Origin of the sequence: Nonomuraea sp. JJY05 (genome assembly GCF_043496855.1) — a bacterium.
In the GTDB taxonomy this organism is placed as follows: Bacteria; Actinomycetota; Actinomycetes; order Streptosporangiales; family Streptosporangiaceae; genus Nonomuraea.
Window position 1 is genome coordinate 1 of the sequence record NZ_JBIEIS010000042.1, and the last position, 57,671, is coordinate 57,671.

The 57,671-nt window shown below is 69.6% G+C and carries 48 protein-coding genes (1 of these 48 running past the window's edge); 16 read left to right on the forward strand and 32 right to left on the reverse strand.

Going from position 1 to position 57,671, the window contains the following annotated elements:
• Together ACFKCF_RS46265 and ACFKCF_RS46270 are read left to right on the forward strand one after the other, a co-directional pair.
• A partial coding sequence (locus ACFKCF_RS46265) for a tetratricopeptide repeat protein (RefSeq protein WP_394501743.1) occupies positions 1-452 on the forward strand: 452 nt, incomplete at its 5' end.
• Positions 453-870: 418 nt separating this feature from the next.
• Positions 871-1,173 (forward strand): tetratricopeptide repeat protein, encoded by a 303-nt coding sequence (locus ACFKCF_RS46270; protein WP_394501744.1) that lies wholly within the window; start codon positions 871-873, stop codon positions 1,171-1,173.
• On the opposite strand, the gene ACFKCF_RS46275 is transcribed toward ACFKCF_RS46270, so the two are convergent.
• The gene (locus ACFKCF_RS46275) at positions 1,174-1,662 is read right to left on the reverse strand and encodes a phospholipase A2 (RefSeq protein WP_394501745.1); all 489 of its coding nucleotides are present in this window, start codon (positions 1,660-1,662) and stop codon (positions 1,174-1,176) included.
• Between the two features lie 922 nt (positions 1,663-2,584).
• Between ACFKCF_RS46275 and ACFKCF_RS46280 the strand changes: the two genes are divergently transcribed.
• Positions 2,585-2,788, forward strand: coding sequence for a hypothetical protein (locus ACFKCF_RS46280; protein ID WP_394501746.1), 204 nt, complete (start codon positions 2,585-2,587; stop codon positions 2,786-2,788).
• Positions 2,789-2,984: 196 nt separating this feature from the next.
• On the opposite strand, the gene ACFKCF_RS46285 is transcribed toward ACFKCF_RS46280, so the two are convergent.
• A complete protein-coding gene (locus ACFKCF_RS46285) occupies positions 2,985-3,455 on the reverse strand; it encodes a hypothetical protein (protein ID WP_394501747.1) in 471 nt (156 codons plus the stop codon).
• Positions 3,456-3,495: 40 nt separating this feature from the next.
• Here ACFKCF_RS46285 and ACFKCF_RS46290 point away from each other — a divergent pair, with 40 nt between their 5' ends.
• Complete coding sequence (locus ACFKCF_RS46290; RefSeq protein WP_394501748.1) at positions 3,496-3,648, forward strand: transposase; 153 nt, start codon at positions 3,496-3,498, stop codon at positions 3,646-3,648.
• Between the two features lie 211 nt (positions 3,649-3,859).
• Here ACFKCF_RS46290 and ACFKCF_RS46295 read toward each other — a convergent pair whose 3' ends face one another.
• Entirely contained in the window at positions 3,860-10,156 is a 6,297-nt protein-coding gene (locus ACFKCF_RS46295) for an RHS repeat-associated core domain-containing protein (protein ID WP_394501749.1), read from the reverse strand.
• 88 nt (positions 10,157-10,244) lie between these two features.
• The gene (locus ACFKCF_RS46300) at positions 10,245-15,818 is read right to left on the reverse strand and encodes a LamG-like jellyroll fold domain-containing protein (protein ID WP_394501750.1); all 5,574 of its coding nucleotides are present in this window, start codon (positions 15,816-15,818) and stop codon (positions 10,245-10,247) included.
• Positions 15,819-16,989: 1,171 nt separating this feature from the next.
• Between ACFKCF_RS46300 and ACFKCF_RS46305 the strand changes: the two genes are divergently transcribed.
• Both ACFKCF_RS46305 and ACFKCF_RS46310 read left to right on the forward strand, forming a co-directional pair.
• Positions 16,990-17,169: a hypothetical protein gene (locus ACFKCF_RS46305; RefSeq protein ID WP_394501751.1), complete on the forward strand. Its 180-nt coding sequence runs from the start codon at positions 16,990-16,992 to the stop codon at positions 17,167-17,169.
• Positions 17,170-17,210: 41 nt separating this feature from the next.
• Positions 17,211-17,588: a hypothetical protein gene (locus ACFKCF_RS46310; protein WP_394501841.1), complete on the forward strand. Its 378-nt coding sequence runs from the start codon at positions 17,211-17,213 to the stop codon at positions 17,586-17,588.
• A gap of 115 nt (positions 17,589-17,703) precedes the next feature.
• On the opposite strand, the gene ACFKCF_RS46315 is transcribed toward ACFKCF_RS46310, so the two are convergent.
• On the reverse strand, positions 17,704-18,963 hold the full coding sequence (locus ACFKCF_RS46315; RefSeq protein ID WP_394501752.1) for a cytochrome P450: 1,260 nt from the start codon (positions 18,961-18,963) through the stop codon (positions 17,704-17,706).
• Between the two features lie 259 nt (positions 18,964-19,222).
• On the opposite strand from ACFKCF_RS46315, the gene ACFKCF_RS46320 reads away from it, so the two are divergent.
• Positions 19,223-20,212, forward strand: coding sequence for a M36 family metallopeptidase (locus ACFKCF_RS46320; protein WP_394501753.1), 990 nt, complete (start codon positions 19,223-19,225; stop codon positions 20,210-20,212).
• 619 nt (positions 20,213-20,831) lie between these two features.
• Here the strand turns inward: ACFKCF_RS46320 and ACFKCF_RS46325 are convergent.
• The 3 genes from ACFKCF_RS46325 to ACFKCF_RS46335 form a co-directional block, all read right to left on the reverse strand.
• Positions 20,832-21,248, reverse strand: a complete 417-nt coding sequence (locus tag ACFKCF_RS46325) for a DUF4189 domain-containing protein (RefSeq protein WP_394501754.1) — start codon at positions 21,246-21,248, stop codon at positions 20,832-20,834.
• 514 nt (positions 21,249-21,762) lie between these two features.
• The gene (locus ACFKCF_RS46330) at positions 21,763-21,924 is read right to left on the reverse strand and encodes a hypothetical protein (protein ID WP_394501755.1); all 162 of its coding nucleotides are present in this window, start codon (positions 21,922-21,924) and stop codon (positions 21,763-21,765) included.
• Between the two features lie 178 nt (positions 21,925-22,102).
• Positions 22,103-22,684: a TetR/AcrR family transcriptional regulator gene (locus ACFKCF_RS46335; RefSeq protein ID WP_394501756.1), complete on the reverse strand. Its 582-nt coding sequence runs from the start codon at positions 22,682-22,684 to the stop codon at positions 22,103-22,105.
• 78 nt (positions 22,685-22,762) lie between these two features.
• On the opposite strand from ACFKCF_RS46335, the gene ACFKCF_RS46340 reads away from it, so the two are divergent.
• A complete protein-coding gene (locus tag ACFKCF_RS46340; protein ID WP_394501757.1) occupies positions 22,763-23,641 on the forward strand; it encodes an NAD(P)-dependent oxidoreductase in 879 nt (292 codons plus the stop codon).
• A gap of 476 nt (positions 23,642-24,117) precedes the next feature.
• Here ACFKCF_RS46340 and ACFKCF_RS46345 read toward each other — a convergent pair whose 3' ends face one another.
• Positions 24,118-24,951, reverse strand: coding sequence for an alpha/beta fold hydrolase (locus ACFKCF_RS46345; protein WP_394501758.1), 834 nt, complete (start codon positions 24,949-24,951; stop codon positions 24,118-24,120).
• 834 nt (positions 24,952-25,785) lie between these two features.
• Here ACFKCF_RS46345 and ACFKCF_RS46350 point away from each other — a divergent pair.
• From ACFKCF_RS46350 to ACFKCF_RS46360, 3 genes are all read left to right on the forward strand, one after another.
• Positions 25,786-26,508, forward strand: a complete 723-nt coding sequence (locus ACFKCF_RS46350; protein WP_394501759.1) for a hypothetical protein — start codon at positions 25,786-25,788, stop codon at positions 26,506-26,508.
• Positions 26,509-27,088: 580 nt separating this feature from the next.
• Positions 27,089-27,451, forward strand: coding sequence for an antibiotic biosynthesis monooxygenase family protein (locus ACFKCF_RS46355; protein ID WP_394501760.1), 363 nt, complete (start codon positions 27,089-27,091; stop codon positions 27,449-27,451).
• Positions 27,452-27,550: 99 nt separating this feature from the next.
• A complete protein-coding gene (locus tag ACFKCF_RS46360; RefSeq protein ID WP_394501761.1) occupies positions 27,551-28,210 on the forward strand; it encodes a DsbA family oxidoreductase in 660 nt (219 codons plus the stop codon).
• A gap of 91 nt (positions 28,211-28,301) precedes the next feature.
• Here the strand turns inward: ACFKCF_RS46360 and ACFKCF_RS46365 are convergent, their stop codons facing one another.
• The 5 genes from ACFKCF_RS46365 to ACFKCF_RS46385 all read right to left on the reverse strand — a co-directional run bounded on the left by ACFKCF_RS46365 (position 28,302) and on the right by ACFKCF_RS46385 (position 30,890).
• Positions 28,302-28,910: a winged helix-turn-helix domain-containing protein gene (locus tag ACFKCF_RS46365; protein ID WP_394501762.1), complete on the reverse strand. Its 609-nt coding sequence runs from the start codon at positions 28,908-28,910 to the stop codon at positions 28,302-28,304.
• A gap of 343 nt (positions 28,911-29,253) precedes the next feature.
• Positions 29,254-29,760: a monooxygenase family protein gene (locus ACFKCF_RS46370; RefSeq protein ID WP_394501763.1), complete on the reverse strand. Its 507-nt coding sequence runs from the start codon at positions 29,758-29,760 to the stop codon at positions 29,254-29,256.
• Between the two features lie 66 nt (positions 29,761-29,826).
• Positions 29,827-29,949: a 2TM domain-containing protein gene (locus tag ACFKCF_RS46375; protein WP_394501764.1), complete on the reverse strand. Its 123-nt coding sequence runs from the start codon at positions 29,947-29,949 to the stop codon at positions 29,827-29,829.
• A gap of 91 nt (positions 29,950-30,040) precedes the next feature.
• Positions 30,041-30,481, reverse strand: coding sequence for a hypothetical protein (locus ACFKCF_RS46380; protein WP_394501765.1), 441 nt, complete (start codon positions 30,479-30,481; stop codon positions 30,041-30,043).
• Between the two features lie 235 nt (positions 30,482-30,716).
• Positions 30,717-30,890: a hypothetical protein gene (locus tag ACFKCF_RS46385; protein ID WP_394501766.1), complete on the reverse strand. Its 174-nt coding sequence runs from the start codon at positions 30,888-30,890 to the stop codon at positions 30,717-30,719.
• Between the two features lie 420 nt (positions 30,891-31,310).
• Between ACFKCF_RS46385 and ACFKCF_RS46390 the strand changes: the two genes are divergently transcribed.
• Positions 31,311-32,783 carry a protein kinase gene (locus tag ACFKCF_RS46390; protein ID WP_394501767.1) on the forward strand — a complete coding sequence of 491 codons (1,473 nt, stop codon included), beginning with the start codon at positions 31,311-31,313 and terminating at the stop codon, positions 32,781-32,783.
• A 290-nt stretch (positions 32,784-33,073) separates the two neighbouring features.
• Here ACFKCF_RS46390 and ACFKCF_RS46395 read toward each other — a convergent pair whose 3' ends face one another.
• Genes ACFKCF_RS46395 through ACFKCF_RS46435 form a run of 9 tightly spaced genes read right to left on the reverse strand, consistent with a single transcriptional unit; the run spans position 33,074 to position 44,484 of the window.
• Positions 33,074-34,621 (reverse strand): amylo-alpha-1,6-glucosidase, encoded by a 1,548-nt coding sequence (locus ACFKCF_RS46395; protein ID WP_394501768.1) that lies wholly within the window; start codon positions 34,619-34,621, stop codon positions 33,074-33,076.
• Positions 34,621-35,442: a carbohydrate ABC transporter permease gene (locus ACFKCF_RS46400; RefSeq protein ID WP_394501769.1), complete on the reverse strand. Its 822-nt coding sequence runs from the start codon at positions 35,440-35,442 to the stop codon at positions 34,621-34,623. The genes ACFKCF_RS46395 and ACFKCF_RS46400 overlap by 1 nt, the downstream gene beginning before the upstream one ends.
• 10 nt (positions 35,443-35,452) lie before the next feature.
• Positions 35,453-36,379: a carbohydrate ABC transporter permease gene (locus ACFKCF_RS46405; protein WP_394501770.1), complete on the reverse strand. Its 927-nt coding sequence runs from the start codon at positions 36,377-36,379 to the stop codon at positions 35,453-35,455.
• A 2-nt stretch (positions 36,380-36,381) separates the two neighbouring features.
• Complete coding sequence (locus ACFKCF_RS46410; RefSeq protein WP_394501771.1) at positions 36,382-37,668, reverse strand: ABC transporter substrate-binding protein; 1,287 nt, start codon at positions 37,666-37,668, stop codon at positions 36,382-36,384.
• A gap of 37 nt (positions 37,669-37,705) precedes the next feature.
• Positions 37,706-38,461, reverse strand: coding sequence for an SDR family NAD(P)-dependent oxidoreductase (locus ACFKCF_RS46415; protein ID WP_394501772.1), 756 nt, complete (start codon positions 38,459-38,461; stop codon positions 37,706-37,708).
• Positions 38,458-39,657, reverse strand: coding sequence for an ATP-NAD kinase family protein (locus ACFKCF_RS46420; protein WP_394501773.1), 1,200 nt, complete (start codon positions 39,655-39,657; stop codon positions 38,458-38,460). Before ACFKCF_RS46420 ends, ACFKCF_RS46415 begins: the two co-directional genes overlap by 4 nt.
• Positions 39,654-41,195: an aminomethyl-transferring glycine dehydrogenase subunit GcvPB gene (gcvPB, locus tag ACFKCF_RS46425; protein ID WP_394501774.1), complete on the reverse strand. Its 1,542-nt coding sequence runs from the start codon at positions 41,193-41,195 to the stop codon at positions 39,654-39,656. The genes ACFKCF_RS46420 and gcvPB overlap by 4 nt, the downstream gene beginning before the upstream one ends.
• Complete coding sequence (gene gcvPA, locus ACFKCF_RS46430; protein ID WP_394501775.1) at positions 41,192-42,517, reverse strand: aminomethyl-transferring glycine dehydrogenase subunit GcvPA; 1,326 nt, start codon at positions 42,515-42,517, stop codon at positions 41,192-41,194. Before gcvPA ends, gcvPB begins: the two co-directional genes overlap by 4 nt.
• Positions 42,514-44,484 (reverse strand): beta-galactosidase, encoded by a 1,971-nt coding sequence (locus ACFKCF_RS46435; protein WP_394501776.1) that lies wholly within the window; start codon positions 44,482-44,484, stop codon positions 42,514-42,516. The genes gcvPA and ACFKCF_RS46435 overlap by 4 nt, the downstream gene beginning before the upstream one ends.
• 103 nt (positions 44,485-44,587) lie before the next feature.
• Between ACFKCF_RS46435 and ACFKCF_RS46440 the strand changes: the two genes are divergently transcribed.
• Positions 44,588-45,235, forward strand: a complete 648-nt coding sequence (locus tag ACFKCF_RS46440) for a GntR family transcriptional regulator (RefSeq protein ID WP_394501777.1) — start codon at positions 44,588-44,590, stop codon at positions 45,233-45,235.
• Here ACFKCF_RS46440 and ACFKCF_RS46445 read toward each other — a convergent pair.
• Entirely contained in the window at positions 45,189-45,494 is a 306-nt protein-coding gene (locus ACFKCF_RS46445; RefSeq protein ID WP_394501842.1) for a hypothetical protein, read from the reverse strand. The genes ACFKCF_RS46440 and ACFKCF_RS46445 overlap by 47 nt on opposite strands.
• A 294-nt stretch (positions 45,495-45,788) precedes the next feature.
• Between ACFKCF_RS46445 and ACFKCF_RS46450 the strand changes: the two genes are divergently transcribed.
• The 3 genes from ACFKCF_RS46450 to prfH all read left to right on the forward strand — a co-directional run bounded on the left by ACFKCF_RS46450 (position 45,789) and on the right by prfH (position 51,252).
• Positions 45,789-48,965 carry an amidohydrolase family protein gene (locus ACFKCF_RS46450; RefSeq protein WP_394501778.1) on the forward strand — a complete coding sequence of 1,059 codons (3,177 nt, stop codon included), beginning with the start codon at positions 45,789-45,791 and terminating at the stop codon, positions 48,963-48,965.
• Between the two features lie 464 nt (positions 48,966-49,429).
• A complete protein-coding gene (locus ACFKCF_RS46455) occupies positions 49,430-50,602 on the forward strand; it encodes an RNA ligase RtcB family protein (protein WP_394501779.1) in 1,173 nt (390 codons plus the stop codon).
• Entirely contained in the window at positions 50,599-51,252 is a 654-nt protein-coding gene (gene prfH, locus ACFKCF_RS46460; protein ID WP_394501780.1) for a peptide chain release factor H, read from the forward strand. Before ACFKCF_RS46455 ends, prfH begins: the two co-directional genes overlap by 4 nt.
• Positions 51,253-51,363: 111 nt before the next feature.
• Here prfH and ACFKCF_RS46465 read toward each other — a convergent pair whose 3' ends face one another.
• The 8 genes in view from ACFKCF_RS46465 to ACFKCF_RS46500 are tightly spaced (at most 4 nt apart) and all read right to left on the reverse strand, a layout consistent with a single transcriptional unit that may run on beyond the window.
• A complete protein-coding gene (locus ACFKCF_RS46465; RefSeq protein ID WP_394501781.1) occupies positions 51,364-52,611 on the reverse strand; it encodes an MFS transporter in 1,248 nt (415 codons plus the stop codon).
• The gene (locus tag ACFKCF_RS46470; RefSeq protein WP_394501782.1) at positions 52,608-53,867 is read right to left on the reverse strand and encodes an acetyl-CoA carboxylase biotin carboxylase subunit family protein; all 1,260 of its coding nucleotides are present in this window, start codon (positions 53,865-53,867) and stop codon (positions 52,608-52,610) included. Before ACFKCF_RS46470 ends, ACFKCF_RS46465 begins: the two co-directional genes overlap by 4 nt.
• Positions 53,864-54,424, reverse strand: coding sequence for a cupin domain-containing protein (locus ACFKCF_RS46475; protein WP_394501783.1), 561 nt, complete (start codon positions 54,422-54,424; stop codon positions 53,864-53,866). Before ACFKCF_RS46475 ends, ACFKCF_RS46470 begins: the two co-directional genes overlap by 4 nt.
• Positions 54,424-55,362: a hypothetical protein gene (locus tag ACFKCF_RS46480; RefSeq protein WP_394501784.1), complete on the reverse strand. Its 939-nt coding sequence runs from the start codon at positions 55,360-55,362 to the stop codon at positions 54,424-54,426. Before ACFKCF_RS46480 ends, ACFKCF_RS46475 begins: the two co-directional genes overlap by 1 nt.
• A 4-nt stretch (positions 55,363-55,366) precedes the next feature.
• Positions 55,367-55,822 (reverse strand): GNAT family N-acetyltransferase, encoded by a 456-nt coding sequence (locus ACFKCF_RS46485; protein WP_394501785.1) that lies wholly within the window; start codon positions 55,820-55,822, stop codon positions 55,367-55,369.
• Positions 55,823-56,725: a hypothetical protein gene (locus tag ACFKCF_RS46490; protein ID WP_394501786.1), complete on the reverse strand. Its 903-nt coding sequence runs from the start codon at positions 56,723-56,725 to the stop codon at positions 55,823-55,825. It abuts the gene before it with no gap.
• Positions 56,726-57,004 (reverse strand): hypothetical protein, encoded by a 279-nt coding sequence (locus ACFKCF_RS46495; RefSeq protein WP_394501787.1) that lies wholly within the window; start codon positions 57,002-57,004, stop codon positions 56,726-56,728.
• Positions 56,997-57,671, reverse strand: the 3' portion of a protein-coding gene (locus ACFKCF_RS46500) for a chlorinating enzyme (protein ID WP_394501788.1). Its footprint extends 237 nt past the window's final position; only the last 675 of its 912 coding nucleotides appear in the window; the start codon falls outside the window, past its right edge; it ends in the stop codon at positions 56,997-56,999. The genes ACFKCF_RS46495 and ACFKCF_RS46500 overlap by 8 nt, the downstream gene beginning before the upstream one ends.

A 57,671-nucleotide genomic window follows, 5' to 3' on the forward strand; every position in this document is an offset into this window, starting at 1 on the left:
CGACAGCGAGCGGCCTGCGCGACTACCAGGCGATGATCCTCAACGGCCGGGCCGCGGTGCTGATCAGAATGGGCCGGCTGGACGACGCGATCGACGCGGGCCGAAGAAGCTTGGAGATCTGGGTGGAGTTCGACGATCCCCACGGCGAGGGAGCGGCGACCGATACGCTGGCCGATGCCTGCCGACGCGCCGGCAGGCTCGCCGAGGCCGAGGCCGGATACCGGAGGGCGGCCTACCTCCACCACAAGGCCGGTGCCCGCGCGGTGGAGGCCGTTTCTCTGTGGGGGCTCGGCGACACCCTGTACGATCTTGGACGGCAGGACGAGGCGCGGAAGTGCTGGCACCAGTCAGCTCGGATTCTGTGTGATGTCCACCTCCTCACCGAGGAGGAGCTGGAGGTCCTGCTCGCCCAGGACCTCCCTCAGCCTCCCGACCCCGTCAAGCACTTCTAGCGCGGCGCAGGCCGCTGCACACCAAGCCCCGGATCCGCCTCCCCTCGGGGAATCCGGGAGAGCGGCCTGCACAGAATCAGCAGAGCATGTCCACGTCGACGTATACCGAGTGGTTGTAGCGACGCTCGCCGGTGTCAAAGGTCACCCGCTTCTGACTTGCAGAGGTTGAGAACGTCCCCTACCACGATCGCAGAACTCCGTCTCCATCCCGATACGAGATTCTGACCTCAGCCCGCTGCCGACAGCGGTCTGCGCTGTTCGTGTCTGAACCGTTCCTGTGACCGACCTCTTGCCGTCGAAGTTGTCGCAGATCCAGTAGGCCAGCCTGTCTCCAGAGGTGAACTGGGTCGGCTTTTCCCCAGCAGGTGCCTGCGTCGGCGGGCGCCGTGGTCGATGACGGAGGACCCGGGCGATACCGGTGGCCTCGGCATCGCCCACGACACCCTCGCCGACTCCTACCGCGCGCGGCCTGCTGCGCCAGGCCGTCGAGGAGTACCGGCAAGCGATCAAACTCCAGCGCGAGGCCGGATTCACCATGGGCACCGCCGTGTCCCACTGGCGGCTCGGCCACACCCTGCACGACCTGGGGCGGCACGAGGAGGCCAGGGAGTCCTGGCGGGAGTCGCTGGACCTCCTGCGCGAAGCTCGCCCCCGTCGAGGTGACGGACTACCTCGCGCAGCCGGTCCCGGCACGCCGGAGTCGATCAGGAACCAGCTGTGACTAACCGAACAACTTGACCGCAGCGTAGAACTCGTACGCCACGGTCTTGCAGGCGACCTTCTTCGCGCCGGAGAAACGCCCGTCACACGTTCTCTTCATATCTCCGTGGAATGCCGAATCCACGCCCTTCTTGTATGTGTTCTTCCAGCTGCTCGTAGTCGCAATTTTCTTGACGTTTCGGTAGCCGAAGTCGTGCCGGGTGCAGGGAATCAGGAAGATGAGCTTCCAGGCGTCGGCGTTCTTTATTTCCTTCGGGACCGAGCAGCCGTTGGAACTCCAGTCGAACTTGTAGGCCTTGACGGCCTCGGTGTTCCGGTTCGCACGAGCCTTTGCCCACTTGTCGAAGCTCGACTTGGAGTCCTGCGTGAGCTGCACCGCCATCATAAGCCGCTCCGCATTGCTCTTGTCCAGTGCCGTGGCCTGCGCCGGAGTGGCCAGCACGGCGCTCGCTGCCAGAGCTGCGACGGTAACGGCCAGTGTCTTTTTCATGGTTACTCTTTTCTACGCCAAGGGGAATGCTGAAAAGAGTCACATCGCCGCTGGGCTCAGCGCAACAGAACATGTCGCGATGGCTGACGGAACATACCTCAGACATACCGGCTCATGGAATTCAGGCCGGGTTGACGTATCCATGGCTCCTTTGGCGATCGTGTAGTGAGTGCCGGTGAAAGCGCGGGGTCTCCGGCCACCGCCAGCGCCGCCGCGCCGCCCACCAGAGGTGAAGTGCGCCTTTGGCACGTCACGCAGCGTGACCAGCTCGTCGGTGTCCTGGCCGTTGCGCAGGCCGAGATACTTCAGAGTGGGGAAGACCGAGCCCGACAGCAGCGGCGCCAGATCGGCGGGTCTGGTGCCATCGTTGTCCGACGATGCTCAGCCGTACGTCCGACTTCTCGATCCTGCGAGCCGTCGCGGTGCCTTTCGGGACTGACGCCCACCACGTGGTGTTCCCCACGCCGGCCGCGGTGCCATGCCGCTTAGCACGGCCTACGGCTCCCCGCTCCTGCCCGATGGGGCTCATCGGCAGTGACCGAATGCAGGTTGCCGGCCGACGTGCTGGACCCCGCTGTCTCGTCTCGCCCACGCGGAGATCGGCGCGTATCTGCACGCGAGAGCCGCCCTTGTGGGCGTGCTCGCCCGACCGCGCCCACCGCATTGGCCGCGCCGGACGGGAACACGACGACCCTGGCGCTCCGCACCATACGGACGGCGGCACGCGCGACAGGGCCGCTGTGCGCCCGTGATCAGCGATTACCGCAGCAGCCTGTGCCGAGCGCCATTCGCTTCGCCCTGTTCACCGCCGCATCACCCCTGTCAAGGGCACCAAGAAACGAGGACGACGCACGCTATGGCCGAGGGAGGCACATTCAAACGCTGTGTGCCGCGACAGCGATGGCAAGGAACTCGGGCAGAAATGCCCCAACTCCGCCGCTCCGACGGCGGGTGGAGCTACCGGATCCAACTCCCGCCCGGCCCCGACGGCAAGCGGTGCGGGCCGCTGCGCCGCGGCGGCTTTGCCACCCAGGACGCAGCCAAGGGCGAACTCGGGCACGTGCGCGACCTGCTCGCGCTGGCCGACCCGCGCGAGCCGCCACCCGCACCCAGATCGCCGACCTGATCAAACGCACCCTGGCCGGGACCAACACACTCCCGAACGCGGAAACCATCCGCCGAAAGATCAAGTCCGGGCAGCATCTGACCCAGGAGATCACCGTCGAGCAGTGGCTGGCGGAGTTCCTCAACCACATGCGAAAGATCGAGGAGACCACCCGCCGCTCCTACGAAGGCCACACCCGCCTCTACCTCACCCCCATCTAGAACAGTTGCGGCTGGATCAGCTCAAGGTCAGCGACATTGCGTTGATGTTCGAGCAAATCGAGGAGTTCAACGACACCATCACCGAACGCCGCACCGAACCCGACCCAAAGGTGCGCGAGAGCGTCAAATACCGGCGGCCGATCAGCATCGCCACCATGCACCGCATCCGCGCCGCCCTGCGGCGCGCGCTCAACATGGCCATGCGGCAAGACCGGCCCTTCGACTTCAACCCGGCCGCCGTGCTGGAGATGCCGGCCAAGACCCGGCCCAGAGCGCTGGTGTGGACCGACGACCGAATCCGTGCCTGGCAGCAGGACGACCGCGAATACCGCCAGGCGGAAAAGCAGCGCCGCGCCGGTAGACGGGTCGATCCGATCGACGCCTACACCAGCGTGCCGCGCCCGTCGTCGGTGATGGTGTGGACGCCTGCTCAGACCCGCCTGTTCCTCGAAGAAGCCCGACGGCATCGCCTGTCTGCCCTGTATCAGTTGATCGCGCTGCGCGGGGATGCGCCGCGCGATCGATTCCCGTCCCTGGCTGACGGTGTTCTACCTGCCCTCCTACGCGCCGGAACTCAACCCGGCCGAGGGCGTGTGGTCCCACCTCAAACGCAGCCTGGACAATCTCGCCCCGCCACTCTCGATCAACTCGGCGCGCTGACCCGCATCCGGCTCAAGCGGATGCAGTACCGATCCAGCCTGCGGGACGCCTTCTTCATTCACACCGGCCTGACCGTCACCAGCGGCCCGTCATGAACCCTGACCTTTCAACCTCTGGGCGGGTTCAGGGTCGACGTGAGCCCGCCTGCCGTGGGTGGGGGAAGCGCCCGGACGGTGACCGCCCGGGCGCCGGACGTCCCTGCTCAGCCTCCCTAGTGATAGGACGACCAGACGAAGGCGCTCATCTTGTCCTGGAACCAGCTCACCGGATTGCGCAGCCGTACGGACTTCGTCTTGCCCCGTTGATGGTTGACGCTTATGGGGATCTGGCCTTTGACCACGGAGTCCAGGCTTTGCGACACGCCGTAGCTGACGTCGGCGCCTCCGCCCGTGATCTCGCCCTTGCTGTTGGTCATTGCGTATCCGCCACCACCCCAGCCCTTCTTCGACTCGTACGCGATCCCGGTGTAGCTGTCCCACGTGCCCGGCGTGGTGGACATGCCCTCGATGGTGGAGTGGCTGTACATCACACCGCCGGTGGCCTCGGCACCGATCGAGGTGGACAGGCCGGTCTTGAAGGTACCGGCCAGGCCGACGCCCTTCCTGTCGAAGACCACGCATCCCTCCACGCCGAACGATGCGGCCAGCTTGAGTCCGAGTCCCGCGCAAAGACCGACGGTGCCCTTCTTCGGCTTGCTCGGCGCCGGCGGCTTGGCCGGCTGCTGCTCCGGCGCCCGAGGGGTCAGGTCGGGGATGCCGGGCTGCCGCAGCAGCGGCTTTTGCCCCGGCGCGACCGGCCCTTGGAGGTAGGCCCACTGGCGGGCGGCGACGAACCAGTTGCTGACCGCGAAGTAGAAGCGCTGGAAGAAGATGTTCAGATACACGTGAACCAGGTAGAGGTTCTGCCGCATGAGGAGGTTGTAGTTGCCGTACCGCACCCAGAACTGGCGGTAACCGAGCAGGTAGTAGGTGACGTAGGGGAAGCGGCCGTCCGGGTCGGACATGGACGTGGGATTGTTGTCGGCGTAGTTGTAGCCGTTCATCTGCTGCGAGCGGCCCATCTCGATCTCCGGGTCCACCGAGATGAAGCGGCCGGTGTTCGGGTCGTAGCCGCGCGCGCCGAGCGTCGTGAGGTCGGTGGTGGAGTCGACGATGCCGCCGACAAATCCCTTCTCGTTGCCGTCGGGCCACTGGCCCTGGCCGGTCCTCATCTGGCCGAACGGGGTGTAGCGGCGCCGGCTCACCGAGCCGTCGGTCGCGTTGATGGCCAGTTCGGCGGTGCCGTGGTGGTCGTTGACGAGGAAGGTGACGCCCTGGCTGGTACGCATGGCGTTGCGGTGATACCGGACGGCCTTGGCCGCGCTCTGGCCTTTGGCCAGCCGTACTTCCATGTCCGGCAGGTAGAGGGTGGTGCCCGCCGGATCACGGCGCAGCAGCCGCTCGCCGTCGGCGGTGTAGAGGAAGGTGGTCTCCCCCTTCTTGTCGTCGACGACCTTCACCAGCTCGCCTTCGGCGTCCCAGTGCAGCGTCTGGTTGCCGGCGGAGGTTCTGCGTTCGGTGGTGTTGCCGACCAGGTCGTAGCCGTAGGACTCGGGGTTGCCGCTCACGTCGGCGAGCTGGTGTCCCTTGTATCTCGGATCGACGCCGGGGTTGCCGGCGTAGTGGTAGCCACGCGTGGCGGTCTGCGCGCCGCCCGAGGGTCCCGCGCCGTAGTGCGTCTCCATGGTCCGGTTGCCGGTGTCGTCGTAGGTGTAGTTCACCCGGTACGGCGACGGCCCGGCGATCGTGGCCTGCCCGGGGTCGGCCGCGCAGGTGGTGCCTTCCTGGGTCCAGGCGTCGACCAGCCGCTGCAGGTCGTCATAGCGGAAGCACTGGTTGTCCACGCCGTCCCTGGAGGTGTCGACGGCCTGGAGCAGGTTGCCGGAGTCGGTGTAGCGGTACTCCACACTCCGGTCGGTCCCGGCCATGCCGGCGTGCGCGGTCGTGGCCTTCTGCAGCCGCTGCGTGCCGTACTCGTAGGTGAAGGTCTGGTCCACCTGCTTGCCGCCGGCACCGATCGACAGTTGCTGGCCGATCTGCTTGCCGGTCTTGGTGTAGTCGACGCCGACGAGGTAGGTCGACAGGTTGGATCCCGTCGCGACCAGCCGGCCGAGGTCGTCGTAGGCGAAGGCGATGTTCTCCGCCGGCAGGTCGCCGGCGGCCGGGCTGCTGGCGGCCTTGACGCTGCCGTCCAGGTTGTAGGCGGTGTCGAAGACGTAGCCGCCGTCAGGAGCCAGCGCTCCCTCGTCGCTGGGGAGCAGGATGCGCTTGCGGGTGGGCCGGTTCAGGTTGTCGTAGATGTCGACCTGGGTGGTGTACCTGGCCGTCCCCACGATGCGCGTGGCGCTGGTGAGCTGGCCCTTGCGCACCGTGTCGTAGACCCACTCGGCGACCTTGACGCCGGGACTGGCCGTGGTGGCGTCGTACAGGCCGGTCCTGCGGCCGATGCCGTCGTAGGCGACCGAGAGCTTCTTGCCCCGGGCGTCTTCGGTGAGGACGAGCTGGTCGACGTCGTTGTAGGCGAACTTGGTGACGCCCTTGTCCGGGTCGGACGTCTGGATCTTGCGACCGCGCAGGTCGTAGGTCGTGGTCCAGACATGGTCGCCGGGACCGGTGACCGAGGACTCCCGCCCGCGGTGGTCGTAGCGGAAGAGCGTGGCGATGTGGCCGCCGGTCCGGTGCTCGCGAACCTCGGTCTTGCGGTCGTGCGCGTCGGTGAAGGTGGTGACGGGCGTGCCGCCCGCCGGTGGGGTCACCTTGGTCCAGTTCCCGCCGTACTCGTAGCGGGTGTGCCACTTCTCCTGTGCGTCGCTGCTGCCCACCAGCAGCCGGTCGGCCGTCTTGCGGCCCTGGCCGTCGTACTCGTGGACGTGCTGGGTTTCGATCTTGCCCGGGTCGGCCACGCCGAAGACCTCCGGCCTCGGCTCGCCGTCGGCGTAGTAGCTTTCGTAGGTGCGGTCCACCTGCCCGGCCGCGTTGTAGAAGGTGTCGGAGATCAACCGTCCCTTGGTCGTGCCGTCCCGGCCCGCCGCCTGGAGCTGCCGCTGCCGCAGCCACCCGTCGTACAGCGTGTAGGACAGTTCCTGGCCGCCTTCGGCGGTGAGGGACTTGGCGGAGACGGCCACGACCGCGTTGGGCCGGATGAGGTAGCCGTACTCCTTGTCCGGCACGGCGGAGGTCGGCCGCCCGCCCATCCACACCTTGATCAGGTGACCTGCGGCGTTGTAGCGGATGGTGGTGGTCTTGCCTCCGGCGTCGGTGTCGCTGACCGGGCTGCCCCACGCCGGGTCGAGCACCTTGACGGTGGTGTGCGCCGTGGCGGCGTCGCCGGCCTTCGCAGGCGGGGTGATCACCTCGACCTTCGTGGTCAGGCCGTGGGTCTCGGTGTACTTGGTGGTCGTGGTCCTGCCCGCGGCGTCGGTGACCGTTTCCGGCCGGCCGTACGCGTCGTAAGTGGTGCGTGTCGCGGCGAGGGGCGTCACAGTGGTCGCCGTGGCCTCCTTCGCCTTCTCCACGAGGGTGGCGTCACCCAGGGTGGGGGCTGCTCTGAAGGCGCCGTCGTCGTAGGAGGTGCGCTCCTCCGAGATCAGGTCCTTGGCCAGGTCGGGGGTGTCGGCGCAGCGCCGTGCCACGGTCCTGACCTGGGCGGGCTTGGCCCGCACCCGGGTGCCGTCGGCGGTGAACGTCGTGGTGACGCACTTCTCGTCGCCGGTGACGGCCAGGTCGCCCTCATCGTCGATCTGGCTGGGCTCGCCGGTGCCGAGGTTGAAGGCGTTGACGGTCGACCTGGTCGCCCGCCAGCCGTTGTCGAGCTTCTTCAGCGTGCGGGTGCCCGCGACGCCGGTGAGGTTGGCGGTGACGGTGATCGTGCCCTTGTCGATCGTGCGGGTGCGTGAGGCGGTCTGGTGGTGCCAGGGCCGGTTCATGGTCTTGGCGACCGGCTCGCCCTTGGCCTTGTCGTAGATGATCGTCTTGAGGGTCAGGCCCTGGAGCGACTCGTGGTCGGGGTAGGAGCCGCCCTCGCCGTCGCTGACGGTGACGTTCTTGGCGCCGCCGTCGGCGTTCAGGCGGTCGCCGTCCATGCCTTGGAAGAACCAGTGGTCGGTCTGGGTTGGGGCGGCGCTGGTGACGCCGGTGCGCACCCTGACCTTGTCGTAGCCCTGCCACTGCGACCAGGTGCGGTACTTCTCCTTGGTGAGCCCGTCGTCGTCGGTGAAGTGCCAGGCGGGCTCGCCGATGCTGTAGTCGTAGTCGGTGACCATGTCCGGTGAGCCGCCCGTGAGATCGGTCTGCACCAGCTGGGTGACCACGTACTTGTGGAACCAGTCCAGCGTCGGTTTGGCATCGCCGCTGGTGCGCTCCCACATGACGGGGAAGCAGCGGCGGTGGTTGGTGGGCGGGCTGGGCGTGTCACCGACGCGGCAGTCCTGCGGGGAGTAGTTGACGTCCAGGACGCCGCCGGTCTCGTTGGTGATGGAGCCGACCCGGTTCTTGATGAACGGGCCGACGTCGTCACCGAGGGTGTCGACCCGGTTGGCCAGCTGGGTGTAGGCGAAGCCCACCGGCGGCATCACCACCGGCGTGGGCCCGGCGTGGCCGGTGTGGACGATCGACTTCAGGAGCAGCTGCCGGTCCACGTCCGCGGTGCCCCAGTCGTGGGAGAACGACCAGGAGTCGACGGTACGGTAACCGGAACCGTCACTCTCGATCACCTTGCTCGCGGCCTCGACGACCCGCTTGCGCGTCCAGAACGTGGGCGAGGACGCCCCTCTGTAGTCCTCGCACTTGGTGCCGGCCTTGCAGTTGAGGTCCCAGGGGACGTCCTCCCAGTAGGCCGGATGGTCGTCGATCTTCGACTCTGCGCAGTCCTCGGCCGAGCGCAGGCACCGCTCGGCGACCTTGAAGTCCACCCGGGCCGGGGCGCCGGCCGGGTAGGGGTTGCCGGCGTTCAGGCCGTACTCGACGCTCTTCAGGTAGCCGCCCCTGACGTAGGGGGTGTCGTCCTCGGCCCGCAGGTTGCGGCCGTATCGGTTGCCCTCCTGCTCGTAGTAGTAGACGATCGCGTTGCCGTGCGGGTCCTCGACGTAGTCGAGATTCCACCGCCAGGCCTGCTGGCACCACGACTTGGCGAAGGTGTCGCCGTGGCAGGGCTCGCCGGAGTCGTCGCCGAAGATGGGCACGGTCCAGGTGGACCTGGTCTCGGCCTTGCCGGAGGCCCAGCCCTTCATCCGGTTCTTGCCGAAGTAGTAGCGCTTGCCGTCCGGGGCGGTGACCACCCAGTACTCGTTGTTGTCGTCGCCATTGTTCGTGTCGGTGTCGGATCCGGTCACCTTGGTGATCCGGGTGCCGTCGTCCTTGCGCAGCTTCCACTCGTTCTGGCCGGACTGCACCAGCTCGCCGCCCTTGCCGCCGAGCGTCATCACGGCGTTGTCGTAGCCCCAGCACTGGTCCATCGGGTGGACGTCGTAGGTGTCGTCCTTGGGTACGCCGTCGTCCTTACACGAGCGGTACTTGCGTTCGATGTAGCCGGGCCACAGGTCGAAGCCGTCCCCGACCTGCGAGCCCTGGTTGTTCGAGCTGGAGGTACGTCCGTCGATGGACGAGGAGGAGTAGGCCACGACCAGCTCGGGGGTGAGCCCGCCCGGCACCGGAGGCATCCGCAGGGGGTACGACCAGGTGAAGTCGCCGGTCTGCGTGCCGACCTGCCAGGTGGCCGAAGCCGCCAGCTCGGTCGCCTTGTAGTCGCCCTTGGAGCTTTCCGCGCCCGCGACCGCCGCGAACACGGCCGGTTCTGCGGCGATGCCGACGTCGGCGGTGACCGTCTTGGCCTGGGCGTCGTTGGCCGACGGCACCGGTGCGGCCGTCCGGCATTCCGGCAGGTCAGGGGTGGTCAGCGCGCACGCGGGCAGGCCGACGAGCCGTACCCGTGATCCGAACGCGCCGCCGAAGGCCTCGGCGAACCCGGAGTAGTCCAGCCGCAGGCCCACCTTTCCCGGCGGGCCGCCCGCCTGGCCGACGGTGAACATCACGCCGGTGACGCCGGTCCGCGCGGCCGCCGCGCGGTCCAGCATCCGCACCCGTACCTTGCCGGGTTCGGCGCCGCGAGCCTGAGTGGCCTCCGCCGGGGCGGAGACCCAGATCGGCAGCTCGCCCGCCCGCCGGGCGTCCCCTGCCTGCCGCGCGCGGGTCTCGCCGCCAAGCGTGACCTCGGCTTCCCCGACGGCCGGCCAGCGCACGACCGGGTCGGGAGCGCGCGGGGTGTCCTTGCGCGGCGTGACCTTCAGAGATGTGCCGGGCACCACGACCTCGTGGTCGACCGGTTTGGGCGGTTCCTGGGTGGCGGCCCGGGCCGTGCCGGACGCCGGCGTGGCCGCCAGCAGCCCGGCCACCAGGGCGGTCGTGAGTCCTAAGGAAAGGAGCCGGCGGACCGGCCCGGTTCCCACCCGCGTCATGACACCGCGGACAGTCATGCGAAACCTCCGAGCGAGTCGTGGAGTCAGGCGTCGTCGAGTCAGGCAGGGCGGGCCGGTGGCGGCGAGGCAACCGGCCCGCGTCGGGTCAGCCGGGGATCGAGGCGATCTCCGTCGGCACCGCCAGCATGTCGATGAGCTGCTGTGAGGCCATGCCACGCAGCACCCAGACGTCATCGATCACGCCGGACCAGGCCTTGCCCGCCGGGTAGGCGCCGCCAGCGAGGCTCCGGCCCACCTGGAGCGAGGCGATGGGGCCGAAGGGCCGGGTGCGGTGGCGGAAGGACAGGTTGTCCGCGCCGCTCGCGGCCTCCTTCACCCCGTTCACCCACAGCGTGACCGTGCCCTCGGTCGCGTCGTAGGTGACGGCGATGTGGTCCCAGTCCCCGAAGTTGCCCTGATGGAACATGGAGTGCTCCACGCTGGCCGTGCTCGCGCCGGCGCCGTCCTTGTCCGGCACGTCCAGCACATAGCGCTGCTTGCCCGGGTCGTACCTGACCGTGATCGCGCTGTTGTGCGATCCCGCCAGGCCGAGCACGGTCATCGACCTGTTGGGCTCTCCGGGAGTCGACACCCACGCCGAGACAGTGAAGCTGTCGCGGGTGTCGATCACCGGCCCGGTCGCCGCGGCGTAGTCGTTGTTGCCGCCCGGCAGTTCCAGCGCTCCGCTGGGGGTTCCGGCCGGGGACTTCACGAGCACCTTGGCGAAGTCCGTGGTGATCCTGGCGGCGCCGTTGAGCGTCAGCGGGTAGGCGACGCCCAGTCCCGTGTCGGCGCTGCTGGGCGGGGTGCCGGTGGCGGAGTTGAGGTGCCACTTGCTCTCGACCACGGGCTTGATCGTGTACAGGTCCCGCGCCTCGTCGGCGGTCACCACCCGGTCGAAGACCCGGACGTCGTCCACGGTGCCCGGCGTGTAGTTGGCGAAGTTCCCTGCGTACAGGCCCCGACCGATCTGGAAGGCGTTGCCCGCCGCCCAGGCCGCCGAGCTCATGTCGCCGGGCACGCCCTCCACGCCGTTGACGTAGAGCCGCAGTTTCTTGGTGACCACGTCCTGCACGCCGACCAGGTGGGTCCACCCGCCGGGCTTGGCCGGGTCCTTGGAGTACGCGGTGCCGGCTCCGGCGGTGTTCGTGTCGGCCTGGACCCGCCAAAGCTTCCACTTCTTGTCGCCCGGGTCGTACTTCAGGTAGAAGGGCGAATTGTGCGTCGCGGCCTGGCTGGCCACGACGAAGTGGGTGGTGGGCAACGTGGCCGGCATCTTCACCCATGCCGACACGGCCAGGTTCTTGGTGGTGTCCACCAGCGGGCCACTGGTGGCGGCGTAGGAACTGGTGCCGTTCAGCCGCATCGCCGAGCTCAGCGCTCCGGGCACGCCGAGTGCGGCGCCGCCCTGCGGCGTGGCCGGATGGGCACCCTGGGCGTCGGCCAGCTGGGTCGCGCCCGCCGCCTCGTCCAGTTTCCAGTGCGCTTTCGGGCCCTTGCCGTCGGCGACCCAGAACTCGTAGGTCCCGGTCGACCAGTTGTTGGCGGCGTCCCAGGCCGTCACGTACAGCGTGTTCAACCCCGCGTGCGTGGGCATCGCCTTGATCGATTCGGTGGCGGTGGTCTTTGTCTTCGCCGTCCCCTCGGCGGGATCGGTGTTCATCGCCCACGCGTACTTGCTGACCCGGGCGTCGAGGGCGATCGTGAACGTCCCGTAGCGGCCCACGCCGTCGGCCGGGACCTGGTCAGGGTTGGCCGGGTCGAGGGCCGGATACCCGTCGGCGCCGGTGGAGGTGACCTTCGGCTCGGGCAGAGCCCTGGCGTCGTAGACGAAGTAGCAGGCCGTGGCGTTACCGTCCCAGCTCCACGGGCTCCACGCCCGCCCGTCGAAGGCGCGGACCCCCCAGTGGGCGACGACGCCCTGCGGGATCAGACCCTTGGGGACCACGATGCTGAAGGAGGACTTGCGCGGGCCGTGAGCCGACATCTTCTTGACGGTGCCGAGGTTCTTGACCTTCTGGACGCCGTTCTCCGTCCAGATCACCTGGAATTGCGCCTTGAGCTTCTCTCCTTCCACGCCCTTGTTGTCGGGGTCGGTGAGGTTCTTGGCGAACAGGGTCGGCAGCCGGTTGAACGTGGCGGGGCTGCCCGGGGCGCGGCAGGCGCCGCCGGGGCTGGAGGACAGCTGGCTCATCTTCGGCTGTGACGGCGGGCTGTTGTAGTGCACTCGGACGAAGGCGTCGCGGTCGAACCGCTTCCAGGCGAGCTGGTCGTCGCCGTCGCGGGCCCGCAGGCCGAAGGTGGTGTTCGACCAGCCCTTCCTGGCCGCCTCCTGCAGCGCGCTGGTCACGTTGAACAACACGTCACCGGCGGGGCAGCCAGAGCTCCATCCCTTGGCCACGTTCCGGCTGTCCAGCCTGCGCACCCAGTTGTCGGAGGTGGAATTCCAGGTGGAGCCCGTTCCGAAGGCCTTGGCCAGGTGGATGTCCACGATCCGCTTCTTGCACGAGACCGCGAAGGTCTCCTGGGCGTGGAACTCGGCGGAGATGATCTGCTTGTGCGCGAACCTGGCGGTCGGGACGCGGTAGAACAGCCGCTTCTCGTACCAGCCGTTGCAGTAGCGCCCGGCGGGCGGGTAGTCCCTGGGACAGCGGCCCACACCCTCGTTCTTGCCGAAGTTGTACTTCGCCCAGCCCGCGCTGGAGACCATCAGCCGGGCCGAGGCTCGCGGGGTGTCCCACATCGGGTCGATGTAGAGGGGGAAGGAGGTGTCGGCCCCGGTGAGCAGGGCCGGGTCCGGCTTGAGCGTCATCTCTCCGCCGGCGACCGCCGTGGTCACCGTCGCGATCTTGGAGGTGTCGCCGGGCTGGCTGGCCGAGGCCTCCGTGACGGCGTTGTCGGCGAAATCCTCGTCCGGCCCGTCCTGCTCGCCGGCCGTCAGAGCCTGCTGAGTGGGGGGAGCGGTGGAGTCCCACATGATCGGCACCGGGGCCTCGTAGACCACGGCGCCGGTGGTCTCGTCGACCGCCTGCTGGGTGCCGTCGTCCGCCGTCCGCACGCTGAGGCCGGGCGCGGACAGCCCCAGCGTGATGGTGGCCAGGCGGGGATCCCTGGCCGCCGCGGCGGTCTTCACGACCAGCACGTGGGAGAAGCCCTCCGGCTCCACCCGCAGCCGCAGGTCCACGTCCGGGCCCAGGACGCCTGGGTAGACGGCGGAGTCGCCGTCCAGCCATGGCTTGGGCAGCGCCGTGGGCCAGGTCAGAGACATCGGCCGGCCGGCCCGGTTGATCGTCACCAGCGGGCCGGTGCCGCCGCCGGACAGCCGTATCTCCGTCGGCGTCGCGTTCGGCACGATCGCCCCGTCGGCCAGCTTGTGCAGCTTGGTGTCGACGGGCGTCCAGGCGCCGTCCTTGACCACGCGGACCGGCTGGAAGTGTTCCTTGGAGGTGAAGCTGCCGTCGGGGGTGGCGTACACCTCGCGGGTCTCGCCGCGTTCCGACAGCACCTCGACCAGCTGCCCGCTCGCGGCCGCGGCGGCGAGCGCCTCCACCTCGGTTTGCTTCGGCTCCTTGGAGGTGCCCCAGGTGTTCTCCACCAGGGAGATGTTGTCGAGGTGGACGGTGATCGCGCCCTTGCCCCCGAGCTGGAAGATCACCTCGGCCGCAGTGGTGTCGACGGTGGAGGTGAACGGGAAGGAGTAGCGCTGGCGACCCGTCTCCAGCTCGACGCTCTGGGCGAGCGCGGCGCTGTACGGCGCGTCCCCCTCCTGCACCGCCACCTGGATGGCCACGTCAGCCGAGGCGCGGGCGTCGAAGGACATCGTGTAGGTGCGTCCGCTGATCAGGCCGCCGGTGAGCTGCGTGACGACGGCGTCGCCCGGTTCTGCCGTGCCGTCGGCGACGCTCGCCCGCAGTTCCCCGCCCTCCACGGCGAGCGCCGGGTTGCCCGACGACCACCACGGCATGATTGACGGCTCGTCCAGCGTCCCGTTGCGTACCAGCTCGGTCTTGGCCGGCTCGTCCGGCCAGGCCAGCGCGCCGAGCCTGACCGGCTCGCCGGATGGCACGCCGAGGACCGCGGCGACGTCGGCAGGAAGCGCCGCGCCCGCCGACTCGGCCGGGCTCCCCGGCACCAGCCGGTAGTCGCCCGCCGCCGCGTTGACGACGTAGCCGCTCTCCTGGTAGCGGGAGTTCGCGTCGCGGCCGGTCGCGGCCTGGAACTCCGCCAGCGACGTGTAGTGGATGCTCGAGCCGGTCACCCGTGACCACTGCACGAGTGTGCCGGGGGTGTCGGCTCCGGCGCGCGAGTACCCGTTGTGGTGCATCTGAGCGGCCGGGATCATGCCGTCGCCGCCGACCCGGCGCCCGGACTCACCGGTGTTGTTGTCCGTAGTGTTGACCAGCGGCGCGGTGCTCGTGCCCCCGGCGATCACGTTGTTCATCAGGGTGATGTCCGCGGTGTCCCAGGTGATGCCCAGCGCCTTCTCGGCATCGGTCGGGCAGACGTCGTCCTCGCCCGGGCACGTCGGCCGCGCGTCCTCCTGCACCGCCATCGCCTGCGCGTTGCCGATGGAGGTGTTGTTGATGATCCGCACCTTGTTCGAGCCCAGGATGCTCAGGCCGGTCATGCCGTTGCCGGCCAGCACATTGGAGGCGATCAACGCCTGCCCCGAGACCTTGTAGTGCAGGCCGTGGCGGGAGTTGGCGCGGATCAGGTTACGGATGATCGTCAGGTTGTGGCACGACAGGTCACACCATAGGCCGACGCCTTGGTTGGCCTCGAAGACATTGTCGCGCACGGTCGTGTTGGTGACCCGGGTGGCGTTCATCCCGGCGCCTGCCAGGTGGTAACCCTTGGAGAAGCCGAGCTGCTCGGTGTTGTTGCGCAGGACCCGGTTGCCCTCGACCGTCAGGTTGGCCGACTGGTGCGCGCCGATGCCCGTATAGCCGTTCTCGGCGATCGCGTTGCCGCTCACGCGAACGTCATCAGCGTTGATCAGCAGGCCCGACGCCGCGTTGTGGATGATTGTGTTCTTTTCGAACACCATGCCCTTGGCCTGGGCGATGAGCGCGGCGGGTTCCTTGTTCTGGTTCTGGCTGGTGCCGTAGTGGGCGAAACCGAGCCCGCGCACGACCGAGCCGTCGGCGCCGGCGAAGAAGTGCATGCCGTTCTTCTTGGCCGTGATCTCGACCCTGCGCCCGGACGGGTCGCTGCCAATGTAGGTTTTGTCCGCGGGCCCGTCGTGGAAGAAGGTGCCGGCCTTGACCTCTTCCCTGGTGGCCACCTGACGCAGCGGCTCGCCGTCGACGAACACCATCTGCGGGTCCCCGCCGACCGGGTTGTCGTCGTTGAAGTGCAGCGGGTTCATGCACTCGTCGTAAGCCGGAGCGGTGGCCCGGCACACACTGCCCGGGTTCCAGCCGTCCAGCCGCCAAGCGTTGCCATCCACCGCCAACTGGTTCTGCTGGATCTCCGAGCTGCCCTTGAACCAGACCTGCTCCCCCGGATACGGCTGCAGCGTCACCGGCGCGGCGACGTTGCCCAGCCGTTCACGGTATTCCCCGGCGCGGAACACGATCGTGGTCATCTTGCCCGCCGTGGCCTTGGCCGCCGCCGCCCCGGCGGTCCGCAGCGGAGCCTCCTTGGTGCCGGCGTTGGCATCATTTCCATTCAGGGCCACAAAGAGTGCGTCCGCTGGAATGGGATACGACGTAGGAATGATCGATAACGGGGATGTCACCCCTGTGGCCGACGCCGAGGTGGCGGCGGCGGGCTTCTCCCCGGGGCCCGATAAGGTCAGGACACTCGCGGCGATCATCGCCAGCGGGACGGCGAAGGCCGCACCCCGTAAACCCATGAATTTCCTCCTAGGCCGGTTTCTGGGCAGGTTGGGATCGTGACCACGGCCAGCCGTGGTCACGTGTGGCAAGGGCTCATTGCCCTAGGGCAGGGTCTCGGCTCGCTGCCTGCCTGGCGGGTGATCGTGCGTCATCATGGCCCCGGCGATCTGTTGGGACCCGCGGCGACCGAATGTGCCACTCACCGGGCACGCCGACGGGAGGGTGTCCGCGCATGGCGCATCTCGGCAACGGGACTTTCAGGCCTCGCCGTTGGGTCGAATCGAATCTCGGAAAAGTTCTACAAGGGAGTCAGCAAAGGAGCATGGCAGGCGAACAGGACAAATTTCGACAGTCGTTTTCTCGCACCCGTTACCGAATCCGACATTCGGCGTCACGATATCGATCAATGTGTCCCGGGTCGTCCACCCAGGATTTGAGAATGGCCGTCCATCCACCGCAGTAGGCCGTTCTAGAACTCCACCCGGCGCAGTAGCCTTCGGGAAGCCGATGCCAGGCCTTCCCCCGGCGAACGGCCCCCGGCGAACGGCCCCCGGCGATCAGCTTCGCGTCCCCGAGCAGATCCTTGCCCCGGGTGGTCCTTGCCGCGACGGGACAGCAGCCAGGGCATGCTCGCGGGACCGCGCACTCACATAGTTCACAACAGTACTCAACATCTACCTGCCTCCTTTCGCCGGTGGTCGATCAGCAGGGGACGGAATCATGAGGCCGGCCGCGATCGTCAGCAGGCGCCGACCCCGAACTGCAGGCAGGCCGGGACAGGTCACACGTTCGTGTGCCGGGTTCTGGCGGTTCGCGGCGGCGAGCGGTCCGGTAACCGCTTGCCCGCCGAGGCCCGCGACATCAGGATCATGGCGGCAAGATTGTTCGGAACCCCTAATCAGGCAGGCAAACAATGCTTTTCTCGGCGAATCGCTTCTCTCCTCCAGCGAACGGAGCCCCGTAGCGGTGGCGGGCCGTCGTGAAAGTCCGGTGGATCCGGCAGCGGGAGCGGTGCAGCGCTTCGCCTCCGAGTTACGCAAGCTGCGCCAGGAAACGGGCGGCCTCACCTACCGGGCCATGGCCAAGCGTGCCCGTTATATCGTCAGCGAGGTGGAGGACGAGCCCGGCGCTCTGCCGCTGATGTCGCCCGCCCTGCTGCAGACCTGGCGCCCCGCAGCGGCGGAATTCTGACGGCGGCCGCGTACGAGGCCGCAGGCGGTATCCGATCTTCTATCGCGCGCACCGCCGAAGACCTCTACACCGCCTTATCCCCCGCCCAGCGACAGAGGCTGCGCCAGGTCCTGCTGCGTCTGCGAGAAGGACTATCGAAGGAGATCTCGGCTAGCTGGACCCGCCGGCCTCCAGGCCACCGGTCAGGCGGACCTCGCGCGCCACAAGATCCACGTGGGCAAGGGCGTCGTCCCGGCAGTGCGACGTGCCACGGAGCCAGATGCCTGTGCCCACCAGTACGAGGCAGCCACCCGACGCGGCGGCCACGTCTTGCTCTCGGGAGCCACCTGCAAGTCGCCGTCACAGAGCGCACCGTCCGGGCCGGTTACCCACAAGCCGATGGCGCCGTGCAGTGCAGAGTCCAGCCCAGGGCCCGTTAGGGCTCGGCACCAGCCGAATCGAAGCAAGATCTTTCAGTGATGTACCGTGGGACGACAGCTACCCCAAATCCTGTCTCCGCTGTTCCAGTCGGCGGTCTCGCCCGGGTCGGCGCGCTCAGCCGTCCTTCATGACGTAGCGGATGGGGAGGCGTTTGAGTCCGCCGACGAATGTGGTGGCGGTCCACACGGGATCGCCGTCGAGCTCGACGCTCGCCAGCCTGGGGATGAGTTCGGCGAAGAGCGCGCGGATCTCCATGCGGGCGAGCGCGGCGCCCAGGCAGTAGTGGACGCCGAAGCCGAAGGCCAGGTGCCTGTTGGGGTCGCGGCCGACGTCGAAGCGGAACGGGTCGGCGAAGACCTTCTCATCCCTGTTGGCCGACGGGTACGACAGCAGCACGGATTCGCCCTTCCTGATGGGCGTCCCGTTGACCTGGGTGTCAGCGGAGGCGGTGCGCATGAACTCCTTCACAGGGCTCACCCACCGGATCATCTCCTCGACGGCCGTCGGCAGCAGGCCGGGGTCGTCCCGCAGCCGCCGCAGCTCGTCCGGGTGCCGGATGAGCGCCTCCAGGCCGCCCGCGATGGTGGAACTGGTGGTGTCGTGTCCGGCCGTGGCAATGAGGATGTAGTAGGAGACGGCGGTGTTGTCGTCCAGCGGCCGGCCGTCGATGCGGGCGTTGGCGATCTCCGAGGCGAGGTCGCCAGTCGGGCTGGCCCTGCGCTCGGCCGTCAGCTCGTGGAAGTAGGCGAAGAGGTCCTCCAGCACGGAGGTGTGGCCCTGCGGGCTTCCGCCGCGCCCGGTCTCCTCGTCGTGCTGGCCGAACAACTCCTGCGTGAGCCGCAACATGCGCGGGAAGTCCGACTCGGGCAGGCCCAGCAGGGTGAGGATGACGTAGAGCGGATAGTGCACCGCGACATGGCGGGCGAAGTCGCACGCGCCGCCGTACTCTGCCATCCGGTCCACGTGCAGGCGGGCGAGCTCTCGGACCCGCGCCTCCAGGGCGCGCATGGCCTTGGGGCGGAACCAGTCGGCCCCGACGGCGCGCAGGACGCGGTGCTCCGGATCGTCCATGTGGACGATGCTCCTGAGCGCGGTCCCCCGCGCCCGGCGCGTTTCGAGTGCGGCGTCGAGGTCCGCGGTCCTCAGCACAGGGCGCGGGGCGCTGAGCCAGAGGGTGTGGTCCCGCTCGATCTCCAGCACGTCGGCGTGGCGGGTGACCGCCCAGAACGCGGTGTATCCCGGGACCTCCACGCGGTGGACGGGAGATTCACGGCGCAGCAGCGCGAGTGCCTCGTGAAGGCGGGTCTCGTCGGTGTACGCGGTGGGCCTGGTAAACGTTCGCCCGGCTTCGCTCACGGACATGGTGGGGTTCACGGTGAAGCCTCCTGTCTCATCGGGTGGTGCGACGGGGGCAGTACATCCGGCCGGGAGGAGTGCCTTCCCTCGGCGTCCTACACGCCAGGAGGTGCCATTCCCGCGGCGCCGCGTCCCCATGCGGGGAGTCGATTCGGTCAGGACCGGGGACCGACTGCTGACCCGCTCTCTGAACGTCAATGGGGACAGACGTTGCCGCACCGACACGGAGGTGACAAAAGGATCATTAATCCCGTAAGTTCACCTGACCGCGGCCTGCTTGGCAGTCGGCACCATCACGGCGCTCCTCACGCCGGGCACCGCCCAAGCCACGACCGAACCAACCGCCACCGTCTTCTACCCCAACCCGGTCCAGAGCACAGGCGACCAATCCCTCGCCGACGACCACGACCACGACAGCGCGGCCTTCACCCCGGCGTACCACACCGTCACCCTCACCGACCTGGACAGCTCCGGCACCCTCACCGGACGCTACATCACGGCCAAGAGCGAGACCGGCAAGCCCGCCCAAGCGGTGAACGGAGCCTTCCCGGCCTGGCATCGCGACAGCGACCAGTTCGAACAAATCATGGGCTACTACTGGGTCACCACCGCCCAGCACTACATCCAATCACTCGGCTTCGGCTCCCGGCTATGCCCGGTGAACCAACGCCAGATCGAACTGCGAATCAACCAGTACGGCAGCGACAACTCCTTCTTCAGGGACGACAAGACCAACATCACCCTCGGCAAGGAAGGCGTGGACGACGCCGAGGACGGCGAGGTCATCATCCACGAGTACCGCCACTCCGCACAGGACGACCAAGTGACCGGCTTCGGCACGACCCTGGAATCGGGCGCGATCGGTGAAGCCCTCGGCGACTACCTCGCCATAGCCGTCAGCAGCTGGAAGACCGGCCCACCCACGCGGACACCCGAAACATGCGTGGCCGACTGGGACTCGGTCTCCTACACATCAAAGGCCCCACACTGCCTACGCCGACTGGACGGCACCAAGCACTACCCCCAGGACCTGGTCGGCGAGGTGCACGCGGACGGCGAAATCTGGTCCTCAGCCCTATACGACATCCGCACCAGGCTCGGTGACACACTGGGCAGCACGGTCATCATCGACGCGCAGTTCGACTTCACCAAGGACACCACCTTCAAGGCGGCGGCCGAAACCACGATGAACGCCGCACAGCGGCACGGCGGCGACACCGCCACGACAACCGTACGTGCCGCGTTCACCTCCAGAGGGCTCGTCTAACTCTGCCGGAACACGGGCATCGAGATCGGGATGGAGCAGGCAGTGGCACCTCCGCCTACTCCGCCCTCACGCAACCTCCAGCCCATTGCCGAAGACGGCCCCGCCTTCAGGAGGAGCGCTATTTCGACAAACTCGAATCGCTTCCGGTACGAAGTCTTCGTCCGAAGGGCATGGGGCTGAGGAGCGCCAAGCTGCTGGTCCCATCACCGATCCGGCTGGAATCGTCGACCTGAACGTACGCCGACGAGACCGGCCGGGTGAAGTCCTTCACGAATGCTCCCGTACCGCTTGAACTGCACGGACCAAGTTTTCGGCAGGCACAATCACGCCGACCGGCTGTGGCTTGCGGCGTGGTCGGGGCTAATCCGCCGTCGCCGGTGGGCGGAGGCGTTTCCGGTCACCACGGTAGCTCGCGTGCCCCGTGATCTGGTCGAACACAATTATCGGCAGGCGCACTGGTCAACGCCGTCACCGGCCACGCACCGCCCCTGGAACACGCCGCCCACTGGTCACCCTGGCGACGCCGCCACCAAGCACGGGCCCGCTGATTCCCTCACCGAGCCCGCCCGACCACCGCGTACATCCAGCTCAACTGACCAAAATGGCTGCCGTACCAGCGTTATCGCCATCGCCTGGTGCATTGATAGGCGATCCAGCGACCGCCGCCCGCATTGGCGATGGCGTTCCTCTTCGCCCTGGCGGGCGTGCTCCCCCTGCCGCCCCAAAAGACGTTTCTCCTGGAATTGTAGGCGACAGCGCCACACCCGTTGACGAATGTGACAAGGACTTTGCAGCTGGAGCGGCCGCACTCTCTCAGTGCCCGCCGTTTGGCGGAAGCCACTGTTCTGTAGTCCCAGGACCTGCCAGTACGGCCGTTCCGCGCCACAGCGATGGCGCCGTAATAGTAACGTGCTTGGCTTTGCCCCGCAGTAGCCGATGTAGCCGCAATAGCTGCCACGGGAGACGCCGTAGCCAGCACCCCGCTCGTCATAAAGACGCAAGCGGCCATGACAGTGAGCCTCTTGCCTAGCTGCATGATGTCTTCCCTTCGTGCCGTCCAAGCGGACGGCAGCGTGGTTGGTGAGGAGAGTCTGTATTGTGACGCTTGCAAACAACTTAAACCGATAGATGCTCAAGGGAGCCATGTTAAGGCCATCAGCGCAACGGGTAGGAGTTGAGCCGCTTGCGCGCCTCGTGGACCGGAGCCGCGCCGAACCCGCTACATAGGGCTTGAGCTGCATGATCACGGCGCCGGCTGCGACCATCGCGGGGTGTTGTTGTCGCTGGTCTACCGCTTGGTGAGGTGCTTGTTCGGCTTGCCGGCGGTGCTGGTCCGCGCTGGTCTGTCCAGGGACGTTGAGCTGCTGGTGCTCCGTCACGAGAATCAGGTGCTGCCCAGGCAGCTCGGTGGTCGGCCACGGTGGGGTCACGTCGACCGGCTCCGGCTTGTGGCGTTGTCGAGACTGGTTCGCCGTCGCCGGTGGGCGGAGGTGTTCGCGGTTGCCCCGGCGACACTCTTGCGCAGGCACGGCAATCCTGTAGCGTCAAGCTCACGCGATCATCGCGTGCGACTCCTCGTGGTCGAAACCGTGCTGCTCAAACGGCTGTATGTGCTGCTCTTCACCGAGCATGGCACCCGGCGCCTGCACCTGGCCGGAGTCCCCGCACCCGACCGGCGCGTGGACGGTGCAACAGGCCCACAACCTGGTCATGGACGGACCAGATCACACCCGTGCCTTGTCCGGTCGCGGCGGGGTCGTGCTCGGTCTGTGCTTCCAGCCGGGACGCGCGCGAATCCGTCGACACGTCTTGGCTCCCCCCTGCACGATCTCGTACGGCGGCCGGTCACGGCGACCACCGTTTCAGGATGCCGGGTGGGGGCGGCCCGGCTCAGCGGTAGGAGTCGATGAGCCGGGCGAGGTGCCGACCGGCGATCTCCAGCGGCGCCTCGCTCTGCGCCACCTGTGCCGACAGTTCCGCGCCCTCCAGCAGGTTGATCACGGTGTGCGCGAGGTCGTGCGCCACGTCGGCGGCGAAGCCGGAGCGCTCGAGCTTCTCGCGGACCAGCGTGCGCCAGTTTTCGTAGGCGTCCTCCGCGGCCTGCTGGATCTCCGGCTCCCGGCCCGCGCTCTCCAGCGCCGTGGTGGTGACCGGGCAGCCGTCCAGCCACCCGGACTCGCGCAGCCCGCTCGCCAGGTCGCGGGTGCAGGCGACCACCGCGGCGGCGGGGTCGTCGTCCCGGTCGAACGCGGCCCGCAGGAACTCGGCGAACTCCCGGTCGCCGTGCCGGACCGCCTCGATCGCCAGCTCCCGCTTGCCGCCCGGGAAGAAGTGGTAGACCGAGCCCAGGGTGGCCTTGGCCTCCTGGGAGATCTGCTTGAGGCCGGTCGCCTCGTATCCCTGCTGCTGCATCAGGCGAGAGGTGGTCCGGACGATCCGTTCCCGGGTGCCGAGCTCGTGCTGGGTTCGCATGGTTCCCATCGTACTAGATAGAGCGTTCGTTCTAACGGTCTGCTACGGTCGTGACTAGATAGAGCGTTCGTCCTAGTGATGGGAAGTATCCAAATGAAGTCCGTGACCGTGATCGGGCTGGGTCCGATGGGACAGGCCATGGCCGCCGCCTACCTCGACAACGGCTACGAGGTGACCGTGTGGAACCGCACCGCCGCCAGGGCCGATGACCTGGTGGCGCGGGGCGCGAAACGGGCGGAGTCGGCCGGTGCCGCGCTCGCCGCCAACGAGCTGGCGGTACTGAGCCTGACCGACTACGACGCGATGGATGCCATCCTGGCGCAGGCACCCGAGGCCGCGCTGGCCGGCCGTACCCTGGCCAACCTCACCTCCGACACCCCGGACCGGGCCCGCCGGGCGGCCGCGTGGCTCGCCGAGCGCGGGGCCGTGCAGATCACCGGCGGCGTGCTCGTGCCGCCGCCCGGCATCGGCACGCCGGGCGCGATGACCTACTACAGCGGGCCGAACGACGCGATCGAGGCGCATCGGGCCGCCCTCGAGGTGCTGACCGGGATCGACTATCTCGGCGAGGACCAGGGGCTGGCCGCGCTTTACTACCAGATCGGGATCGACATGTTCTGGACCGCGATGGCGGGCTACGTGCACGGCCAGGCGGTCGCGGAGGCCAACGGCATCTCGGCGGCCGACTTCCTGCCGCGCGCGGTGCAGACCCTGGACCTGCGCTATTTCCTTGAGTTCTACGCGCCGCGCATCACTGCGGGCAACCACGAGGGGGACGTGGACCGGATCTCCATGGGCGTGGCGAGCGTGGAACACGTGCTGAAGACCACGCGGGCGTCCGGTGTGGACGGCTCGCTCCCGGCCGCCGTCCTGGAGCTCTTCCGCCGGGGCGTCGCCGCAGGCCACGGCGGGGACAGTCTCACCAGCCTGATCGGTGTGCTGCGGCAGCAGCGCTGACGGCACACCGGCCGGGCCCGCCGGGGCGCGCACCTCCGACGAAACCAGGAAGACCAGGCGTCCTTCTTGGTCGCGGTCTTCGCTCACCGGAGGAACATCGTGGGGCGCCCAGCCTCCGGCCCAGGATGTCCACCGCGAACCGTTCGTCCCACGACGCGGCGGCGCGCAGCCTGTCCCCGGCTCGCCCGGCGTCGCGCCCCCCGTCCCGCTGAGCTCGGTCGATGCGCCGAACAACGCAGCCGCCGCGACCGGATCCAGCCGGATCTGGAGGCACTCGCCGGCTCCCCGGCCAGTTGCCTGAGATCGACGAGCAGGGTGACGGACGGGTACGCGACCATGGCGATGTCCACCAAGGCCGGGGCAGGACGGCGGACCCCGGCCATGCTGATCCCCGGCAGCCGAACCGACGGGCGTGGGACCGCGACGTCCACCCACGCCCGGTCAGGTGGCCTACCGGTCGGCAATACATGGCCGGTCTAGGCATCAGGGATCACGGGTTGTCGGCGGCCCGTTGCCGTGAAGCTCAGCAGCAGTTTGCTGGTCGTCTCGGGCGCTTCCAACATGGGTAGGTGTCCGACGCCGGGCAGCAGTTCGATCCGTGCGTCCGGCACCGCGTCGTACTGGTGCGCCGACGATGGCTCCCAACGGGGGTCGGCAGCGCCGAAGATCACCTGCACGGGGACCTTGAGGGCGGCCAGACGCTCGGGCACGCTCCGCTCGGCGATGTACGCGGTGTTCCGGCGCAGCACCGTCCTCATCACGCGGTAGGTGATGCCCCGCACGTCGGCGACCACGTCGTCCGGGAGCTCCACCGGGCGGGCGGCCGTCGCGCTGATCCCCTTGCGGATCATCGCATCAGAACGCCTCGACCACATGAGCGGGCCCAAGGGCGGGGCCAACAGGAGCCGAAGGATGAACGGCTGCCGAAGGAGCGCATCCACACGTGGGCCGCTACTGATCAGTGCAAGCGATCCCACGAGGTCGGGACGTTGTTCGGCAAGCGCGGTGGCGACGTAGCCGCCGCTGGAGTGCCCGACCGCGGCGACGTGACGAAGCCCGAGGTCGTCCAGCAGCGCCGCCACCTGGCCCGCCTGCGCAGGCACGTCATACGACGGCGCGGGCGCGGACTGGCCGCAACCCGGGAGGTCGACCCGGATGACGTGATGGTGGCCGGCCAGCGCCGGGACCACCGGACCCCAGAAGGCGCCCGAGGCCCCTGATCCGTGGATGAGCAACAACGGCGGCGCCTGCCGCGGACCGTCATGGACCACGTGCATCCCATGCGAGTGCTCAATGTCGTACTCATTCATGCGGAGACCATGCACGGACGATCGACCATCAGTCTTGGACAAATGTTCCCGCGGAGTCGAAGGCCGACGGCCCGCCGCCATCGTCCGGATCGACCCGGCCGACGCGCACGACAGCGACCTGACCCCCGAGCCAGCTCAGACCATCCGCGGCCCGCCTCCGGCAGCCGACGAGGTCCCCCAGGCGCCTCGATGGCCGGCCCACCGCCCAGCCCTCACCGCGCGAACATCCAGCCCATGCACTCGACCGCAGACATGTCAGTCGGGAACGCCCACCTCCTTGGACATCTCCATCGTTTCTGGCCACGTCTTTCGGCCCTCTATCGCACTCCTTTGCAGGCGAACTGCCGCTTGTGCCAGCGCACCGCGGGCGTCTGCTCGCCGTGAGCAGGTCCCGCAGCCGGATCCTGCGGCGCTGCCGCACGCTGGTGGAGACCACCGCGCACGCCGGGCAAACCGCCCACTCCTCGGCCGGCCATCGATAGCTTCGCCTGCCGATCCGCCATCGCGGCGCCGCGTCGGCGGCACCGGCCTCGCGGCGCGCTATGGGCAGGGCGTCAGGATCGAGGTCGGCTCCGACGACCCGCACCCGTGGTTGGACTCGCTTGAGCGACGCGCTCAACCGCAAGAGCCCACCTCGCGACCAATTCGACCCCGGCTGGTCCAGTCGACGCATAGTCACCCGAAACAACACCCAAGCGGTACGATGCAAACACCGAACCGGGCAGCTGGCCGTACCAGCAGCACCAGCGGGCAGGACTTCTCCGTCAGGGGGCGTGGCCGTACCGCGCCCACCAGCGGTTTTCCACGTACCTCACGTTGATGGAGAACCCGATCATGACCTCTGCCGTCCCTCGCGCCTTCCACTGCGAGCACACCCGCGCCAAGAGCCGGGTCTACGCCCTCGTCGAACGCTCCGGCCAGCCCGCGACCCTGCATGCCGTACTGACCTGCACCGATCCCGCCGTCGCTCAGCACGCCGCCTACCTTCTCTCCTCGGTGCTGGAGCACGGCCTGGGCCCCGCCGCCCGCGCTGAGTCTGAGCGGATCGCAGCGGCTCTGCCCGACGCGCCCGCCGCCTCCTTCCGCCGTACGCTGGCCGATGTCGTGAACGGGACCTGGGCCGACGCCCCCGAGCTAGCCGCCACGTGGGAGTCCCTGCGGCGGGGCCGCGGCGACTCGGCCGGCCTCGGTGGCGACCTTGAGAGCCGCACGCCGGGCGACGCCCGCCTCGACGCCTTCCCCGGGCCGGTCGTACGCACGATCAGCCTGCTGGAGGTGCACGTCCACGACCCGGCTCGCCTTCTCGCGGCGGCCACCGCGACGGGCTGGAGGCCGTTCGACGCCGAGGACCTCGACGAGGACGACAGCCGTGACGTCGTCGGGGCCGTCATGCACTTCGTCAACGGCCCGGAGTTCCTGCCCGGCGCCGACCAGTTGACGGACGTCATGCAGGCGCGGCTGCTGCGCGTCGACAAGGGCGATGAGGTGAGCGACTGGAGCGCGGCGCCCGTGACGGCGAGGTTCGACACGGGAACGAGGTCCGACCCCGACGACTGAGCCGAATGATCGCTACTTCACAAGCACGTCGGCGCGGCTTGCCGACGTCGTAGCGGGGCGCGGGTCGGCGGTCGGGGATGCCGGGTGGGCGTCCCGGGCCGGGGCTGGAAGGTTTGGGTGCGCCGACCGGTTGGGCGAGGACCGGGCGGAGGCTCCTGAACCCGCGCCAGATGCGTGCGGGTGTGAGCCGGCCGCGTGGGATGGGTCTTTCCCGGGGGTGGCGTAGGTCCTCGATCAGGTGGCGGCCGAGGCGTAGCTGGGCGTGGACGATGATGAGCGGCCGGGAGCGGTACTTGGTCTTGCTGGAGTCGGCCAGTGGTGAGCGCTCGAGCGCGGTGGCGTACTGGGCGAGGATTGCCGCGTGCGGGCCGGGGAACTCGACGGCTCGCGCCCGGCTTGTGTTTCCGGAAGCTGGTCCGGGGGCCTGCGGGATCTCTGGGGTTGTGACTCCGGAAGTCGCTCCCGGAAGTAGGGCGGGATCGGTTGCGCCTTCGCCCGGGCGTTTGACCTCAAGCGTGGTTGAGATTGCACGATGGCAGCCAGGCTGTTGCCCCTGCACCCGACCTTGAGGAGTGTGTTCGTGAGCACCGATGCCGGTTTCTATTCGATCATCGACTACACCGTTGATGGCTTTGACGCACAGCGTGAGCTTGTGGAGGCTTTCGCGGAGATCCAGGAGCGGTGGGTGCGCTTCTATCCCGGCTATCGCTCGGCTCGTTTTCATGTGAGCACGGACGGCAGTCGCGTGTACAACATCGTGCACTGGGCGAGCGAGGCGGACTATCGCCATTTCGTGGAGACCTCCGCCACCGACGGCCGGATGGCCGCCATCGGCAAGGCGCTGGAGGACCTGTCCGGTAAGGCCGAACCCCGCATGACCGGGGTGCCCACCTACACCGTCGTCCGCGAGGTCGGCCCCGGGCCGCAGCGCCTCGATGCCTGATCGTCCGATCCCTGCCGGCGGGCGGCTGTATCCGTCGGCAGCACGCCGCCGGGTGAACCGACCTCGCTCCATCAACCACGATCACCGTGCGGGACATTCATGAACCTTGAGATATACGCCGATGTGCTGTGCCCCTGGTGCTACATCGGCAAGAGACGCCTGACGGCCGCCTTGGCCCAGCAGCCCGGCCGCGACAGCATCGAGATCGTCTGGCGCGCCTACGAGCTCGCGCCGGACGAAGGCCGGACGCCCGGGCCGACCGCCGCGGAGGCCATGGCCGGCTGGTGGGGCGAGCAGGCGCCCGCCCGCATCGCCCGGATCCGGTCGCTGGGCGCGGCGGAAGGCCTGGAGCTGAACCTGCATCTGGCCCGCCCGGTGAACACCTTCGACGCGCACCGGCTGGTCAAGCTGGCCGCCGACCGCGGCCGGGCCGATCAGATGGTGGAGCTGCTGCTGCACGCGTACCACACCGAGGGGAACAACGTGGCCGACCCGCAGGTCCTGCAGCGCCTGGGCCACGAGGCCGGGCTGGACACCGGGGAAGTGCGCACTGTCCTGGACGGCGACGACTACGCCGACGAGGTACGCGCCGACCGGCGCCGCGCGGCAGAGCACGGCATCACCGGCGTGCCCAGCCTCGTGATCGACGGCCGCCCGCCGGTCTCCGGAGTCCAGCCCGTCGCCGATCTGCAAGGGCTCCTGCGGAACGAACCGACCGGCTCACACGGCGTTCTGATCAAGTCTGACCGGCCAGGCTGACAGACGATCCGATCACACGCGTCGCACCATCTCGACATCTCTTTCTGGAAGGAATCTCACCAGCAATGGACATCGGTATCGGGTCGCCCGGTCATGCTCGGTGGACCGAGGGCACCACCCCTGGTGGAGTGGGCACGCCGCGCCGAAGCACGAACTCGTCGTCGAGGGCGGCCAGGATCGACATCGCGGCCGATCCGAAGGACAGTCCGTCCCCTGCGGGGCCCCGCCAGAGGCCGAGCGCCTTGACGTAATGGTCGAGCGCCACTTTGCGGCCCTGCTGGGCGAGGGCGGTCTGGGCGGCCCCGAGGAGTTCCCGGAAGTTGACGAGGTCCAGCGTGCCGGAGCCGGCGCTGAACACGTACGCGTTGCCGCGCAGGTGCAGGTAGGTACCGGCTGCCCGGGCGGGGACCGCGGGTTCGAGCACCCGCCGCAATGCCCCGATGTACTTCTGGATGACGTTGAGCGCGCTGGCGGGGGCGTTGTCGGCCCAGATCAGGTCGATCAACTGCCTCGTGCTGACCGGATGGCCCACCCGCGCCAGGAGCAGGGCCAACAGTTGCGCCTGCTGCCGGGGGCCGGCGTCCAGTTCGACGCGACCACGCCACAGCCGCAACGGGCCCAGGACCTGCAGGCGCAGAGGATCGGCGCCGGCCGACGGGCCTTCACCGCCGAGCCGAACGGGATGAGCTGGCCCAGTCAAACTGTCGGCTCCCGGCTGGACATTACAGATTGTCCGCTTGCGACCTGTGTTGGATCGCGGCAGGCACCGATTCTACTGGTCCGGAATGGGTGGTGAAAGATCGGCCGATCGGAACTTGGGACGGCGGGCGTGTACGACGTCGCGCGGCCGGTTCAACGGGGGTGCGGGCGGCTCAACGGGGGTGCGGGCGGCTCGGCAGGGGCGCGGCCGGCTCGGCGGGGGCGCGGGCGGGCCTGCCTCATGCCCCCGCGAGTTTCCGGCCGGGCGTCTGCGTGGCTAGGACTCGTAGAGGTCCGTCTCGCTGAGGACCGAACTGCCACTTTCCGGCCGGGCGTCTGCGTGGCTAGGACTCGTAAAGGTCCGTCTCGCTGAGGACCGAACTGCCACCCTCGGAACGCCCCAGCCGGGCCGCGGAGCCGAACATGGGACCGCGAGCGCGCTGGATCCCGGCGAACCGTCCGAAGCCGAGCGGCTTGGGCACGTCATCGTAGACGGCCTCCATACCGCCCTTGATCGAGTAGGTCTCGTGCCAGAAACCGGTGCCGCCGGAGTCTCGCAGGAAGTCGAGCCACCATTGTCGATGCGGCTCCGACCGGGCGAACGCGAGCAGCGAGGGCAGGTCGCGCCAGTACTGGCGCATCCCCATGTTCATCGGGAAGAACGAGTAGTAGACGGGCTCGTGCAGCAGCAGTCCGTCCGGCTTGCCGGCGACCGACTCACTGATCTTCCGGCCGAAGCCGAAGAAGGTTCGGATCCCGTACAGCCGGTTCACCCGCATTCCGAGATACAGGACCAGCAGGTCTGGGTAGGCGGACAGGTCGACGGTCTGCCGGTTGACTCGGGTTGGCATCTAGGGCTCCTCCGGGTTCGGATCACGCGTGGGCTGGCGGGAGAGGAAGGCCGTGCGACGGCCGTCTCACCGATCGGCCTTCGATCTGGGCGGCGAGTGGACACCCCAGAAATGGAAGACCAGTCCGATGCCCCAGAAAACTATCGACCACATGGGCCAGAAGAAATGATCTCGATCGTAGATCTGCATCGAGGCGCGACGCCGGCCTGGCGCAGCACCCGGACCGGATCACCGCCATCACCCCCGACGCCCGCACCGGCTGCGGCCATGCGTGAGCGAATCATCGATCCGCGCTGCTGCCGAGTTCTTGGCACTCACAGGGATCGGCTGCCTCGGCATCGGCGATCCTTGGCACCTGATCGAGATCAAGCGCCTCCTCCCCCAGCTCGGCGGCGGTCGCCCGGAGGAACTGGTCCTCGCTGTAGACGGAGCTGGAGTAGCGCTCAAGCGCTCCGGCGACGGCCAGCCAGCGCGCCTCCCTCTCATCGGAGGAGACACCGACGCCGTCGATGGACCCGGTCGTAGGATGTCCACGCCTGGCCATGGCCACCGAATCGGTGAACCGTTCTGCCAGCCAGCCGTGATCCAGGTCTTCGTGCCCGCCCGAACGCCCCTCCGGGATTGGGCAGCTCTCAGCGGTCCTGGTTGGCGACGGCTTCGATGGCGTGGCGAGGCCGGGTTGTACTCGCGGGCTGGTCGCGGCTGCTTCCTCGCCCGTCATGGGACGTCCTCTTCGCTACCCCCGCGACGTGCTGCGCCGGCGCCGGGTTCCGCTCGAATATGAGTCGCAGCAGGCCGAACAAGCACCTCAGCAATCGGTGGACCAGCGACAGCATCCTGGCCGGCGGCGCCTTGACCGCAGCCCTGGACGACGCCAGGGCGCTGCCCTCATGCTGCCCTTCGCAGCCCGCACCACATGTCATCGACGGGGCTCGCCAACCACCAGAACCGAACGTTCATTCGCGGCTGTGTGCATCAGGAGTGCTGCAGCGATCGATGCGAGCTTGTTGACTCGCGATCACACCGAAGATCGCGGCAATCACGGTGAGACACAAGCCCGTCGCGAATGCCGTCCAATGGTGGAAATGGGCGGCTGCAACGGTCAACGCGATGAACAGCGCGAACGCCACCCACGCGACGATCGCTCGAATGAAGGGGCGAGTCATGTAAAGGTCTTTACCCACCGATACACGACATCCCTCTTGTCACTCGCCGGTGAGGCACGCCGGCTGGGTGGCCGGCCACCGACGCAGGACCGCCAGCCGACCCCACAAAAGCACGGCCTGAGAGCTGCCACTCGTACGTGATCGTCCCGAGCCGCGGGCCCGACGTCGCGCATGCTACGGTGTGCCCTTCCCACCACGGGCTTGCCGCATGCCGAGCGGCATCCGCGGGCCTGGCTCCGGGACACAGCCGTCGGCTCGTACGGCCGACCCATGCGACAGCTCAGCTCTGGAGGAACAGCCAGTGGCGAAACTCGCGCCCGCCGGGCCCGGACCGCGGATGGCCCGCTTATGCGGCGATGACGCGTCCTGCCTCACGGCGATGGCATGACGATGATGCTGGCAGGCCGCTATTCGCTGATGTCGCAGCTCGGCCAGGGCGGCATGGGCACGGTGTGGCTGGCCGTCGACGAACTGCTCCGTCAGCAGGTCGCCGTCAAGGAGGTGCGGCTGCCCGCAGATCTGGACGAGGCGTCCCGGGCCGAGCTGACCGAGCGGACCCTGCGTGAGGCGCGGGCCGCGGCGCGGCTGCGTTCGCATCCGTCGATCGTCACGGTGCACGACGTCGTCATGGACAGCGGCCGGCCGTGGATCGTGATGGAGCTGGTCCACGGCCGTTCCCTCGACCGGATCGTGCGCGAGGACGGGCCGCTGCCGCCCGCCCGGACCGCCCTGGTGGGGCGGCACGTGCTCGACGCGCTGGCCGCCGCGCACACGATGGGGGTCCTGCACCGCGACGTCAAGCCGGGCAATGTTCTGCTCACCCAGGACGGGCGGGTGCTCCTGACCGACTTCGGCATCGCCACCGTGGCGGGGGACGCCGCGCTGACCCAGACCGGCCTGCTGAACGGCTCGCCCGGCTATATAGCGCCGGAGCGGTTGCGTGGCGAGGCCGACGGCCCGGAGGCCGACCTGTGGTCGCTGGGAGCCACCCTGTACCTGGCGGTGGAGGGCAGGGCCGCCTACACCGGCCCCAATGCGGCGGCCGTGATGGCGGCCGTACTGCTGCGCGAGCCGGCGCCCCCGCAGCGGGCCGGCTCGCTCACGCCCGTCCTCGCCGCGCTGCTGGCGAAGGAGCCCCAGCTCCGCTGCTCCCCCGCGCAGGCGGCGGCGTGGTTGCAGGCGGTGGCCCAGGGCGACGTTCCGGCGGGCACCCGTCCCACGGCCCGGCGGTCCGCACCCGCGCGGCGACGGTTCGCCGTCGTGGGCGGCGCGCTGGTTCTCGCGCTCTCCCTGACGGCGGGTGCGGTGATCTGGGGGATGACCCGTCCGGGAGAGAGTGCGAGCGCCGGGCCGACTCCCAACACCACACCGCCGGCCAAGCCCGTTTCGTCCTCACCGGCCGGCAAGCCTCTCTTCGACGCCGCCAGTCTGCACTCCTGCCGTGTGCTGACCCCCGCTCAGGTCAGCACGCTGCTCGGCGGCACGCTCCAGAGAGACCATCGCAACCGGCAGATCTGCCAGTACTTCGGTGCCAACGGCTCCTACGCGACCGTCTCGCTCTACCGGGTCCCCACCCTCGAGGGCGCCAAGGCCAACTTCGCCGGCATCAAGCAGAACTTTCAGGATCTGCGGGACGAGCATCCGGACATCACGTTCACCCGGACTCCGGTGGTCGGGGAGGAGTCGTTCGCGTCCGTCCACCGGGCGAACGGCACGTACGTGGCCAACATGGTGTTCCGCATGTCCAACGTCACCGCCACGCTCACCTACAACGGCCCGAGGCCCGGGACGAAGGTCATCGGGCGTGCGGCCGCGTCAGTGGCCGCGGCGATGGAGGCGGCCCGCCGGGCCGGCTGAACGTGCCTCCCCCGAACGCGGAACTCTCGGCCCATGACGCCACCGTCACGCCCGGCCCACGGGACACGCATTTCTTGTAGAGCTCCACGACTCGTCGGCCGGACGGCCACGCCTCTCTCCGGCAGCGCTCGGTCGAGTGCGCTGTCGAAGGGGGCCGCTCTGAGCCACCTCCGCCGCGAGCAGCTCCATTTCCGCACGGCCGCAGATGGTGCATGCCGGCTGTCAGGCCGTCGGGCAGCCCCGCGATGGGAGGCAGTCCGGTTCGGTCGCGTTGCGCCGTCCGGTGCCGGTCAGCCCTCCTGGGCGAGGTCCAGGAAGAGGGCGGCCGACCAGCCGAAGGCGGTCGTCGCGCGGGCCGCGCGACGGCCGGTCAGCGGGTTCCAGTACTCGTGGAGGCCGCCACCGTCGCGGACCATGGCCAGCGTGCGCTCGCGCAGCTCGGCGGCCGTCTCCTGATGCCCCGAGCGGCGCAGGCCGTCGATGAGCAGGTAGTTGACGTTCAGCCAGACCGGTCCGCGCCACATGGCCTCGGGGTCGAATCTCGGGTCGTCGAAGGCGACGGTCGGCACCGGGTGCTCGGCCCAGAAGCCGGGCGAGCGCAGGTCGGCGACGAGCCGGTCCGCGATCCCCGCGGGGAGCCTCCCCGTGAAGAGCGGCAACAGCTCCAGCGGGGTGCGCACGTCCGCCTCGCGCCCGCCGACCACGGTGGCGAACCTGGTGCCGTTCCACCGGCGCGCGATCATGCGGTCCACCAGGGCCTGCGCCCTGGCTCGCCACGGTGCGTCATCCTTGCCGAGCGCCTGTGCGATGTCGCCCAGGCGGTCGTACTGGAGGGCGAGGTAGGCGTTCAGGTCGGGCGGCTCGGCACGGGGGCCACCGTCCCAGATGGGGCTGTCGTCCAGGCCGGACGAGTACGGGTGCAGGTACTCGGCCAGGCCGTCGCCGTCCGGGTCGGAGCGGGTGAACCACCACTCCTGCGAGCGGGCCAGCGGCTCGTAGACCTCGGCGAGGAAGGCGGGGTCGGGGTCCACCTCGTGGATCTTCCACACCGCCCACGCGGTGAGCGGCGGCTTCGTGACGGGGACGGCGTCCCCGATCGGCCCGCCCCCGACGTGCTCGGCCAGCCTGGCCAGATCGGAGCGGGGCAGGTCCGTGGTCTCGGCCAGCACGCCGTGATCGTGTACGACGTCGGGGATCAGGCCGTCGGGGCGCTGGTGGTCGAGCAGGATGCGGATCTGCTCCCTGGCCAGGGCGGGGTCGGCGTGCCTGAGCGCGATGGCGTGGAAGTAGGAGTCCCAGTTCCACAGGCCGACGTAGCCGTTCTTGGAGGGGACGAGCGACTCTCGGCCCTGGATCCGTACCAGGTTCACCGCCAGCGTCCACCACGCGTCCTCCGCCCGTTCGCGCAGGTCCGCAGGCACGGCGGGCATGCGGGCGAACCAGTCGCGCCACCGTGCGGCGGCCGCGTCGAGCACCGCCGCCGCGTCGTGCCTCGCGCGATCCGGGCCGAGGAGGGTGACGCAGCCGTCGATGTCGGCCTCGCCGCCGTCCCAGACGGCCCGCGCGCCCGCACCGGTCAGGACCAGCGTGTCCGGTCCCGCGAAGGCCATGGCCACGCCGGCCGCGAACTCCACGCGGTCCGGCAGCACCCGCAGCACCGGCAGTTCGCCGCTCCCCGAGCCGCTCCCCGAAAGGATCCGCAGGCCGGTGAGCACGGTCGTGTCGGCGAGCCTGGTCTCGTACAGGGCTCTGGCGATCCGGAGCGAGCCGTCGCCGGCCGCCGTCACCAGCAGCCGCGAGCCGCGGTCGGTGAACGGGCGTTCGCGCAGGTCCGGCATCAGCGACCGCCCAGGCCGGAAGCGGCCATCGAGTTGATGATCTTCCGTTGGCCGATGAGGAAGGCGATGAGCGTCGGCACGACGGCGATCGCGGAGGCGGCCAGGATGAGCCCGTAGTCCACGGCCGTGCGCTGGCCGGAGAACTGGCTGAGCAGCAGCGGCACCGTGGCGAGCTCGGGCGAGTTCAGGAAGATCAGAGGGAAGAAGAAGGCGTTCCAGGACGCGAGGAAGGCGATGATGCCGAGCGCGCCGAGGCCGGGGCGGATGTTCGGCAGCACGACGTTCCAGAAGCAGCGCCAGCGGCCCGCCCCGTCGATCCTGGCGGCCTCCTCCAGTTCCACGGGCACGGCCCTGATGAACTGGCGCAGCAGGAACACCGCGAACGGGTTCGCGATGCCCGGCACGATGAGCGACAGGTGCGAGTCGATCCAGCCGAACCTGGCCAGCATCAGGTAGAGCGGCACGACCGTCACCTGCGCGGGCACCATCTGGGTGGCCAGGAACACCACGAACAGCACCCCGGAGCCGCGGAACCTGATCCGGGCGAAGGCGTAGGCGGCCATGGCCGAGGTCAGCAGCGTGACCGTGACGTTCAGCGCGGCGATGTAGAAGCTGTTCCAGTACGCGGTGCCGAACGGCATCGCGCCGAGCGCGTCGGGGTAGTTCTCCCAGCGCCACGGGCCGGGCAGCCAGTCGAGCGGGTCGTTCAGCATCTGCCGCACGCCCTTGAACGACGTCAGCAGCATCCAGACGAACGGGAAGAGCATCGCCAGCCCGCCGAGGGTGAGCCCGGCGTGCAGGGCTACCTGCCTGGGTCGCATCCCGGCCCCCTCACGAGTCGTAGTGGACGAGGCGCTTCTGCGCCGCGAACTGGACGAGCGTCACGAGCAGCGTCAGGACCAGGAGGATCAGCGCGGCGGCGCTGCTCATGCCGAACTGGAAGTCCTTGAAGCCCAGCTCGTAGACCTGGTAGACGATCGTCCTCGCGCCCTCGTTGTCCTCCGGGTCCACCAGCACGTAGATCTGGTCGAAGGCCTGGAACGAGCTGATCACCGCGACGACGGTGGAGAAGAAGATCGTCGGCGAGAGCAGCGGCAGCGTGACCGAGCGGAAGATGCGCAGGCTGCCCGCGCCGTCCATGCGCGCGGCCTCGACAATCTGCGGCGGGATCGTCTGGAGCCCGGCCAGGAAGATCACCACGTTGAGGCCGAGCGACGACCAGATCGTCACGACGGCGATGGCCACGATCACCCAGCCGGGATCGCCGAGCCAGTCAGGCGCGGTGATGCCGAACCAGCGCTGCAGCGACGCGTTCAGGACGCCGTAGTCGCCGCCGGCCAGGATGATCTGCCACATCAGCGCGACGGCCACGGAGCTGGTGACGACCGGGAGGAAGTACAGCACCCGGTAGAAGCCGCCGCCCTTGACGTTGTTCAGCGCGACGGCGATGAGCAGCGCGAGACCGAGCCCGAACGGCACGGTCAGCAGCGCCAGCTTGACCGTGTTCCACACCGCCAGCCCGAACTCGGGATCGGAGAGCTGGGCGGCGAAGTTGTCGAAGCCGGCCCATTCCTTCTGCCCGAGCCCGTCCCAGCGCATGAACGCCAGCACGACGGCGAAGCCGAGCGGGAAGACGAGGAACACCAGCAGCGCGGCGACCTGCGGCGCGAGGAAGAACGCGGCCCACCAGCCGTCGCGGTTGCGCACGGGCCGCGCCCGGTGGAGCGTGCGGGGCCGGGCCCGCGTGAGGACGGCCACGGCTAGCCCAGCTTGCCGTCGACGAGCTTCTGGAGCCGGGTCATGCCCTCGTCGAAGCCGACCTTGCCGGTCCACACCTTCATCAGGTGCTCGTTGATGTCGGCGGTGAGGCCGGGCACGGCGACCTCCTCGGGATAGTTCGCGAAGCCGGTGTCGCGCACGTCGAGGAAGGTCTGGGCGTGGGCGGGGTAGCCGTCGGCGAGGACGACCTGCTCGGCGCCCTTGACGGACGGCACGGCGCCGCCGTCCCTGAGCCTGATGAGCTGGCCCTCCTTGCTGACGAACTCGGTGAGGAAGGTGAACGCCTGCTCGGGCAGCTTGGTGTCCTTGTTGAGCGCCAGGTAGGAGGCGGCCACCGCGCCGGGCATGGGCCGGCCGGTCTGGGAGGGGAACGGCACGATGTCGTAGTCGTCCAGCTCGCCGCCCTTCTTCAGGGAGTCGATCATCCACCGGCCTCCGGCGTAGAAGCCGGCCTGGTGCTTGAGGAACTGCGTGCTCGGGCCGTTGCTGTCGGGCAGCAGGTCGGCGCTGAGGAACGTCTTGTCCTGGTAGCCCTTGGCCAGCGCCTGCAGGGCCTCGCGCGCCTTGGGGTCGGTGGTGGCGACGAACTTGCCGCCGTCCCAGACCTTGCCGCCGAAGCCGTTGATCATGGAGTACGTGGAGCCGTACCAGTTCCAGAAGATCGACCCGGCTCTGCCCGCCGCCTTCAGCTTGGCGTTCATGTCGAGGTACGTGGCCATGGTCCACCGCCCGGCCTCGTTGAGCGCGGCGGGGTCCTCGGTGATCCCGGCGTCCTTGAGCGCCTTCTTGTCGAACCAGAGCACCTCGGGATTGGTGTCGTTGGGGACGCCGTAGACCTGGCCGTCCTTCTTGGCGCCGCCGTAGATGCCCTCGAAGAAGCCCTCGGGCCTGCTCTTGGAGGAAGGGCCGGCCAGCTTGTCGTTGAGCGGGGTGAGCACCCCGGCGGAGACGAACTTGCCGATGTTGTCGTCGCCCACGAAGAACACGTCGGGGGCGGTCCTGCTGGTGAGCTGGGCGAGCAGCTTGGGATGGTAGTCCTCGTACTTGGCGACCGGCTCCAGCTTGAGCGTGATGTCGGGGTGGCGCTTCTCGAAGTCCTCGGTGAACTTCTCGTAGAGCTTGATGTCCTCGGCCGATCCCCAGGTGGACCAGCGGACGGTGACCGGGCCGGATCCGCTGCTCACGCCGGGGACGTTCCCGCCGCCGCTGCCGCTGCACGCGGTCGTCGCGACGGCGAGGAGGCCCAGGACTGCCAGGGCACGGTTCATGGTCGGCTCCTTCAGGGGGTTGCGTGGGGGGTGTGGGTCAGGCGAGCCCGCCGCCGTCGACGACGAGCGCGGACCCGGTGATGTAGCCGGCCGCGTCACCGGCCAGGAAGAGCACGGCGTGGGCGATCTCGTCCGGGGTGCCCGGGCGGCCCATCGGCCGGTCCGCCGCGTCGGACTGGAAGGCGGCCCAGTCCTCGCCGAGCTGGCGGGCCTCGTCACGCAGCATGGGCGTGTCGGTGTCGCCGGGGTTGACGGAGTTGACCCGGATGCCGGCCTTGGCGTGGTCGATGGCGAGCGCGCGGGTCATGTTGACCACGGCGGCCTTGGAGGCGCAGTACGAGATGGCGTTGGCGCCGCCCTTGAGGCCCCATCCCGACCCCGTGTTGACGATCGAGCCGCCTTCGGTCATCGCCGGGATGGCGTGCTTGCACATGAGGAACACCGAGCGGACGTTGACCGCCATGACGCGGTCCCACTCCTCGACGTCGAGGTCGAGCGCGGTGGTGCGGCGGATGATGCCCGCGTTGTTGAACAGGACGTGCAGGCCGCCGAAGATCTCGACGGCGGCGCCGACGACACGCCGGCAGTCCTCGGGGTCGGAGACATCGGCCTGCACCGCGATCGCCTCTCCCGCCTCCGCCGCGATCCGCGCCACGGTGGCGTCCGCTCCGGCCGCGTCGAGGTCGGCGACCACCACCCGGGCGCCCTCTCTGGCGAAGAGCAGGGCGGTGGCCCGCCCGATGCCCGAAGCGCCGCCCGTGACGATCGCGACCTTGCCGTCGAGCGTCTTCATCCGTCGAACTCCTCACTTGCCGCACAAATGCGATAAATCGTGCTTTCGCGGTATCCAGTGATCACCTGGACGTGCCCGCCGAGCTTCTTGTCGAGGTCCTCGTCGCCGCTGTCGGCCAGCAGCGGCCGTCCCTTCAGCGACGCGAGCTTCTGCTGGGTGGCCAGGACGAGCAGCCGCCCGCCCGGGCCGGACCCGCCATCGAGCAGCGCGTCGAGCACCCGGGGCGACACCTGCTGGTTCCCGCGCCCCAGCACGAACCCCTGCCCGCCGATGACCGACAGAACCAGCACCGACTCCTTGCCGCTGACCAGGCCGAACAGCTCGGTCTCCGCGACATCCGCCGCCACCAGGCGGCCGCCCGCCGGAGCGAGCTCCACCACGTCCACGCCGAGCAGCGTGGTGGCGAGGCCCAGCGCGCGGCCGACGGCCCGAGTGGTGGCGCCCGGTCCGAGGACGTAACGGACGCCGGGCCGCATCCTGGCCACGACCTCCCGTGCGACGCCCTCGGCGGTGGCGGGCGCCGTACCTGACGATCCGGTCTTGCGCCCCGACAGCGCGGCGCGGGCGGCGGGGACGCGCAGGCTGCCGTACAGCCGGGGGCTGACCAGGCCGCGGCGGTAGGCGTCCTCGTCGAGATCCACCACCTCGGCCTCGGCCGTACGTACCGGGTCGAACTCAGCCGCGACGAACCCGGCGGCGGCCGGGCTGAGGGCGAAGCAGCCGGAGTAGACCTTCACCCCGGCCGGAACGCCCAGCACGGGCGGCGCCTGGCCGCCGAGCGCGCGGACCGCGTCGAGCACGTCACGCGCCGTCCCGTCACCACCGGCGAACAGCAGCAGGTCCACCCCGGCCAGCGCGGCCACGGCGCGCCGCGTGTCCGCCGCGCTCGTCCCGGCGGACCCGCCGGGACACGCCTCGGCGGGCCCGGTCGGCGGCCGGACCAGGTCGTACGGGGTCCCGGAGGCGCGCACGCTGTCCTCGCCCATCCGGCCCGGCACCGTGAGCACCCGGGTCCCGGGACGGCGGGCCATCAGCGTGCGGACGGCACGCGCCGCCCGCTCGCCCGCCCGGGGTGTCGCGCCCCTGGCCAGGGCCGCGCGCTGCACCTCCACGCCGTCGCTGCCCTTGAGCCCGGCCGCGCCGCCGAGACCGGCGACCGGGTTGACGACCAGCCCGACCACCGCCGCGCCCGTCATGACAGGTGCTTGCGGACGTAGGCGCGCCAGGTGGGCGCCCACTCCTTGGGGTCGTCGAGCGGCGTCATGTCGATCTTGTGGACGCTCTGGTTGTACGGCGCGCCCTTGACGAACCCGGGATCGCGCCGCGCCTCTTCGGCCACGTGCGCCAGGATGAGCGCGTACTCGTCGAGGTCCTCCTTCGAGTACGACTCCGTGGGCTCCAGCGTGAACGGCTCGGGCACCACGTACGGGTGGTGGCTGGTCCAGTAGTGCACCCCGAAGTCGGCCGCTCGGAGGCCGATCTCCTCCGAGTGCACCCCGGTCTCCTCCGACAGCTCCTGCCAGGAGTAGCGCACCTGCTCCACCCTGCGCCTGTCCCACGGCGCGGACGCGCCCGGGATCTGCAGGATCCTGTGCATCAGGTAGTTGTTGTTGAGTACGGCCGTCTCGGCGACCTGCCGCAGGCCCTCGGCCCCGAGCGCCATGATCCAGGCGTAGGCGCGCACGATGTTCGGGGTGACGCCGAGGAACGGCCGAACCTTGCCGATGGAGGCGGGCGGCGTCTCCAGGCGGTAGGACTCGCCGTCGAAGGCGACGACCGGGCCGGGCAGGAACGGCGCCAGGTCCTCGGAGACGCCGCACGCCCCGGCCGCGGGCCCGCCGCAGGCGTGCGGCGTGGAGAAGGTCTTGTGCAGGTTGAAGTGGCACAGGTCGAATCCGGCGTCGCGGGCGCGGGTGATGCCGAGGATGCCGTTGGCGTTCGCCTGGTCGTAGCAGGCCAGGCCGCCCGCCTCGTGCACCAGGTCCACGAACTCCCTGATCCGGGGGTTGAAGATGCCGGTGTCCTCCGGGTTGGTGATCATCAGTGCGGCGGTGCGCGGGCCGACGGCGGCGCGCAGCGCCTCGATGTCGGGCAGGCCGTCGGCGTCCGGCATCAGGGTGACGACCTCGTAGCCCGCGGTCTTGGCGCAGGCCGCGTTCGACGGGTGGGAGAACATCGTGGTGATCACCTGGTCACGGCGTGCCCCGCCGCGGGCCGCGTGGTAGGCGCGGATCATGGCGATGTTGGCGTAGATGGCCGCCGACCCGGAGCCCGGCTGGAGCGAGACCCGCGCCATGCCGGAGATCTCCGCCAGCATGCGTTCGAGCCTCCAGTAGATCTCCAGCACGCCCTGAACGGTGTCCTCGTGCTGGAGCGGGTGCAGCTCGGCGATGGCGGCGGCGAACCTGTCGTTGACCTTGGGGCTGTACTTCATCGTGCAGGTGCCCTGCCCGACGTCGATGTTGAGGTCGGCGCCCAGGTTCTCCTGCGACAGCCGCAGGTAGTGCCGCAGCACGTGCGGCTGGGACATCTCGGGCAGCTTCGGCGGCTGCGCGCGGCGCACGGAGCCGGGCAGCTCGACGCGTGGGGCGCCGGGCTCGGGCACGGCGACGCCGCGGCGGCCGGGCGCGGACAGCTCGAAGATGATCGGCTCGTCCCAGCGCGCCTGGTGGAAGCGGCGCAGCGGCGGCTTCGGCGCGATGGGGAGCTCGGCGAAGGACTCCGTGGTGTTCACAACGTCTCCTGTACGGCTGCGGCGAGCCGGTCGATGTCGGCGATGGAGTGGCGTTCGGTCACGCAGACCAGGACCGTGCGGTCGTCGAGCGCGACGCCGCCGTAGATGCCGCGCTCTCGCAGCCCGTCGAGCAGGGCGGCGCTGGAGGGCACCTCGACGGCGAACTCGCGGAAGTGGATCGCGTCGCGGTGCAGCACCGTGACCGACGCGGCCAGGGCGTCCATGGCGTAGCGCGTGCGGGCCAGGACCGTCTCGCCCAGCTCGCGCATGCCCTGCGGGCCCATGAGCGCCAGGTAGACCCCGGCCGTGATGCCCCAGAGGGCGGCGGCGGTGCCGACCCACTCCTTGCCCTCCTCGCGGTGCGCGAAGGAGGTGCGGTCGTAGTAGACGTCGCCGAAGCCGTACTCGCCGGGCACCTTCGTCGGCGCGATCCCGAACAGCCGGGACGGGAACTCCGCGACCAGCGGTTCGTGGTCATGGGTGGCGATGTAGCCGGCGTGGCCGCCGCCGTAGCTCTGGTGCATGCCGAGCGACTGGATGTCGCCGCAGGCGATGTCCGCGCCGTAGGACGCGGGCGGGGCGAGCACGCCGAGAGAGATCGGGTCGGCGCCGGCCACGAGCAGCGCGCCGTGCGCGTGGGCCAGGTCGGCCAGCTCGCGGCCGCGGGTCTCGACGACGCCGTAGACGTTCGGGGTCTCCAGGTAGAGGGCGGCGTAGGAGTCGTCGAACGCCTCGACCGCGATCTCGCCGCCCTCCCCCACCGCGGCCAGGACGATCTCGACGTCCGGGGCGAGGAAGTCGCGCAGCTTGCTCAGCTTGTCGGCGCTGATGGCGGCGCTGACGCAGACCTTCGAGCGCCTGGTGTGGCGGCACGCCATGCGCAGGGCGGTGCCGGCCGCCTGGAAGCCGTCGTAGGTCGGGACGTTGACGACGTCCATCTCCAGCAGCTCGCCCATCATGCTGACGTACTCGAACAGGGCCTGGAAGCGGCCGTGGTCCTCGTACGGCTCGCCCGCGTACGCGGTGAGGAACTCGCTCCTCGCGTTCACCTCGTCGCACACGGCCGGGACGTGGTGCGGGTAGCAGCCGTGGCCGAGGAAGCTCAGCGCCTGCTCCGTGTCGGTGACGCGGCCCAGCAGGCCCTTCATGTGGCGTACCAGGTCGTGTTCCGCCGTGAACGGCGCGGGCAGGTCGAGCGGCCGGGCCAGGCGCAGCTCAGCGGGGATGTCGGCGTAGAAGTCCTCGACGCTCGACGCGCCGATCGCGGCGAGCATCTCGGCCCGCACGCCGGGTTCGGCGTTCGGGATGTACGGGTGCGTCACGTGTCTCCTTCGATCCTGAGCACTACGGCGTCGCGCGGGGCGAGCTCGATGTCGCCGCGCAGGCGGGTCTGGGTGAGCAGGTCCGTGCCGGGGTACGGCAGGGTGACCCGCTGCGGGGTGGTCGTGTGGTTGAGCAGGAAGAGGTGGCGCCGGCGGCGGACCGCCTCCACGCCCGCGGGCGTCTCGACGGCCGTGACGTCGCCGAGCACCTGGTCGAGCACGGGCGTCACGTCGTCGAGCAGGCAGCTGACGTAGGTGACGCGGCCCTTGCGGGTGATCGCGGGCAGGCCGTCGAGGTCGCCGCCCTCGTACGTGGCGAGCACCGCCGCGGGGTCGTCGCCGTCAGGGCGCACCCATTCCGTCCAGGTCCTGGCCAGGCCGCCGGCGCCGCCCGCGTACCGCACCGGCTGGGTCGCGCCGTCGGTGAGCGGCCAGAACTCGTCGATCGCGACGCCGAGCAGATCGCGCAGCGGGCCGGGCGCGCCGCCGTCGTGGACGCGGTCGGCGGCGTCCACGACGCCGCTGAACGGGCCGACCACCAGCTCGCCGGTGACCGACGCGAGCCTGCCTGCCTGTTCGGGGGTGCACAGGTAGAGGTTCGGGACGATCACCACGCGGTAGCCGGACAGGTCGCGGTCCGGCGGCGCGAGATCGACCGTGATGCCGCGGGCGTGCAGTGGCGCGTACCAGGCGAGCAGCAGGTCCTTGAGCTTGAGCCGGTCGGACGGCATCGACTCCGGCGCCTCAAGGCCCCACCAGCTGTCCCAGCCGAGCACGAGTGCCACCTCGGCCCGCGTGTCCGTGCCCGCGACCTCGGCGAGTCTCCGCAGGTCGGAGCCGAGACGGAGGGTGTCCTGCCAGCCGCGCGTGCGCGTGCCGCCGTGCGGGAGGAGGGCCGAGTGGAACTTCTCCGGGCCGTACCTGGCCTGACGCCACTGGAAGAACAGCACGCCGTCGGCGCCGTGCGCCACCGCCTGGAGGCTGTGCAGCCGCATCATGCCGGGCGGTTTGGGGACGTTCACCTCGCGCCACGACACCGCCGACGGCGCCGACTCCAGCAGCAGCCAGGGGCGCCGTTTGAGCGAGCGCATCAGGTCGTAGCTGAGCGCGACCGCCACGTGCGACTCCGGGTCGGCCGGGTCGGGATAGGCGTCGTCGCTCACCAGGTCCTCGGCCGCGGCCCAAGCCCAGTAGTCGAGGCCGTGCAGGACGCTCATGAAGTTCGTGGTGACGGGAACGTCCGGGGTCATCGCGCGCAGCACGTCACGCTCGGCGGAGAACAGCTCCAGGAGCGCGTCGCTGCAGAACCGGCGCCAGTCGAGGAGCTGGGCCGGGTTGATCGGGCCGGGCGCCCTGCGCGGCGGCTCGATCTGCCCGAACGCGGTGTAGTGCTGGCCCCAGCAGGACGTGCCCCACGCGGCGTTCAGCGACTCGATCGTGCCGTGGCGGGCCTCCAGCCAGGCACGGAAGTGCCGGGCCGACTCCGGGCAGAAGCATTCCAGCGTGTGGTCGGCGTACTCGTTGCCGACGTGCCACATGGCCAGGGCGGGGTGGGCGCCGTACCGCTCGGCCATGGCGGTGGCCAGCCGCGCGGCGTGCTCGCGGAAGAGCGGCGAGCTGGGGCAGTAGCCCTGGCGCGAGCCGAACTCCAGCCGCACCCCCTGCGCGTCGACCGGCATGACCTCCGGGTGCTCGCGCACCAGCCACGGCGGCGGGGTCGCGGTCGCGGTGGCGAGGTCGGCCGCGATGCCGTGCTCGTGCAGCAGGTCCAGGACGCGGTCGAGCCAGCCGAAGTCGTACGCGCCGGGCCGCGGCTCCAGCCGCGACCACGAGAAGACCGCGACGGTGACCATGCTCACCCCGGCCTCGGCCATGAGCCGCATGTCCTCGGCCCAGACCTCCTCGGGCCACTGCTCGGGGTTGTAGTCGCCGCCGAACAGCAGCCCCGGCACCCGGGTCAGGCTCACTCCCGCTCCCCTCTCGTGATATTTTGTATTCAGAATACATAGTGCAGTATTTTGTATCGCGTCAAGCGGTAAGCTTGGCCTGGCCGAAACCCGAAGGAGCCACATGCCCATCGAGCGGCGACCGCTGCGCGAGCAGATCAGGGAAGAGCTGCTGACCAGGCTTGACCGGGGCGACTTCGCCGCGGGCACCGACATCAACGAGGCCGCGCTGGCCGCGGAGCTGGGCGTCAGCCGCACACCCCTGCGCGAGGCGCTCATCACCCTCGCGGGCGAGGGCGTGCTGGAGAGCAGCCAGGGCCGCGGCTTCAGGTTCGCGCCGGTGAGCCGCAAGGAGTTCCGGGAGCTGTGCGAGATCGTCGCGGCGCTGGAGTCGCTCGCACTCGACTGCTCCAACCCCGCCCACCTTCACCGCATCGCGCCCGAGCTGCTGACGATGGCCCAGGAGTTCCCCGACCGGATCGCGGAGCAGCAGGACATAGAGCGTCATGACGACGAGTGGCACGACCTGCTGCTGAGCGGCTGCCGCAACGAGCGGCTGCTCGACCTCATCACCAGCGTCAAGGCGGGGATGCGGCGCTACGCCCACCTGCTGGCGGGCGACGACACTCCGCTGGAGCGGGAGGCGACCGAGCACCGCCTGGTGGCCGAGCTGCTCATCGCCGGAGACCTTCCCAAGGCCGCGCAGGCCCTGCGCGACAACTGGGTCAACGGCATGGAGCGCATGATGTCGCGCATCCCCTCAGCCGATTAGCCTCCGGCACGCAGGCCGGCGCCGTCGCCGCGAGCAGCCGATGCGCGGGTCGCGCCGCCGGACGTGCCGAAAGCCTCGCGGATCCAGTGGTCCACGGCCGGGTGCGACCGCAGCATGGGGCTGATGAGGTCGTGCAGCCGAGCCCGCGCAATCTGTCGGCCAGGCCGGTGGCCAGGCTGGTGCTCGGCCTGGCCAGTTCGCCCTTGGCGTCGAACAAGCTGACCGCCAGCTCGCTTCCGCCGGACGTCGCGGTGAGCAGGAGCCCGCCATCCGGCGATCACAGTGAGCGCCACCCCCCGTCCCACCGGTTCCTCTTGACCAATTCTTTTGACCGACGTATGTACATTCCTATGCACGTACTTTGGTCAAGCAGGCCCCGCTGCCCTCAATGAGCGCATCTGCCCGCCTCTGCTCGATGAGCCGCCGGCAAGCGGGTGGTGGCGATGATCAACCGGATGAGCTCATTTCGCCTTGGACCATGAATCGCGCGTCATCATTTTCAGCCGTTCGATGACTATCTGACCATGCGTGAATAGTGGAGTGAAAAGCCCCGATGTCCCATTCACCGGTTCCCCCCAGCGCGTTCACCTCCACCTCCGGATCGACGTCACGCCCGTCCCGCCGGGCCGTCTTGGCGGGCGGCGGTGCCGTCCTGGCCGCCGCGCTCGCCCCCGCCTCACCGGCGGGGGCCGGCGTAGCGGGGAACGCCGGTAGGACATCCGTCGCCTCCGGCACCGACTTCGCCGTCGCGCCCTCGCCCGACGGCCGCCTGCTCGCCCTCGACCTGCTCGGTGTCCTGTGGGTCTGCTCCGCCTCCGGGGGCACCGCCCGCAGGCTCACCAGCGACCTGTACGACATCGCCCAGCCCGACTGGTCCCCGGACGGATCCACCATCGTGTTCCAGTCGTACCGCGACGGCGTCTTCAACCTGTGGACGATCCGGCCCGACGGGTCCGCGATCACGCAGTTGACCACCGGCCCGTTCGACCATCGAGAGCCCCGCTACAGCCCGGACGGCCGCACCATCGCCTACTCGTCCGACGCGGGGGGCAGCTACGGGATCCACCTGCTCGACGTCGCCACCGGAGCGAGCCGCGTCCTGACCGACACCCCCGTCGAGGAGTACGAGCCGGCCTGGTCACCCGACGGGAGCAAAATCGCGTTCGTCGTCGCCGACACCAGGATCGACGTCATCGAGGTCGCCTCCGGCACGCGCAGCACCGCGGTGACGGTGCCCGCCGGTCAGGTGATTCACCAGCCGTCCTGGCTGCCGAACGGCACCGACCTCGCCTACCACCTCTTCCACTCGGGCGCCAATGATCTGGCCGGCACCGCGGGCACCCTCGTCACCGGCGAGGAGGTCTTCCCGTTCCGTGCCCGGTTCGCCCCGGACGGACGCTACTACTACACCTCCGCAGGCACCATCAAGGTCCGCCGCCTCAACTCCGCGTCCGTCGGGACAGTCGGCTTCACCGCCGCGCTGACGGCGACGACTCCGAAGTACAAGAAGAGGGTCCGCGTATTCGACGAGCCCGGGTCGTTCCCCGTCGTCGGAATCGGCAGCCCGGCCGTGTCCCCGGACGGGTCCGCCATCGCCTTCCGCGCGCTCAACGACATCTATCTGATGCGCATCGGTGGCGCGCCGGAACCGCTTTTCCGTGACCGCTGGTGGAAAGCCGACCCGGATTTCTCCCCGGACGGGCGGCGACTGGCGTTCGTCACCGACCGCACCGGCACCCTCAACATCTGGGTCCGCGATCTGAGCACCGGCGCCGACCGGCAGGTGACCCATCTGACCGACTCCGCCGCCCTGTCGGTCCGGTGGTCACCCGACGGGAGGGAGATCGCCTACCTGGACCAGGACGGCGCCCTGTGGGTTGTGGACGTCTCCACCGGCGACCTGCAGAAGATCTTCGACGCCACCTTCGAACCAGGCCGCCCGACCTGGTCACCCGACGGCAGAACCCTCGCGCTGGCCGCGGTGGTGCCGTACTCACGACGCTACCGTGAGGGGCTGTCCAAGATCCTGCTCGTCGACCGGGCCACGGGTGCCGGCACGTACATCGACCCCGCGCCACACCGATCCTTGCAGACCCGCGGCGACGACGGGCCGGTCTGGTCGCCTGACGGCACCATGCTCGCCTTCGCCATGGAATCGCTCCTGTGGGTCCTGCCCGTCGACAGGACCGGACGGCCCACCGGCAGCGCCCGTCAGGTCACCCAGGAGGTCTCCGACGCCCCCGTCTGGGCAGGCGGCTCGGCCGCCCTCGTCTACCTGAACGGGGGACGTCTCAAGAGCGTGCGCCTCGACGGCAAGCCCGCCCGGTCGATTCCGATGCGGCTGACCTGGCGCAACGACAGCGGCCCCGATCAGGTCGTCATTCACGCCGGCCGCATGTGGGACGGCGTCTCCGGCAGCGTCGTCCGCGACGTCGACATCGTCGTACGAGGCCAGCGGATCACCGCGATCGAGCCGCACCGGGACGGGAGGCCCGGCGCCCGGATCGACGCCGGCGACAGGTTCGTCATGCCTGGCCTGATCGACATCCACCATCACCGTGAGATGCAGGGCTACGCCTACGGCTCGCGGCAGGGTCCGCTGTGGCTCGCCCTGGGCGTCACCACGACGCGTTCACCTGGCTCACCTGCGTACCACATGGTCGAGGAGCGCGAGTCGGTGCAGTCCGGCGCCCGGCCCGCACCGCGCTACCTGGGCACTGGCGAGGCCATCGACGGGGCGCGCATCTACTACAACTTCATGCGCCCGACGTTCTCCCACGACCAACTGCGGCTCGAACTGCAGCGGGCCGCCTCCCTCGACTACGACATGATGAAGTGCTACGTGCGGCTGCCGGTCGTCTGGCACAGGGAGGTCATCGACTGGGCCCACCGCCAGGGCAAACCGGTCAGCTCGCATTACCACTATCCGGCGATCGCCATGGGCGGCGACCAGACCGAGCACGTCGGCGCCACCAACCGGTTCGGCTACTCACGCACCGTCACGAACGTCGGGTCCGCCTACTCGGACGTCATCTCCATGTTCAACGCCTCGAAGATGGCCAGAACGCCCACCCTGTTCAACTCCTCGACCCTCTACCGGGACGACACCTCGCTGGTCACCGACGAACGAGTCCGCCGGCTCTACCCGAACTGGCGGATGGCGCAGCTCCAGGCGACGGTCAGAACGGCGCAGACCGCCGACCCTGCGGCGGTCCAGGTGGTCCGGACGAACCTCGCCAACCAGGTCGCGCAGCTCACGGCGATGATCCGCGGCGGCGGCGTGGTCACCGCCGGCACCGACGCACCGATCGATCACCTCGGCATCAGCCTGCACATGAACCTGCGCGCCATGGTCAAGTACGGCCTGACCCCGCGGGAAACGCTCACCGCCGCGACCAGCACGTCCGGAGCCTACCTCGGCCTCCCGCTGGGCAGGATCGCCAAGGGCATGTACGCCGACCTGGCCATCATCGACGGCGACCCGCTGTCCCGCATCGAGGACGCCGCCAACGTCACCGCCGTCGTCGTCGGCGGGAGACACCACACCGTCGAGCAGCTCCTCGCGCCTTACCCGTCCTCCACCACCACCGACGAGGCGGCACCCGCAGCCGCTGCGCCTTCCGGCAAGGTCAAGGACCGCGTCCCCGTCCACCCGAGCACGGCGAGCCACTGGTGGAACGACCCTGCCCAGCTCGAGGAAGCCCGAGTCGCCTGCTGCCACGACCACTGAGCGCGCATCCATGGGCCCTGCGGGAGCGCCTGGCGGACAACTGCGGCCTGACCTCGTCTGGTGCGGCCCTGATGGCAGCGGGGCGCGGTAGCCGACGCCCAGGGCCATACCGCCTGATCAGCTGTTCCACCTCGGCCCCCATGTCACCGCGTGCAGGCCGGGGGCCGCCCGAATTGCCTTGCATGACCTGATCGCCCGCGAACGCGAATCCGGTACCGGTGACTGCTTGCCACAGAGCCGGCGTTCGTGCCCTGGTGGCGGCGGGCCATCGGGACGGACTGGAGGGTGCGTCGTCCAGGCATGCAGGCCCGTACGGCCGAAAACCGTTTGCCTCGCATGGCGGGGCTCAGAGAACGTGGTCTCCATGATGCTCTGACGGACAGCACCCGTATTTTCCAGATGCCGCGGCGCCGGTTCGCGCCGTGATGCCGCCTGCCCATGCCCTGTTCAGCGAAGAGAGCGTTTTGTCTCAGCAATCCACCCCGCCCATGGGGTCGGCCACCGTCACCGTGTTCGCCTCCCCCACCAGCTGGATCGAATCCGATGCCGTCGCGCAGTGCCACCAGGTGGCCGCCCTCGACGGCATGATGCACGTCGCCGCCATGCCGGACCTGCACCCCGGCAAGGGAGCCCCCATCGGCGCCGCCATGGCGTCGGCCGTCTTGTACCCGTTCCTGGTGGGCTCCGACATCGGTTGCGGCATCGCCGTGTTCCCCGTCAAGCTCAAGCGCGCCGTGCCCGAGAAGCTCGCCGCCCGGTTCCCCGATCTCGATCGCGCGCTGGATCCCGAGCGGGATGCCGACGATCCCGCCTGGGACGTGGTGAAGGGTGACATTCCCGCCGGTCACGTCGAGGGCCTCGGGACGGTCGGCCGGGGCAACCACTTCGTCGAGCTGGCGCGGATCGGGACCGTCTTGGAGCCGGACCACGCGAGCCGTCTCGGGCTCGCCGCCGACGACCTGGTGCTCATCGTCCACAGCGGTTCCCGTGGGCTGGGCGAGCGGATCCTGCGGGCGCACACCGAGGTCCACGGCGCGGGCCCCGCCCCTGATCCCGGCGCCTACCTGGCGCTGCATGACGACGCCGTACGCTGGGGTTCGCTCAACCGGCGGCTGCTGGCCGCCCGGGTCGCCCATGCCCTGGGATTCGAGCCCACCGAGCCGATCGTCGACCAGTGCCACAACCTGGTCGAGGTCCGCGACGGGAGCTACCTGCACCGCAAGGGGGCGGCGCCGGGTGACGGCCGCGACGTGCTCATCGCCGGTACGCGAGGCACCCCTTCCTATCTGGTGGCCGCCCACGCCGGGCCGGACGCCGGCCATTCCGTGGCGCACGGCGCGGGCCGCAAGATGTCGCGTGCGGACGCCCTGCGCCGGGGGCGGGCCAAGCACACGGTCGAGGAGCTGCGCCGTACACCGGTGGGGTCGCTGGTGGTGTGCGGCGACCGGCAGCTGCTCTTCGAGGAGGCGCCGACGGCCTACAAGCGCATCGAGCAGGTCATCGCCGACCTCGTCGAGCATGACCTGGCCACGCCCGTGGCCACCACGATCCCCCTCGTCACCTACAAGACGCCCGACCTCGGGTCGGCGCCCCAGAGGGACCATCGGGAGCAGCGCCGCAGGCGGGGGCGGCCGTGAGCGTCCACCTGCTGCTGTCGGCCGGGCGCGGCCCGCAGGAGTGCACCTGGGCGCTGGCCCAGCTGCTGCACCGCCTGGAAGCCGACGCCACCCGGCAGCGGCTGGAGACCCATCGGGCCCAGACCGTTCCCGGTGAGCGGCCCGGCACCTACCGGTCGGTCCTCGTCCGGATCGCGGGTGCCGGCGCCGAGGCGTTCGCCGCTTCGTGGACCGGAACCCTGTGCTGGCAGGCCCCCAGTCCGTACCGGGCCGGCACCGGCCGGAAGAACTGGTACGTCATCGCCCAACCGTGCCAGGTCGACACCCCGCGCACGACGTTCGCGGAAGCAGACGTCGACATCGTCGCCTGCCGCACCGGCGGCCCGGGCGGTCAGCATCGCAACAAGGCCAGCACGGCCGTGCGGGCGACCCACCGGCCCACGGGGATCGTCGTCGTGGTCGACACCGAGCGGCAGTTGAGCCTCAACCGGCGCATCGCCATGCGGCTGCTGCGGCAGCGCATCGAGCACGGCGACGAGGCGGCGGAGCGCGCCGTCACCACCGCCCGCTGGCGCATCCACGATGACCTCGTACGCGGCGATCCCACCCGCATCGAACGCCCGGAAGCCTCGGAGCAGAACCTGGCGTCACAGGCGCGGAAGCGCCGGTGACGGCGGCAGTCCACCCCGGCCACGCCGCCCGCGAACGGAAGATCGCATCCGGCCGTGGCCGTCGAGGAAGAGGCGAGCGGGAAGGGCGGCCGCTCAGTGCATTGGGCATGCTCACCTGCCCGCCCCCGGCGGCTGACGCACGATGAGGTCGCGGACGCCGGCGCGCATGCCGAGGCAGGCGAGGACGCCGAGACCTGCGCACATCACCCAGACCGCGCCACCGACGTACTCGAACAGGGCCGTGCCGACGCTGGGGCCGACGGCCCAGCCCGCTGTCTGGCAGGTGGACAGCGCGCCGATGTAGCGGCTGCGCAAGGCGGAGGTCGGGGCGGCGAGGGCCGGATATGCGCCGATGGACGGGGCGCTGATGATCTCGCCGAGCGTCCAGACGACGGCTCCGAGGATGAAGATCCACGGGCCGAAGGGCAGGCCGAACAGGCCCAGGCCGACGCCGAGGAGCAGGCAGCCGGTGGCGACGGTGGCCCGCATGGAGAAGCGCTGGATGAGGGTAGTGAGCGGCAGTTCGACGAGAATCACGAGCGCGCCGTTGAGCGCGACGACCGCGCCGTAGAGCGCGGTCGGGTAGCCGCGTTGCTGCACCTCGAGCGGGAGCGTCGACTGGTACTGGACCTCGGCGACCGCCGTGATGAACATCCCGGCGAGGAACAGCAGGAACCGGCCGTCCCGCAGCAGATCGCGGTAACGGGCGGTGTCCTCGCGCGCGGCGGGGTCCTCGGGCGGGCGGTGGCCGGTCGCGGCCGGGATGACGAGCAGGACGACGACGGCGAAGAGCAGGTCGACGAGGGCGTTGACGGCGAAGACCACCTGGTAGGAGAACGCGGCGGCCAGCCATACGCCGAGCAGCGGGCCGATGGCGGCGCCGAGGTTGAGCCCGAATCGGCTGGCGGCCGAGGTCATCACGAGCCGCTGCGGCGGCGTCAGCTCGGCGAGCATCGTCGCCGCGGCCGGACGGTACATCTGCCCGAACGCGCCTGCAGCGAAGCTGACGATCAGCAACGGCACGATCTCCGTCACGGCGGCGAGCCCCGCCGTGGAGAGGCCGCACAGCAGCATCGACCACACGATCACCGCCCGAGCGCCGAACCTCCCTGTCACGCTGCCGCCGACGAACGTCCCCACGATCGACCCCACGCCGTACCCGGTGAGTACGAACCCCGCCTGGGCGGGGCTGTAGCCGATGCCGGTCAGGTACAGGACCAGGAAGAGCGCGACGAAGCTCCCCATCCGGTTCAGCGCGATGCCGAACAGCAGCACGATCGCCGACCGCGGCAGCTCGCGCAGCGTGCGGATCACTCCGGCGGGAGCACCGTCGGCAGGTGCCTTGGACACGTCGGTCATGCGGGGCTCCACGTGCAGCGCAACGCCGCCAGCGCCTGGTGGAGCGCGGCGGACAGCTCCTCACGGGTGGCCGCGGCGGCGGTGGCGAAGGCGATGCGGCCTTCCATGAGGTCCTTGTGCGGCAGCAGGACGACCTCGCCCGGGCGGACGAGCGGTACGGCCAGGCCCACCTCCGGCGGCAGGCCGGACTCGTCGAAGGCGATCTGCTCGACGCGGGTCTCGTGCCACGGCGGGTAGGCGAACCTGATCCCCGCGCACAGCGCGTGCGTCCGCGTGAGGTCGGGGGCCTCGCCACACGACACCGCGGCGAGAGCCAGGCCCGGGTCCACGCCGGAGGCGCTGTGGCACAGGTAGGACAGGAGGTCGCCGCCGAGCCGGCCGTTGATCTCGATGAGCTTCGGGCCCTCGTCGGTGAGCTTGAGTTCGGTGTGCGTGGCGCCGGTCGAGTACCCGATGGCCGCGTGGACATCGGTGAGGAAGCTAATGATCGCGGGGTCACCGAGCAGCGGGTCGTCCCCGCGCGTCCAGTGGCCGGTCTCCTCGAAGTACGGCGCGTAGCCCATCTCCTTGTGCGAGACGAAGACCGGCATGACCCGGCCGTCCCGCACGACGGAGTCGACGGCGATCTCCGGCCCGTTCAGGTACTCCTCGATCAGGACGGAGCGGTCCGGGGATCGCAGGCCGGCGGCCGGGAGCCGGTGCGCGGGGGCGAAGTGGTCGGCCAGTTCCTCGCCGTCGCGGACCAGCGCGACGGCCTGGCTCGCGACCCCGGCTCTGGGCTTGATCACGACCGGGTAGCCGAACTTCTCCGCCACGGCGCGCGCCTCACCCACGTCGGCGACCAGGGCGGACTGGGGCTGTGGCACACCGCGCGCGGCGAGGGCCGAGCGGGTGAGGTGCTTGTCGCGGCAGGCGCGGGCGGCGTCAGGGCCGGGGCCGGGCAGCCCGACGGCCGCCGCGGCGAGCGCGGTGCCGACGACGTGATCCTCGGCCCACGTCATGACCCCGGCAATGGCACCGTCGACAGCGCCGTCGGTGGTGCCGTCGGTGGTGCCTTGTGCCGCGACGTCCCGGACGGCGGCCACGATGCCGTCCGCCGTCATGCCGGGTACGACGCTCACCCCGGTGACATACGGCGTCTCCCACTCGGCCGGCCTGCCGATGACGAGGTGGACGTCGTAGCGCTCGCCGATCCGGCGCAGCATGAACTCCCGGTACAGGCGCGGCCCTGTCCCCACGACGACGAGCCTCTTCATGACGGTCGTTCCGCCCCGATGCCGACGAACGCCATCAGCGCCGGTGTCCCGGCCCGGTTGTGCCAGGCGTGCCGGGTGCCCTGCTGGACGACGCAGGCGCCGGGGGTGAGCCGCACCTCGTCGCCGGAGTCGAGTTCGAGCCACAGCTCGCCTTCGAGGCAGATGCCGTAGTCGAGGGTGTCGGTGGTGTGCATCCCCGAGGAGTCGCCGGGTTCGAAGGCGTCCATCAGCCCCGGGAGCCGCTCCTCGACCTCCGCGTCGATCTCGGCCTGCTCCTCGGGCGACGACACGGCCGGCAGTCCGGTGATCGCCGACGCGGGCGGGAAGCGCACGAGCAGGAGCCGCGTCCCACCGGTTCCGGCGAAGAACGGCAGCGTGATCGGGTCGGCGGCCTTCGGCCCGATGCTCGCGCCGCCGTCGGGGCTGCCCCACAGCAGGTACATCTCCTGGCCGGGCAGCGCGCGGGCCGTGATCGGCGCGACGGGCGTGTCACGTACGATCACCGCCGCACCGTCCGGGCGGAACCCGGTCACGACCAGGCGTGGATCGATCGCCATCAGACTCCCCCTTGTCCCCGCAGCCGCTTGAGCGTGTCCTCCTCCGCCGCGCGGAGTTCCGCGCACGCGGCGGCCACGCGGAACGCGTCCACCTGGCCGACCGCCTTGCCGATCATCAGCTGGTTCCTGATGTCCCGGCACCGGCCGACGAGGTCCGCGAGCGACGGCTCGACGTCCGCGTACGCCGGTTGCCGCGCGGCGAACTCCCGCAGGCAGGCCCGCGACCCCTCATACACCGAAAAAGCGTCATAAAGCAGGGCGATCGTGCGCGCAGGCGCGATCCACCGCGTCCCCAGCAGGTCCGCGACCCCGTCCAGGAGCGCGTACGTGTCGTCGTGCGTCCGGAGTACCTCGGCGAACGCCGCCGACGACCCGGTCACCGCCGCCGCCGCGTCGTACGGGCCGGCCGGGAACCAGCTGACGTGCCGCAGCTTCCCGTTGTCGTACGCCGCGGCGATGACGTCCTCGGGGTAGGCGTACCGGCACAGCACACTCGCCCGGTTGTCGTCGAGGATCGACCAGAGCCCGTCCGCGTACGAGGTGAGCGTGATCGTGTGGACGACGTGCTCGGTCCGGTACTCGGGGGTGTGCGGAAGGTAGTAGACGTCCACGAACAGGATCACGTAACCGGCGCGCTCGGCCGTGGCGAGGATGAGCTCGCGCGCCTGCGCGTAGGTGTCGAAGGGGACGTACTCGCGGACGATCCCGACGCGGGCGAGGGCCGCGGGGTCGAGAAGCTTGCTCTGGAAGTCGTATTTCGGGCGGCCGAGGCGGATGACCTGGTCGGCGATGTCGTCACCGCCGACCAGGCAGTTGTGGAAGACCAGCGGCAGGTCCGGGACCCGCTCGGCGAGCATGACCATGGCCTGCCGCTGGTAGCAGTTGAGGAACGACCGGTCGTATAACTGCTGGTCGTAGTCGTAGACGTCGTCCTTCATGTCGTCAGATCGTCCGGGTCATGAAGGCGCTGTGCGGGTCGGGGCCGTAGCCCGCGAACGGACCGCAGGGCTCGAAGCCGAACTTCTCGTACAACTTCCGCGCCCGCTCGAAGTGCTCGGTCGAGCCGGTCTCCAGGCTGAGCCGCTCGAGGCCCATCGCCTTGGCCTCCTCCAGCATGTGGGTGAGGAGCAGGCTCGCGACGCCGTCGCGCCGCCGCTCGCCGGCGGTGCGCATGGACTTGATCTCGCCGTGCTTGTCGTCGATGCGCTTGATCGCGCCGCAGCCGACGAGCTGGTCGCCGTCGTACACCGACCAGAACGTGACCTCCGGGATGCGCAGCCCGTCGAGGTCGAGCGCGTAGACGCTCTCGGCGGGGGTGATGGAGTGCATCTCCCGCAGGTGCTCCTCCAGGAACGCGGCGATCTCCGGCCCGCGCAGGTCGTCGACCACGATCTTCATTTAGCTTGCCTCCAGTAGTGCGCACGCGAAGAAGCCCGGTGCCGAGGCCTGCGCGAGGTAGAGCGCTCCTCGCTCCGGGCCGGACTTGTCGGTGTGGTCCATCAGGTTGATCAGCCAGTCGGCGTTACCGCAGTGACCGTACCGGGTCATCGACTCCTGGAAGTGCAGGAGCGCGCGGGCCTGCCCGGCGGCCATCGCGTTGAAGGTCACGATGGGAGCGAACAGGCTCGAGGTGAAGATCCTCGTGACGTCCTCCGGCACGCGGCCCGCCTGGCCGAACGCCTGGTCCAGCGCGGCCCGGGCGACCGCCTGCCGGGACGCGAACGTGTCCTCGCCGACCATGCCGGAGAAGTCCGCGGCGAGCCCGGTCCCGGCGAGCGTGAGGCCGCCGTGGTCACGGCTGATCAGGCAGCCCGCCACGGCGTCCCCGAAGACCGCGAAGGACTTCACCCGGTCGCGATCGTCCGGGGTGAAGTCCAGCGCCACCAGCACGACGTTGCGTGCCTCCGCACCGACCAGGCCCCAGCCGTACCGGAGGGCTTCGAGCGAGCTGCAGCACTGCTGGAGCGACACGATCGCGGGCACGCACGCCGTCAGCCCGGCGGCGCGCATGACCTCGACGGCGACGTCCCTCCCGAGCAGGCCGAGCACGCCGTCGGAGGTCGCGAGCACGAGCCGGTCCACCTCCCCCGCGCGGATTCCGTGCGTGCTCAGCACCTTCGCCACGCAGTCCACGACGTACGGGATGAGCGGCCCGGTCATCTTGCGGTACGTGCCCGTGCCCATCGCGGCGAACGCGGTGTCCGGCGACACCGCGCGCCACAGGTCCTCGAAGCCGGGGATGTCCTCGGGACGGCCCTCGGCGTCGCCGACGACGCACGCGAAGGACCCGATGCCGCCCACTCAGACCTCGGCCGGCGCGTACGCGTCGATTTCCGCGATCACCGACAGGATGCCGTCGATGTCCTCGAGCATCGGCACCCATTCGGGGCGCAACGCGATCTTCCCGTTCGCCTTCTCCTCGATGTAGCTGTTGACGAGGATGAGGATGTTGAGCGAGCTGATCCCGAGTTCGGCGCGCGACTTGCTCTGCGCGACCTCGTCGTAGGTGAGCTCAGGCGCCATCGGCTGCGTGCCGAGGAAGTCGACGAAGTTCCTGAGCCGGTCGTCGATGTCAGGCATCGGCGGCCACCCGCCTGAACTGGAAGCCGTTGAGGTTCTCGGTGTAGATGCGGTTGTAGCCGTACCTGTCCTCGCCGGAGACCAGGACGCAGCCGTGGTAGTCGAGAGCGATCTCGTCGCCGAACTCGACCAGCCTGTCCACGTGCTCGTACACCTTGGTCTGCGGGATAACGTACCTGGAGGCATAGCCGAGGCGGGTCTCGTTGCTGACGTTGGGCAGGGACCCGTGGACGCATTTCTCGACGAACAGGACGAACTGCCCAGGACCCATCTCCATCTCGACGACGTCCTCCTTCTCCGGGTCCCAGTCGGGGTCGAGCTGGAGCTCGGAGTAGTCGTAGCCGAAGAAGTCCGTCTTGCGCTGCGGGCTCTTGGTGAGGCGCTTGGCCTCGTCGTAGAACCAGCGCTTCTGGCTGCCGCGGATGAAGCGCAGGCAGCCGTTCTCGCGCTTGGCCGGGGAGAAGGCGGTCCAGACGCTGACGTCCTGGAGGACCGCGTCGTCGTCGCGGTCGTAGGCGAAGCTCAGCGACGGCGTGGCGGCGGTCGTGGTCTCGCCGACGATGTACTTCTCGACCTGGTGCCAGCCGGTGCCCGCGTCGCCCGGCTGCTTCTGGAAGATGTTGGACTTCCAGCAGATGATGTCCTCGCCCAGGAGCGAGCGCAGCTT

Excerpts from the sequence above, each read along its gene's own strand:
- ACFKCF_RS46390 (WP_394501767.1), top strand. The coding sequence starts at position 31,311 with ATGACGATGATGCTGGCAGGCCGCTATTCGCTGATGTCGCAGCTCGGC.
- ACFKCF_RS46410 (WP_394501771.1), bottom strand. The coding sequence starts at position 37,668 with ATGAACCGTGCCCTGGCAGTCCTGGGCCTCCTCGCCGTCGCGACGACC.
- ACFKCF_RS46370 (WP_394501763.1), bottom strand. The coding sequence starts at position 29,760 with ATGCCAACCCGAGTCAACCGGCAGACCGTCGACCTGTCCGCCTACCCA.
- ACFKCF_RS46275 (WP_394501745.1), bottom strand. The coding sequence starts at position 1,662 with ATGAAAAAGACACTGGCCGTTACCGTCGCAGCTCTGGCAGCGAGCGCC.
- ACFKCF_RS46295 (WP_394501749.1), bottom strand. The coding sequence starts at position 10,156 with ATGACTGTCCGCGGTGTCATGACGCGGGTGGGAACCGGGCCGGTCCGC.
- ACFKCF_RS46330 (WP_394501755.1), bottom strand. The coding sequence starts at position 21,924 with ATGACCAGGTTGTGGGCCTGTTGCACCGTCCACGCGCCGGTCGGGTGC.
- ACFKCF_RS46475 (WP_394501783.1), bottom strand. The coding sequence starts at position 54,424 with ATGGCGATCGATCCACGCCTGGTCGTGACCGGGTTCCGCCCGGACGGT.
- ACFKCF_RS46470 (WP_394501782.1), bottom strand. The coding sequence starts at position 53,867 with ATGAAGAGGCTCGTCGTCGTGGGGACAGGGCCGCGCCTGTACCGGGAG.
- ACFKCF_RS46415 (WP_394501772.1), bottom strand. The coding sequence starts at position 38,461 with ATGAAGACGCTCGACGGCAAGGTCGCGATCGTCACGGGCGGCGCTTCG.
- ACFKCF_RS46335 (WP_394501756.1), bottom strand. The coding sequence starts at position 22,684 with ATGCGAACCCAGCACGAGCTCGGCACCCGGGAACGGATCGTCCGGACC.
- ACFKCF_RS46285 (WP_394501747.1), bottom strand. The coding sequence starts at position 3,455 with ATGCCGTCGGGCTTCTTCGAGGAACAGGCGGGTCTGAGCAGGCGTCCA.
- ACFKCF_RS46340 (WP_394501757.1), top strand. The coding sequence starts at position 22,763 with ATGGGAAGTATCCAAATGAAGTCCGTGACCGTGATCGGGCTGGGTCCG.
- ACFKCF_RS46465 (WP_394501781.1), bottom strand. The coding sequence starts at position 52,611 with ATGACCGACGTGTCCAAGGCACCTGCCGACGGTGCTCCCGCCGGAGTG.
- ACFKCF_RS46375 (WP_394501764.1), bottom strand. The coding sequence starts at position 29,949 with ATGCAGATCTACGATCGAGATCATTTCTTCTGGCCCATGTGGTCGATA.
- ACFKCF_RS46485 (WP_394501785.1), bottom strand. The coding sequence starts at position 55,822 with ATGAAGATCGTGGTCGACGACCTGCGCGGGCCGGAGATCGCCGCGTTC.
- ACFKCF_RS46420 (WP_394501773.1), bottom strand. The coding sequence starts at position 39,657 with ATGACGGGCGCGGCGGTGGTCGGGCTGGTCGTCAACCCGGTCGCCGGT.
- ACFKCF_RS46400 (WP_394501769.1), bottom strand. The coding sequence starts at position 35,442 with ATGCGACCCAGGCAGGTAGCCCTGCACGCCGGGCTCACCCTCGGCGGG.
- ACFKCF_RS46440 (WP_394501777.1), top strand. The coding sequence starts at position 44,588 with ATGCCCATCGAGCGGCGACCGCTGCGCGAGCAGATCAGGGAAGAGCTG.
- ACFKCF_RS46350 (WP_394501759.1), top strand. The coding sequence starts at position 25,786 with ATGACCTCTGCCGTCCCTCGCGCCTTCCACTGCGAGCACACCCGCGCC.
- ACFKCF_RS46290 (WP_394501748.1), top strand. The coding sequence starts at position 3,496 with ATGCGCCGCGCGATCGATTCCCGTCCCTGGCTGACGGTGTTCTACCTG.
- ACFKCF_RS46325 (WP_394501754.1), bottom strand. The coding sequence starts at position 21,248 with ATGCAGCTAGGCAAGAGGCTCACTGTCATGGCCGCTTGCGTCTTTATG.
- ACFKCF_RS46480 (WP_394501784.1), bottom strand. The coding sequence starts at position 55,362 with ATGAAGGACGACGTCTACGACTACGACCAGCAGTTATACGACCGGTCG.
- ACFKCF_RS46495 (WP_394501787.1), bottom strand. The coding sequence starts at position 57,004 with ATGCCTGACATCGACGACCGGCTCAGGAACTTCGTCGACTTCCTCGGC.
- ACFKCF_RS46360 (WP_394501761.1), top strand. The coding sequence starts at position 27,551 with ATGAACCTTGAGATATACGCCGATGTGCTGTGCCCCTGGTGCTACATC.
- ACFKCF_RS46345 (WP_394501758.1), bottom strand. The coding sequence starts at position 24,951 with ATGAATGAGTACGACATTGAGCACTCGCATGGGATGCACGTGGTCCAT.
- ACFKCF_RS46380 (WP_394501765.1), bottom strand. The coding sequence starts at position 30,481 with ATGACGGGCGAGGAAGCAGCCGCGACCAGCCCGCGAGTACAACCCGGC.
- ACFKCF_RS46395 (WP_394501768.1), bottom strand. The coding sequence starts at position 34,621 with ATGCCGGACCTGCGCGAACGCCCGTTCACCGACCGCGGCTCGCGGCTG.
- ACFKCF_RS46450 (WP_394501778.1), top strand. The coding sequence starts at position 45,789 with ATGTCCCATTCACCGGTTCCCCCCAGCGCGTTCACCTCCACCTCCGGA.
- ACFKCF_RS46280 (WP_394501746.1), top strand. The coding sequence starts at position 2,585 with ATGCCCCAACTCCGCCGCTCCGACGGCGGGTGGAGCTACCGGATCCAA.